This is a genomic window from Fischerella thermalis PCC 7521 (genome assembly GCF_000317225.1).
GTDB lineage: Bacteria > Cyanobacteriota > Cyanobacteriia > Cyanobacteriales > Nostocaceae > Fischerella > Fischerella thermalis.
Genome location: NZ_AJLL01000010.1, coordinates 57672 through 115342 on the forward strand (window position 1 = coordinate 57672; position 57671 = coordinate 115342).

Annotated in this window: 51 protein-coding genes and 3 pseudogenes (2 of these 54 cut by a window edge); 24 read left to right on the top strand and 30 right to left on the bottom strand. The window is 40.5% G+C overall.

Annotation, left to right across the window (positions count from 1 at the left end; all coding sequences use genetic code 11):
* On the top strand, positions 1 to 197 hold the end of the coding sequence (locus UYK_RS0102825; RefSeq protein WP_009457802.1) for a CIA30 family protein. 1306 nt of this gene lie to the left of the window's left edge; 197 of the gene's 1503 nt are visible here — the last part of the coding sequence; its start codon lies off the left edge, out of view; its stop codon occupies positions 195 to 197.
* Positions 198 to 339: 142 nt separating this feature from the next.
* On the opposite strand, the gene pyrR is transcribed toward UYK_RS0102825, so the two are convergent.
* The 3 genes from pyrR to UYK_RS0102840 form a co-directional block, all read right to left on the bottom strand.
* Positions 340 to 897 carry a bifunctional pyr operon transcriptional regulator/uracil phosphoribosyltransferase PyrR gene (pyrR, locus tag UYK_RS0102830; protein ID WP_009457800.1) on the bottom strand — a complete coding sequence of 186 codons (558 nt, stop codon included), beginning with the start codon at positions 895 to 897 and terminating at the stop codon, positions 340 to 342.
* Positions 898 to 1005: 108 nt separating this feature from the next.
* Entirely contained in the window at positions 1006 to 1971 is a 966-nt protein-coding gene (gene cbiB / locus UYK_RS0102835) for an adenosylcobinamide-phosphate synthase CbiB (RefSeq protein WP_009457798.1), read from the bottom strand.
* A gap of 70 nt (positions 1972 to 2041) precedes the next feature.
* On the bottom strand, positions 2042 to 2485 hold the full coding sequence (locus tag UYK_RS0102840; RefSeq protein WP_009457797.1) for an Rrf2 family transcriptional regulator: 444 nt from the start codon (positions 2483 to 2485) through the stop codon (positions 2042 to 2044).
* 393 nt (positions 2486 to 2878) lie between these two features.
* On the opposite strand from UYK_RS0102840, the gene UYK_RS0102850 reads away from it, so the two are divergent.
* Positions 2879 to 3292, top strand: a complete 414-nt coding sequence (locus UYK_RS0102850; protein ID WP_009457795.1) for an AbrB family transcriptional regulator — start codon at positions 2879 to 2881, stop codon at positions 3290 to 3292.
* Positions 3293 to 3372: 80 nt separating this feature from the next.
* On the opposite strand, the gene UYK_RS0102855 is transcribed toward UYK_RS0102850, so the two are convergent.
* On the bottom strand, positions 3373 to 5277 hold the full coding sequence (locus UYK_RS0102855) for a chloride channel protein (RefSeq protein WP_009457794.1): 1905 nt from the start codon (positions 5275 to 5277) through the stop codon (positions 3373 to 3375).
* Positions 5278 to 5655: 378 nt separating this feature from the next.
* Here UYK_RS0102855 and UYK_RS24775 point away from each other — a divergent pair, with 378 nt between their 5' ends.
* Positions 5656 to 6030 carry a hypothetical protein gene (locus UYK_RS24775; protein ID WP_009457792.1) on the top strand — a complete coding sequence of 125 codons (375 nt, stop codon included), beginning with the start codon at positions 5656 to 5658 and terminating at the stop codon, positions 6028 to 6030.
* Positions 6031 to 6240: 210 nt separating this feature from the next.
* Here the strand turns inward: UYK_RS24775 and UYK_RS0102860 are convergent, their stop codons facing one another.
* Positions 6241 to 7860: an ArnT family glycosyltransferase gene (locus UYK_RS0102860; protein WP_009457788.1), complete on the bottom strand. Its 1620-nt coding sequence runs from the start codon at positions 7858 to 7860 to the stop codon at positions 6241 to 6243.
* Between the two features lie 260 nt (positions 7861 to 8120).
* Between UYK_RS0102860 and UYK_RS0102865 the strand changes: the two genes are divergently transcribed.
* Positions 8121 to 9686 carry a hypothetical protein gene (locus tag UYK_RS0102865; protein WP_009457787.1) on the top strand — a complete coding sequence of 522 codons (1566 nt, stop codon included), beginning with the start codon at positions 8121 to 8123 and terminating at the stop codon, positions 9684 to 9686.
* 206 nt (positions 9687 to 9892) lie between these two features.
* A complete protein-coding gene (locus tag UYK_RS0102870; RefSeq protein WP_026086341.1) occupies positions 9893 to 11386 on the top strand; it encodes an ArnT family glycosyltransferase in 1494 nt (497 codons plus the stop codon).
* Positions 11387 to 11485: 99 nt separating this feature from the next.
* On the opposite strand, the gene UYK_RS0102875 is transcribed toward UYK_RS0102870, so the two are convergent.
* The 3 genes from UYK_RS0102875 to UYK_RS0102885 form a co-directional block, all read right to left on the bottom strand.
* On the bottom strand, positions 11486 to 13492 hold the full coding sequence (locus tag UYK_RS0102875; protein ID WP_009457785.1) for a glycosyltransferase family 39 protein: 2007 nt from the start codon (positions 13490 to 13492) through the stop codon (positions 11486 to 11488).
* A 485-nt stretch (positions 13493 to 13977) separates the two neighbouring features.
* Positions 13978 to 14364: an SMU1112c/YaeR family gloxylase I-like metalloprotein gene (gloA2, locus tag UYK_RS0102880; RefSeq protein ID WP_009457784.1), complete on the bottom strand. Its 387-nt coding sequence runs from the start codon at positions 14362 to 14364 to the stop codon at positions 13978 to 13980.
* Positions 14365 to 14449: 85 nt separating this feature from the next.
* The gene (locus tag UYK_RS0102885) at positions 14450 to 15694 is read right to left on the bottom strand and encodes a vWA domain-containing protein (protein WP_016870874.1); all 1245 of its coding nucleotides are present in this window, start codon (positions 15692 to 15694) and stop codon (positions 14450 to 14452) included.
* Between the two features lie 237 nt (positions 15695 to 15931).
* Here UYK_RS0102885 and UYK_RS0102890 point away from each other — a divergent pair, with 237 nt between their 5' ends.
* From UYK_RS0102890 to UYK_RS0102900, 3 genes are all read left to right on the top strand, one after another.
* Positions 15932 to 16609, top strand: coding sequence for an ATP-dependent Clp protease proteolytic subunit (locus tag UYK_RS0102890; RefSeq protein WP_009457780.1), 678 nt, complete (start codon positions 15932 to 15934; stop codon positions 16607 to 16609).
* A gap of 128 nt (positions 16610 to 16737) precedes the next feature.
* Positions 16738 to 17340, top strand: coding sequence for an ATP-dependent Clp protease proteolytic subunit (locus tag UYK_RS0102895; RefSeq protein WP_009457778.1), 603 nt, complete (start codon positions 16738 to 16740; stop codon positions 17338 to 17340).
* A 174-nt stretch (positions 17341 to 17514) separates the two neighbouring features.
* Entirely contained in the window at positions 17515 to 18114 is a 600-nt protein-coding gene (locus UYK_RS0102900; RefSeq protein WP_009457775.1) for a J domain-containing protein, read from the top strand.
* Here UYK_RS0102900 and rnc read toward each other — a convergent pair.
* Together rnc and UYK_RS0102910 are read right to left on the bottom strand one after the other, a co-directional pair.
* Positions 18106 to 18795 carry a ribonuclease III gene (gene rnc / locus UYK_RS0102905; protein WP_009457773.1) on the bottom strand — a complete coding sequence of 230 codons (690 nt, stop codon included), beginning with the start codon at positions 18793 to 18795 and terminating at the stop codon, positions 18106 to 18108. The genes UYK_RS0102900 and rnc overlap by 9 nt on opposite strands.
* A 145-nt stretch (positions 18796 to 18940) precedes the next feature.
* Complete coding sequence (locus tag UYK_RS0102910; RefSeq protein WP_016870875.1) at positions 18941 to 19711, bottom strand: NYN domain-containing protein; 771 nt, start codon at positions 19709 to 19711, stop codon at positions 18941 to 18943.
* 827 nt (positions 19712 to 20538) lie between these two features.
* On the opposite strand from UYK_RS0102910, the gene bchD reads away from it, so the two are divergent.
* Positions 20539 to 22575 (top strand): magnesium chelatase ATPase subunit D, encoded by a 2037-nt coding sequence (bchD, locus tag UYK_RS0102915; protein ID WP_009457764.1) that lies wholly within the window; start codon positions 20539 to 20541, stop codon positions 22573 to 22575.
* Between the two features lie 223 nt (positions 22576 to 22798).
* On the opposite strand, the gene UYK_RS0102920 is transcribed toward bchD, so the two are convergent.
* The 7 genes and pseudogenes from UYK_RS0102920 to UYK_RS0102945 all read right to left on the bottom strand — a co-directional run bounded on the left by UYK_RS0102920 (position 22799) and on the right by UYK_RS0102945 (position 28650).
* Positions 22799 to 24334, bottom strand: coding sequence for a SagB/ThcOx family dehydrogenase (locus tag UYK_RS0102920; RefSeq protein WP_009457763.1), 1536 nt, complete (start codon positions 24332 to 24334; stop codon positions 22799 to 22801).
* A gap of 287 nt (positions 24335 to 24621) precedes the next feature.
* Positions 24622 to 25662, bottom strand: coding sequence for a 1-acyl-sn-glycerol-3-phosphate acyltransferase (locus UYK_RS0102925; RefSeq protein ID WP_009457762.1), 1041 nt, complete (start codon positions 25660 to 25662; stop codon positions 24622 to 24624).
* A 149-nt stretch (positions 25663 to 25811) separates the two neighbouring features.
* On the bottom strand, positions 25812 to 26207 hold the full coding sequence (gene arsC / locus UYK_RS0102930) for an arsenate reductase, glutathione/glutaredoxin type (RefSeq protein WP_026086342.1): 396 nt from the start codon (positions 26205 to 26207) through the stop codon (positions 25812 to 25814).
* A gap of 117 nt (positions 26208 to 26324) precedes the next feature.
* Positions 26325 to 26585: pseudogene (locus UYK_RS0102935) on the bottom strand (arsenical resistance protein ArsH); the annotation flags it as partial.
* A 79-nt stretch (positions 26586 to 26664) separates the two neighbouring features.
* Complete coding sequence (arsB, locus tag UYK_RS0102940; RefSeq protein ID WP_009457759.1) at positions 26665 to 27819, bottom strand: ACR3 family arsenite efflux transporter; 1155 nt, start codon at positions 27817 to 27819, stop codon at positions 26665 to 26667.
* A gap of 30 nt (positions 27820 to 27849) precedes the next feature.
* Positions 27850 to 27954, bottom strand: a pseudogene (locus UYK_RS27105) (ABC transporter substrate-binding protein); the annotation flags it as partial.
* Between the two features lie 312 nt (positions 27955 to 28266).
* Complete coding sequence (locus UYK_RS0102945; protein ID WP_009457758.1) at positions 28267 to 28650, bottom strand: ArsI/CadI family heavy metal resistance metalloenzyme; 384 nt, start codon at positions 28648 to 28650, stop codon at positions 28267 to 28269.
* Between the two features lie 90 nt (positions 28651 to 28740).
* On the opposite strand from UYK_RS0102945, the gene UYK_RS0102950 reads away from it, so the two are divergent.
* On the top strand, positions 28741 to 29070 hold the full coding sequence (locus UYK_RS0102950) for an ArsR/SmtB family transcription factor (RefSeq protein ID WP_009457757.1): 330 nt from the start codon (positions 28741 to 28743) through the stop codon (positions 29068 to 29070).
* Positions 29071 to 29426: 356 nt separating this feature from the next.
* Here UYK_RS0102950 and UYK_RS0102955 read toward each other — a convergent pair whose 3' ends face one another.
* The 3 genes from UYK_RS0102955 to UYK_RS0102965 all read right to left on the bottom strand — a co-directional run bounded on the left by UYK_RS0102955 (position 29427) and on the right by UYK_RS0102965 (position 32345).
* Positions 29427 to 29741, bottom strand: a complete 315-nt coding sequence (locus UYK_RS0102955) for an ArsR/SmtB family transcription factor (RefSeq protein ID WP_009457755.1) — start codon at positions 29739 to 29741, stop codon at positions 29427 to 29429.
* Positions 29742 to 29772: 31 nt separating this feature from the next.
* Positions 29773 to 30984: an aspartate aminotransferase gene (locus UYK_RS0102960; protein ID WP_009457753.1), complete on the bottom strand. Its 1212-nt coding sequence runs from the start codon at positions 30982 to 30984 to the stop codon at positions 29773 to 29775.
* Between the two features lie 173 nt (positions 30985 to 31157).
* Complete coding sequence (locus UYK_RS0102965; RefSeq protein ID WP_009457751.1) at positions 31158 to 32345, bottom strand: iron-containing alcohol dehydrogenase family protein; 1188 nt, start codon at positions 32343 to 32345, stop codon at positions 31158 to 31160.
* A gap of 340 nt (positions 32346 to 32685) precedes the next feature.
* Here UYK_RS0102965 and UYK_RS0102970 point away from each other — a divergent pair, with 340 nt between their 5' ends.
* Entirely contained in the window at positions 32686 to 33174 is a 489-nt protein-coding gene (locus UYK_RS0102970) for a peptidoglycan-binding domain-containing protein (protein ID WP_009457749.1), read from the top strand.
* Between the two features lie 79 nt (positions 33175 to 33253).
* Here UYK_RS0102970 and UYK_RS0102975 read toward each other — a convergent pair whose 3' ends face one another.
* Positions 33254 to 33775: a Ycf51 family protein gene (locus UYK_RS0102975; RefSeq protein WP_009457747.1), complete on the bottom strand. Its 522-nt coding sequence runs from the start codon at positions 33773 to 33775 to the stop codon at positions 33254 to 33256.
* Between the two features lie 170 nt (positions 33776 to 33945).
* Here UYK_RS0102975 and UYK_RS0102980 point away from each other — a divergent pair, with 170 nt between their 5' ends.
* The 6 genes from UYK_RS0102980 to UYK_RS0103015 all read left to right on the top strand — a co-directional run bounded on the left by UYK_RS0102980 (position 33946) and on the right by UYK_RS0103015 (position 39745).
* Positions 33946 to 35121 (top strand): aminotransferase class V-fold PLP-dependent enzyme, encoded by a 1176-nt coding sequence (locus UYK_RS0102980; RefSeq protein WP_016870876.1) that lies wholly within the window; start codon positions 33946 to 33948, stop codon positions 35119 to 35121.
* 215 nt (positions 35122 to 35336) lie between these two features.
* On the top strand, positions 35337 to 36422 hold the full coding sequence (locus UYK_RS0102985) for a hypothetical protein (protein WP_009457743.1): 1086 nt from the start codon (positions 35337 to 35339) through the stop codon (positions 36420 to 36422).
* A 477-nt stretch (positions 36423 to 36899) separates the two neighbouring features.
* Positions 36900 to 37313, top strand: a complete 414-nt coding sequence (locus UYK_RS0102995) for a secondary thiamine-phosphate synthase enzyme YjbQ (protein ID WP_009457741.1) — start codon at positions 36900 to 36902, stop codon at positions 37311 to 37313.
* Between the two features lie 93 nt (positions 37314 to 37406).
* Positions 37407 to 38210: a Nif3-like dinuclear metal center hexameric protein gene (locus UYK_RS0103000; protein WP_009457739.1), complete on the top strand. Its 804-nt coding sequence runs from the start codon at positions 37407 to 37409 to the stop codon at positions 38208 to 38210.
* A gap of 351 nt (positions 38211 to 38561) precedes the next feature.
* The gene (locus UYK_RS0103005) at positions 38562 to 38777 is read left to right on the top strand and encodes a hypothetical protein (protein WP_009457737.1); all 216 of its coding nucleotides are present in this window, start codon (positions 38562 to 38564) and stop codon (positions 38775 to 38777) included.
* Positions 38778 to 39433: 656 nt separating this feature from the next.
* On the top strand, positions 39434 to 39745 hold the full coding sequence (locus UYK_RS0103015) for a DUF6679 family protein (RefSeq protein ID WP_016868657.1): 312 nt from the start codon (positions 39434 to 39436) through the stop codon (positions 39743 to 39745).
* A gap of 61 nt (positions 39746 to 39806) precedes the next feature.
* Here UYK_RS0103015 and UYK_RS0103020 read toward each other — a convergent pair whose 3' ends face one another.
* Positions 39807 to 41477 carry an MBL fold metallo-hydrolase gene (locus UYK_RS0103020; RefSeq protein WP_009457731.1) on the bottom strand — a complete coding sequence of 557 codons (1671 nt, stop codon included), beginning with the start codon at positions 41475 to 41477 and terminating at the stop codon, positions 39807 to 39809.
* An 849-nt stretch (positions 41478 to 42326) separates the two neighbouring features.
* A complete protein-coding gene (gene aroA / locus UYK_RS0103025) occupies positions 42327 to 43679 on the bottom strand; it encodes a 3-phosphoshikimate 1-carboxyvinyltransferase (RefSeq protein ID WP_009457729.1) in 1353 nt (450 codons plus the stop codon).
* Positions 43680 to 44291: 612 nt separating this feature from the next.
* Here aroA and UYK_RS0103030 point away from each other — a divergent pair.
* A complete protein-coding gene (locus UYK_RS0103030; RefSeq protein WP_009457727.1) occupies positions 44292 to 44756 on the top strand; it encodes a hypothetical protein in 465 nt (154 codons plus the stop codon).
* 388 nt (positions 44757 to 45144) lie between these two features.
* Here UYK_RS0103030 and UYK_RS0103035 read toward each other — a convergent pair whose 3' ends face one another.
* The 3 genes from UYK_RS0103035 to UYK_RS0103045 all read right to left on the bottom strand — a co-directional run bounded on the left by UYK_RS0103035 (position 45145) and on the right by UYK_RS0103045 (position 48232).
* Positions 45145 to 45810 (bottom strand): response regulator, encoded by a 666-nt coding sequence (locus UYK_RS0103035; protein ID WP_009457719.1) that lies wholly within the window; start codon positions 45808 to 45810, stop codon positions 45145 to 45147.
* 21 nt (positions 45811 to 45831) lie between these two features.
* Positions 45832 to 46743, bottom strand: coding sequence for a GTPase Era (era, locus tag UYK_RS0103040; protein ID WP_016870884.1), 912 nt, complete (start codon positions 46741 to 46743; stop codon positions 45832 to 45834).
* Between the two features lie 358 nt (positions 46744 to 47101).
* Entirely contained in the window at positions 47102 to 48232 is a 1131-nt protein-coding gene (locus tag UYK_RS0103045) for a succinylglutamate desuccinylase/aspartoacylase family protein (RefSeq protein ID WP_009457715.1), read from the bottom strand.
* A 280-nt stretch (positions 48233 to 48512) separates the two neighbouring features.
* Between UYK_RS0103045 and UYK_RS0103055 the strand changes: the two genes are divergently transcribed.
* The 4 genes from UYK_RS0103055 (at position 48513) to UYK_RS0103070 (ending at position 52710) form a co-directional block, all read left to right on the top strand.
* Positions 48513 to 49529 (top strand): S66 peptidase family protein, encoded by a 1017-nt coding sequence (locus tag UYK_RS0103055; protein ID WP_009457713.1) that lies wholly within the window; start codon positions 48513 to 48515, stop codon positions 49527 to 49529.
* 82 nt (positions 49530 to 49611) lie between these two features.
* The gene (locus UYK_RS0103060; protein WP_009457711.1) at positions 49612 to 50718 is read left to right on the top strand and encodes a class I SAM-dependent methyltransferase; all 1107 of its coding nucleotides are present in this window, start codon (positions 49612 to 49614) and stop codon (positions 50716 to 50718) included.
* Entirely contained in the window at positions 50718 to 51371 is a 654-nt protein-coding gene (locus UYK_RS0103065; RefSeq protein WP_009457706.1) for a glycosyltransferase family 2 protein, read from the top strand. Before UYK_RS0103060 ends, UYK_RS0103065 begins: the two co-directional genes overlap by 1 nt.
* A 19-nt stretch (positions 51372 to 51390) precedes the next feature.
* The gene (locus UYK_RS0103070; protein WP_016870886.1) at positions 51391 to 52710 is read left to right on the top strand and encodes an ABC transporter substrate-binding protein; all 1320 of its coding nucleotides are present in this window, start codon (positions 51391 to 51393) and stop codon (positions 52708 to 52710) included.
* Positions 52711 to 52840: 130 nt separating this feature from the next.
* Here UYK_RS0103070 and UYK_RS0103075 read toward each other — a convergent pair whose 3' ends face one another.
* The 4 genes and pseudogenes from UYK_RS0103075 to UYK_RS0103090 all read right to left on the bottom strand — a co-directional run bounded on the left by UYK_RS0103075 (position 52841) and on the right by UYK_RS0103090 (position 56102).
* Positions 52841 to 54934 carry a S9 family peptidase gene (locus UYK_RS0103075; protein ID WP_016870887.1) on the bottom strand — a complete coding sequence of 698 codons (2094 nt, stop codon included), beginning with the start codon at positions 54932 to 54934 and terminating at the stop codon, positions 52841 to 52843.
* 25 nt (positions 54935 to 54959) lie between these two features.
* The gene (locus UYK_RS0103080) at positions 54960 to 55595 is read right to left on the bottom strand and encodes a hypothetical protein (protein WP_016870888.1); all 636 of its coding nucleotides are present in this window, start codon (positions 55593 to 55595) and stop codon (positions 54960 to 54962) included.
* A gap of 52 nt (positions 55596 to 55647) precedes the next feature.
* Positions 55648 to 55884 (bottom strand): annotated as a pseudogene (locus UYK_RS0103085) (hypothetical protein); the annotation flags it as partial.
* The gene (locus UYK_RS0103090; protein WP_009457701.1) at positions 55881 to 56102 is read right to left on the bottom strand and encodes a hypothetical protein; all 222 of its coding nucleotides are present in this window, start codon (positions 56100 to 56102) and stop codon (positions 55881 to 55883) included. The gene UYK_RS0103090 and the pseudogene UYK_RS0103085, both read right to left, overlap by 4 nt.
* Before the next feature lie 306 nt (positions 56103 to 56408).
* On the opposite strand from UYK_RS0103090, the gene hemE reads away from it, so the two are divergent.
* Both hemE and UYK_RS0103100 read left to right on the top strand, forming a co-directional pair.
* Positions 56409 to 57464: a uroporphyrinogen decarboxylase gene (hemE, locus tag UYK_RS0103095; protein WP_009457700.1), complete on the top strand. Its 1056-nt coding sequence runs from the start codon at positions 56409 to 56411 to the stop codon at positions 57462 to 57464.
* Positions 57465 to 57589: 125 nt separating this feature from the next.
* Positions 57590 to 57671, top strand: partial view of an NAD-dependent epimerase/dehydratase family protein gene (locus UYK_RS0103100; protein ID WP_016870889.1) — the 5' end (the start) only. Its footprint extends 875 nt past the window's final position; 82 of the gene's 957 nt are visible here — the first part of the coding sequence; it begins with the start codon at positions 57590 to 57592; the stop codon falls past the right edge of the window.

Genomic DNA, 57671 nt, shown 5'->3' on the forward strand with positions numbered 1-57671 from the left:
TTGAGCAAGGCGACAATATTAGGGGAAAAATTAGTCGCGAAGATGTGGCAGAAATTTGTTTGCAAGCGCTACAACAACCGCAGGCGTGTAACATTACTTTTGAAGTCAAAGAGGGAGAAGATCGCGCTAATTCTATAGAGTGGCAAAAATTATTTGCACAACTACAACCTGATTCAGCAAGTCAAAGGCAGCTATAGCAATTCTATTTGATTTGTGACAATGAAAAGACTTAACTCTTGGCGTTCTTGGCGTCTTGGCGGTTTATTCTCCATCTTTAATCTTATACAACGCCAGCTCCCGGACTTTTTTAAAAAAGTCGGAGAGCTTATTTGTTATCAATTAATCTGCAATCAGTTCAACAGCATCTCTTCCATCTATATCTTGTAAATAAACCTTGACAATTTCTTCTTTGGCAGTAGGTAGCTGCTTACCAACAAAATCTGGATGTATTGGAACCTCACGATGACCTCTATCTACGAGTACAGCTAGACGAATTACCTCTGGTCTGCCATACTCATTGACAGCATTTAAAGCAGCACGAACTGTTCTTCCCTTAAAGATCACATCATCCACAAGTACAACAATCTTATCTGTCAAATCAAAAGATATCTCGGTCTTTGCTGGAGTTCGTAGCCCTATTTGGTCGAGGTCGTCGCGATAAAATGTAATATCCAAGGCCCCTACTGGTACAGATAGACCTTCTAGTGCTTCAATTTGACGTGCCAGTAGTTGTGCTAAGGGTACTCCTCTGGTATATATACCAATTAGTACTAACTGAGATAAATCGCGCGTCTTTTCCACAATTTGAGAAGCAAGACGATTTACAGTTCGACGAAGTTCCTCAGATGAGAGAATCTCAACTACTTTAGCTTTGGTAGAAACGGTAGAAATAGTCATATACCAGTATCCCCTGAGCGATTTTTATCCTAAACAACCGAGTCATAGGGAATCAGGAATTAATCAGAAGTAATCAAGCTATCAATTTCCAACTCCCTACTTTCATGATTACCTGTTTATGGCAAATAACAACAGAGTCATTACCCCTAACCATAACAAAAAGCAACATCGAGTTATTTGCAATGCTTGCTCAATACTAGCCGGGGTGATTGGATAAGTAGCATCTCCCAACAAAGGTTTATGTTTAGCCACGCCACGATACCAATTAGTTCCTCCGAGCTGTACACCCAAGGTAGCAGCATAAGCACACTCACTCCAACCAGAATTGGGACTAGGATCATTAGGTGCATCGCGCTGACAAATGTGGATTACATGCAAAGGTTTACCCGACAGCAGTGCTATGGTTATTACTGTTAATCGACAAGGAATCAAAGTTAAACCATCTTCTAAGCGTGCACTAAACCAGCCTAAATAGGTATAGGGTGCATGTCGATAACCCACCATTGAATCTAGGGTACTGCTGGCTTTATATGCCAAAGCCAAGGGAACTGGGCCAATAAATGGTAAAAATGTACCAACTATTGCATAAAAAAGAGGAGCCGTGACTGCATCAGTTGCATTTTCTGTAACTGTTTCCAGAACTGCTCGTAAAATTTCTGATTCTGTGAGATGTTCTGTATCTCGACCAACATAGTTACTCAGGGTACAACGAGCATCCTGGATTTTTCCTAATGTTAAAAGTTGTAAAACTGTTTGGGCTGCGGCTCGCAAACTTTTAGCAGCAAAACAACTAGCTAGGAGAATAATTTCTATGGCAATTCCCAACAACGGGTGTAGGGATTTAGTAGTTTGTATTATTAAATAGCCAACAATCCCACTACCAATGACCAAGAAAATACCTAATAATATTCCTGCTAAACGTTGTGTGAGAGGATTGTGACAATATTTTAAAGCAAATTTGCTGAAGCGAGAAATTATCCACCCCATTACTCGTACAGGATGAGGCCATCCCCAAGGATCGCCAATGATATAGTCTAAATAAGCTGCAAGGATTAAAACAATCACAGAATTCATTTGTCATTTGTTATGTTGTATGTTGTTTTGTGTTCCAACCAACAACCAACAACCAACGAATAACTAATGACTAAATAATAAAACTGGCTTCTTCACCAAGGGAGGCTTGCCAACTGCGAGCATCGTAATAAAGGTCTGCCAAAGTAATACTGTACAATGCTTCTTTCAATTTTTGGTGCAGCCTTTGCCAAAGAGTAAATGTTACCCAATCTTCTGCTTGTCCTGGGGAAGCTTGATGATGAGGTAAAGGTTCTATTGTTTCACCAACTGCTTCTAATATTTCGCCTAAAGATATTTGTGCTGGTTTCCTTGCTAGTTGGTATCCGCCGATGCTACCGCGAATAGATTTTACTAACCCAGCACGACGCATTTCTATTAGCAGTTTTTCTAGGTAAGGAGCTGGGATATCTTGACGAGAGGCGATCGCTTTCGTGGAAACAGGCCCATAATTCGGTTGTAAACTCAAATCTAGCAAAGCTTTGACACTGTAATGTCCTTTGGTAGTTAGTTTCATTTTCGTAAAGTTTTTATTTGTTGTTTGTTGTTTGGTGTTTCAACCAACCACCAACCAATAACTAAGGATCAGTTTTACTTATCGTTCTGTGTGCCAATAATCAAACAAGTGTAAGTAGACTAATTTTAGCTATGCTTTAGGAAACTTAAACAAACATAGATTACAGTGTAGCAGTCTTTCATAAACTAGAGATATTTATCAGCTTCAGCCATATTATTTAAATTAGATTGCATAGTAAATATTAATAGACCTGCAAAAATTTGCTGAATTGTGTAATATACTTTGCGGTAGCTGATATAAAAATAAAAGGATTGTGTTATCACTTCCTCAAGGTCAGCTAAAATAAAATCGATTCAACTCACTCAATCGTTCGTTCATTTTCGCTCTAAGTTGATGGCTAAACAGAAAAAAATTGAACCCCTAACCGGCGAAGAGTTGCTCAAGAAAGTCAAAGAACTAGAAAATCTGAGCAAAGAAGAAAAAGCTAAACAGTGTGGCTACTATACTGTGACTAAAAATGGTATAGAGCGCGTCAACATGATGAAATTCTTGAATGCTCTCATTGATGCTGAAGGCATTCAGTTAGATAGCGCACCTAGCGCAAATGGTCGTGGTGGACGCAGTGCTAGCTACAGAATTAGTGTGCAGTCTAACGGTAACTTACTAATAGGTTCTGCTTACACAAAACAGATGAATCTCAAACCCGGAGATGAGTTTATCATTACTTTGGGTAAAAAACACATTCGTCTGAGACAGATAGACTCAGATGAAAGAGAAGAGGTCGAAGTTCTAGAAGCAACAGCATAATATAGTTAATGGTCAAAAGTCCAAATTCAATAGTCATAGTCAATCATATTGACCATTGACTATTGATCATTGACTAATAACTAATGACTAGTGACTACATCTGTTATTGTTACCGATGGTAGATAGTGACAGAGAGCTTTACGGGTGACTGCCACATTACAGGTTAAAGCAATTTGTTCCCGTTCTAGTAATCCTAAAATTTGTTCGGGGTTATCTGACGCTACTACTGGTAACTGATGCAAGCCGCGAAGAGACATGCGATCTAAGGCTTCAGATAAGGGTTCATCTTGATGAGCATAGAGAATATCAGTGGTACAAATATCAATTAGGGTTTGATTGGATAGATTACCTTGATTTGCAGTAGATGAATCTGGGTAATTTTGCCAAGCAGAAAGGGTACGGTTGATATCTTCTAAAGAGAGGATACCAACTAATTGCCCTAGTTCATTTACTACTAAAGCACTGCGGGTGCGATCGCGTGTCATTTCTAAAGCTGCTTCGATCACTGTCATGGTTGCTGGCAGTTTTTTCGGACAAGGATGCATAGCTTCTTGAACAAGAATTTGCTGTAAAATTTCTGCTTGCTCGTCTTTTAATTCCGAAAGACCTATTTGTTGAAGATTGGAGTTGGAGTTTGAATTGGGCTTTATCCGCTCCACTAGCCAAACACTTAAACCGACAGCCGCCATTAACGGTAACACAATGCGGTAGTCCCGCGTTAATTCAAATAACAATAAAATTGCTGTTAATGGCGCTCTGACACTAGCAGCAAGTACGGCAGCCATTCCTACCGTTGCATAAGCAGGGGGGGCTGCCATAAAACCACTGATTGCAGGTGCTACATTTGCCAAAATTTTTGCATAGGCAGAACCTAAAGAAGCACCCAAAAACATTGCTGGTGCAAATACACCACCAACAAAACCACTGCCAACACTAATTGCTGTGATAACCAGCTTTACTAGCAACAACAAAATTAACAGCTGCAATGAAAACTCCACATCTTGCAGCATCGCTTCTACTGTTTCATAACCAATACCTAAAATTTGCGGTAAATATAAAGCGGTAACACCAACAATCAGTCCACCGATAATAGGATGAATAGGTAATGGTATTTTTCCCAATATAGAAAAACCAGGAGCTTTACCTGCAAAGCAAGCTTTTGCCAGGCGAATTAATTGCGTATAAGTCAAAGACACCAAACTCGCCCATAAACCCAAACCAAGATAGAGTGGTAATTCTAATGGACTACGGACTTGGTAAACAGGTAAGGCAAAAGCCGGTTGTCCTCCCAAACCAATATGAGAAATTAACGCTGCGACTACTGCTGCTAGTAGCACTACACTTACCGCAGAAGTAGCGAATGATGTTGCTCCCAATACAACTTCTAATGCAAAAAAAACACCTGCGATCGGGGCATTAAATCCAGCTGCTAAACCAGCAGCTGCACCAGCACCTAATAATAGACGCTGACGTTCTTGTGATACTTGTAACACCACAGACAGCAGCATCCCAAAATTGGCACCAATTTCTACACTAGGGCCTTCTGGCCCCAAAGAAGCACCACTTCCCAAGGAGACAGCTGCTGCTAACATTTTGGTGACTGGACGCAACTGTCGTTTGATTTCTCCCTTTTGAGAAGCAGCAATCAATGATGAAAGTCCAGGGCCAAAGTCTTGGGTTCGCCAGCGCATTAAACCAACAATTAGTCCACCTAAAATAGGAACGCAAGCTAAAGTCCAAGCACCCCAAACACCGATCACACTCATTAGATTTTCCAGCATCAAATGATGGATCAGCCCGATTAAATAATGAAAAGTTACCACACCCATACCACTACCACTGCCAATAAGCAAGGCCAGAAGTAACACAACTGTTTCTGGGGATGGTTGAAAACGATTAACTAAATAGGTTAAACGGAAGGAAGGGAAACCAAAGGTGGGTTTTTCAGTCACCTTCCTGAGTTCTGTCGGAGGCAGGAGAGTCATTGAGTGAGGAGTAAATCTAATAAAAAATTTAAATTTTTATGTCTTACTTTTCATTGTGAGTGATCATTTAGCAACCAGACAAGTCACGAAATGGGGTCAAGCAAAAAGGAAAAAGATTAAAAGTACAAATAATGACTTTTACCATTCCCCCTTCACCTTTACCCTACTACTGGAAAAAGTCAATTTGGGCAGAGTATCTACATATGTTTGAGAAATTTACAAAGCTTTGGTTAAAAATTTTTTAGTGTGCAACATTAATGTGGCGATAATGCTTAAATGAGAGAGAATTATGGTCGGGGAAATCTACACACTTTTTCAGCAGGAATTCAATATAGCTATTGTTATGAAGACAGTAAGTGGACTAAGCGGACGAGGTAGATGAATACACACACTTTTGATAATCATTATTTAACTTGCCCCATTTGCCAGAATTCTACGCCTACCCCAGTTAAAAGTTATGTTGGATTGTTTAGCTGCCCGTATTGTCACCAAAGGCTAGTTGTTTGTAAAAGTGGTCACTATGTCCGTGATCCGTTCATCTTAAGACAGATAATGGTTTCCTCGACATTACGCCGCCAAAGCCGACCTATAGCCAGGATCATTCGGGATTTTTTTGTCTTCAAAAGTCCTTTGCTTGCTGTGGTTGTAGGAAGCGCTATTGTTTTTGGTATGATTTCTATGTATCAGCAAAATCGTAACAGTGACACCTCGTCACCAAAAATAGAAATAGAGGAGGGAAGAAAACCCCAGTGAATGATGTCCCTGGGATGGATATCCTCTTCCACAGTTTTCAGTATTAATATATCAAAAAATATACTTGATGATTGTTGGTAGTTGGTTGTTGATTGTTGTTTGGAAAAACCCTACTCTACAACAAGCTTATGAGTGCGTCTACGTAACGGGAACTGCCTTTGGTAGTGGGCTGGACTCACCAACACCAAACAACAACCAACCAACAAACAACTATTTAATATCTTTTGTCACTAGTTTCCACCCTTCTGCTTGGTCAATAACCTTGAGTGAATCAAGTTGAAGAGCATAAACGGCGGACTTGTCAAGCAATAAATAAGGTTGTTTTTGATTGTGCCAATAATCTTGCAGTTCTTTAAAAGAAGCAGGAACAATATTGCGATCGCTATAAAAATTCAATGAGGGACGGTGTTCAGGGTTAGATGTATAAATTTTTGCGCCGGATGGTGTTCCTTCGCGGATCATGTTGGCCACTGGTTGAACTGGATAACGTTCTGCCAATTCCCAAACCCAGTAATTAGATTTCATAAATAAGAATAGCGAAACATAAGACCCCCAAAACAAAACTTTGAGAAATTGGCGATCACCTCGTTCTGCCAAAATCGCTGCGAGAGCCATTGTCATCGCTGCTGCTGCAAAAATCAGCTGTAACTGTAATTCAGATTTTGCTGTTGGTACGAAACTGAAATAAATACTACCAGCAGTCGCGACCAAAGCTAGCAAAGTTAAACTTACTACCCAAAATCGTGGGTAAGACGATAGCACAGGTAAATCTTCAATTTCCCCTAGTTTCGCTCCGATTACCAAGGCGAGACTAGGATAAATAGGAAATACATACCAAGGAAGTTTTGTTTCCATCAGAGAAATAGTAACTAAATAAACTCCCATCCATACCAACACAAGTTTTGCCCAACTGAGGTTACGGTTTTCTCTGGCTAAATGCAAGCTGGACGGTAAAAAAATTAACCACGGCCAAGTATATTTAAGAATTTCCAATAGATAATACCAGGGTGGGCCGGAATGGCCTTCAACCGATGACCAAATGCGATTGAGAGATTGGCTGAACATACCAACATTGGTAAAGGTGCGACCATACTCCCACCATTGAGCTAGATACCAAAAAGCCACGGGTAAACTACCTATGAGCATTCCTACCCACATATAACCACTAGTCAGCAGTCGTGGTGTATCCCAAAACAGAAATGCGACTACGACAGCAGCTAACAGTAGACCTAACATACCTTTAGTGAGGCAGATTAAGCCGAAAGCGATACCCACACCAAGGCAATAACGTAAATCGCGGCGCGATCGCAACACACACAACATCATTAATATAAAAAAACATACCACTGCCCCATCCAACATGGCTAAGCGCCCATGACGCACCACTGGCAGCATTGTTAAGTAAACTAGAGCGCTATAAACAGCACAAGAACGTTGACGAAATATTTCTCTACCCACACAATACAGCAATGGTACTGATAGTGCTGTTAAAATTGATCCTGGTAAGCGCGCTGTCCACTCGTTTACGCCACCCAAGGAGTAAGCCCCAGCAATCAGCAAATGCATTAACGGTGGTTTGTTGTGGTACGGTTCACCTCCCAGGGTTGGGTAAAGCCAACTCATTGAGCCAGCAGGGGCGTGCAAAATCTCTTTGGCAACCTGTGCCACGGTTCCTTCATCCCAATCTCGTAGCGGTAATCCGCCTAGATTTATGGTAAAAAGTAATACAGCTGCTACCAGCAGCACTATTATCCATGTCCAATCAATCCATTTGTTTAGCGATCGATATTGCTTTTCTAGACGACCCCAAGTAAAGCTTCCTTCTTGCATATTCTAGGATAATAATTTGACTTGCTGGTTCGATGAAAAAAAGACGTTCGTGCATCTTGATGTGTTGCCATTTCGCAACAAATAGAGTCTGAAGTTCCTCCTTGTTTTTAAATTAACTCAATTTTTGCTAATTAATCATAATATTTTTTGACAACTTTTCTGACGTTACTCTTAAATTGATTTCAAGAGCATTGATTGAAAAAAATTGACACGAAAAACACTAACTATAAATCTTGATTTGGTGAGCGTGGAGAAAATAAATGAATCTACCTTTTATTTTAGATGTAGCAATTGGTTTAATCTTTATTTACTTAATTTTGAGTTTATTAGCCTCAGAAATACAAGAACTAATTGCTACTGTGTTTCAATGGCGTGCTGAACACTTAAAAAAATCAATTGAAATTTTATTAGCGGGCGATGTTGAAAGTGCAGAAGAAGCTCATGTCATCCAACTTGCAAATAGAATATATGATAATCCCTTGGTTAAAAATATTAATCAAGAAGCAAAAGGATTATTTGTCACCATACCTCGTAAGATTACTTGGGCAATTGGTTCACTGTATCGGATGGTGAAAAAACCTAGACCCGGGACAGATAAAAGCACAAGTATTTTTGGAGAAAAGAAACATAGTGGTCCTTCTTATATTCCTGCTGATATTTTTGCAACAACTCTTGTGGAAACACTACAAATACCAGCATTGGTGCAAAAATTAACAGAATCCAGGTTGAAAAAATTTAAAGAAGAAAGACTAGCTGAAATCGAAGAAATTATTATTAAATTACAAGAACAAACAAGTGGTGATGAAAACCTTGCCAATTTTTTCAGTAATATTTATAAGGAATTTGCGGAACTCCGTTCAGAATTTGAAAAAACTTGTTGGAACTTTCAGCAAGAAAAAGCTAGCCTGCAAACAAGCCTCAATCGGATGGCAGAAAGTTTTGATAGATATATAGAATCTTTTCAAGCAGAGATGCCTGAGGATGAATTATGTGGCAAGGCGTTACGAAGACTAAAGTTTTTAAAAAAAGATATTTTTGATGATATTGAGCAAGCAATATTACTAGGAGGATTACAACCAAATATTAACGAAGTCGTACAAACAATAGATCAAACTAGTGATATATATAAAGAAATCAAAGCAGCAATCCAGGATCAAAACAGCGAAACTCACCAGGGAATTAAGAATGCATTCCAGACAATTGAAACTGCGGCCATTGAAAATTTACCACCATCTGTTGTTCAAAATCTTGCCGTTTTAGCAAAGCGCGCTCAAGCAAGAGCTAAAAACACAGAAGAAGGAATGAAAGCATTGCGTTTAGAAATTGAAAATACATTTGATAGTTCAATGGAAAGAGCATCTGGAGTATATAAACGTAATGCTAAAGGAGCAGCGATTTTAATAGGTTTAGCGATCGCTATCACTGCAAATGCAGATGCAATTCATATGATAAGCAGGTTATCGAAAGATTCTGCCCTACGGGATACTATTACCAATAGTGCTGGAGAAATAGTACTAAGGAATAGTACAGTTGATTTAGATCAACTTAGGCAAGAAGCAGACGAAGTTTTAACAAATATTTCTTTACCACTTGGTTGGGGTGATGCTAACTTAGAGCAACAAATTAGATGGACACGCCAATCAAAAACTACTTTCCCCTATCTCAAAATTTTAGCTTTGATTCCTGGCTGGTTACTTAGTGGTATTGCTATTGCAATGGGTGCGCCATTTTGGTTTGATTTACTGAATAAAATTGTGAATGTGCGTAATTCAGGAAAACGTCCTAATCATTATGTAAGAAATGTGGACGAGAAGGAAGAAGAGTAGGGAAGTTAAGTTTTTTAATTGTTTTTTTAAACGCAGAGTTGCTTTGTGGAGAGTTTGACAGGATTTTAGTTGGATTATTTATAATACCCCGGTTTGAAAGCTGGGGTTTTTTTTGTAATCCCAAAAGTATATCAACGGCTTGTAAAAGGGTTATCTTGTCCGCCATAATAATGCAGGTTAAATTTTTAAATTTTGGACTTACCAAAATGAAAAAAAGAAGCAACATTCTTCCTGTGGTGTGTTTAATCTTTGTGAGTTTATGGTTGAGGTTAATTAATTTAGGTTACTCGAATTATCAAGGTGATGAAATTAAAGCACTTTATAGACCACAAGTAGGGCAAAATATGATTGATTTTTTACTCAATCAAAGAAAAGGACCAATTCAATTTTTGATTACATATATTATGAGTATTTTTAATCCTGAGTATGATAATGAATTTCTACTTAGGCTACCTTTTGCCATAGCGGGTATATTGGCCATTTATTTTTTTTACAAGTTTATCAAACTAGAATTTAATAAGAGAATAGCTCTTTATTCATCTTTATTTATTGCAATTAATGGATTATTTGTAGCTTTGACAAGAATTGTTCAGTATCAATCATTTGTAATCTTATTTTCTGTGTTGACTTTATATCTAATCAGTTTGTCCACAAAGTTTACAAAATGGAGAATTTATGGTTTGTATTTAGGTATGTTCTGCTGGGGAATTTCTATTCTTGCACACTACGATGGTATATTTATTACACCATTTGTAATTTACTTTATTTATAGATGGTATCTTGATTGTAAGCCTTCCCATAAAAATAAGCAACTGCTGTATTTACTTTTAGCAGGGACTATTTTTTTAATATCAATATCTATATTTTATCTACCCTTCTTTTTCTCCGTCTCAGAATCTACTAAGGCTTACTGGTTGGAAAGAATAAGTAAGCAATCGGTTAGTTCTACCCGAACATTTATGACTTATAATCCCTTATATCTTATATATTTATATGCTGTTTTGGGTTTATTAGGTCTATTGAAAATTAAACAAAATCTTCCAGTAGTCTTGTGGTTATTGTTTCCTCTCTTAGTTTTGGAAACTCTAGTTAGTAATCCTGGTACGCATATCTATACCTATATTTTGCCTTTCTCTGTTTTAATGGCTTTTGGGCTGGAAGTTTTTCAAAGTTTTATCTACAATAAATTTCCTGTAAAATCTCAATATATTAAGAATTTTTGCATAACGTTGGTATATGTGCCCTCCTTTTTACTATCTCATGTATTATTTATAGATAACAATAAAGAATATCCTTGGGAAAATAAAAGGATCTTATTTTTAGAAATAAAAAGACAAAGTAGACAAAGTTTATTTGGATTTCCCTATTATAGGCATTGGGAAAAAGTAGGCTCATTTTTAGAAAATACGGGCAGAAATGGTTACTTTATTACTAATGAAAAGCCAAGTATCACACGATATTATATTCCGACAAATTATAAAAATATAGAATTACATCCATATAATGACAAAGTTCCTGGTGATATCTACATAATATTTATACAAAATCCTCAAAATGGTAACAAAAAAATATTAGATAAAGACCAAAGTTATTGGCAAGAACGATATCAGCCTGTACAAACTTTTTCTAATTATGGAAGAGTTGTTACAACAATTTATCGCTTATCATCTGCCGATTGGCAAAAAATAGTCAATCAGTAGTAGTGGTTAGTAGTTAGTGGTTTCCTCATACTCCACCCTACGGGAAACCGCGTAAAGCGGGTCTACACACCTCTCCATCACCCCATCACCCCATCTGCATCACTTCACCACTTCAACTTCACCAATCACTTGTCCCTTGTTGAAGGAGAACCCCTCCACCTGTAGCTGATAGTGTTGCGGTGATGTACTGGGAGAAAATTTCAGCTTGTGGACATCTCGTATTGTTGTACCTGCGGTGATGTTTTCTGGAAACACGTACCCATCTATTAGGGGTGTGCTGGAAAAATAAGAAATATGATTTTGGCGATCGCGCAAACTTATTTTAATGGAAACATCTGCTGGCGGTGGTGCAAAAAATTGCCAGTAGAATGTGACTATCAATTCATCATCGGCAGATATTTTAGTTTTATTTAAGTCGTAACCTAACAAGCGTACTTGTTCGCCAAAAGACAAAGATAGGGGAAATTGGATGCGCTTTACATCTTCAGCTAAAGCTAATGGTCCAGGATAAACCCATGCGTAGTCAATATTTTGCAGCCGTACGGTATACAAAGGTTGCTGCTTAGCAAAGTAAGCCAACATCTTGGGTTCTGGCAATTGACGTTGCAATTGATTCTTGTAGAATACTACTCGATTAGCCCGTGTCCAAGGTTGAATTCCAGAGGGAATACGCTTGTCTATTGGTAAAACTGGACCGTGGAAATAACTAGAAAAATAGCGACTATACCAACTCGCTACTTTAATTTCCTTCACATTGGGAGACTGGTTCAACCATTGGGCGGCTTGTTCCAAACCCTCCCCTTGACCAATCATAAATATATTTTGGGCTGCCACAGCACCGCCAAACAAAGGATTGTAATAAGTCAAGTAGTGGGGATGGTAGGGGAAAACTAAAACTAGTTGCAACGCAAAGATCATTAGACAACCCCACTTCCTACTCTTTTCCATTGAAACAGAGAGTTTATTTAGCCAAACTGTCACCCCAGCAATGATTTCCAACCAACCAACCGCCGCAAGTATCGCCAACATTGGTAAACAAAGATTGATGTAACGGTCGATTTTGTTGTCACTGGCTGACAATATCAGTATCACCCAGACAGCAATTAAAGCGATCGCAGCGATCGCAGGTATATTTTTTTGCCGACGCCGTAGCTTAGGTATCAGCAATACTAGACTTGTAGCCACCAAACCGACTTGTAATATTGGTGAGAGACGATATACCAACACTAGGGGATAAAATAAAATTCCTGGGGAGTGGGTAAGTTGTCCTAAGAAAAACAGAAATCCCCGATCTGACTCTTGCAAAACACCATCACGTATCCTGTCAAGAACATATCCAGGTGAAACCCACATGGCAGGAAAAATCAGGATAAATGTAACTAAAATTGTCGCCAGCCAAAGTTGAAAACCTCGCAACTGCTGTTTCCAACCTCTTGAAAGAAAAGCTTCTTGCCAAATTCCTAACTCAATCAATCCGATAATAATTGCAATTGCAGGTAATAAAAACAACGCTGTGATTTTCGCCGCTGTCGCTAGTCCTAGAAATACCCCCGAAGCTAAAACAAATTTCCGTTTCCCATCTTTTTGCAAATAAAGTAGAAATAACAGCACAGCCAAAATAGCAAAATCAGCCTGTAGCGCATCAGTAGTAATAAAACGCTGATATGCCAAAAAGAACGGTTCTAATAATAAAATAATAATCGTGTACAAAGCGATCGCTTGCCCTAACAACCGCCTTATAAGTAAATATATACACACCATACAAGCAGAAGTCACCACTGCTTGTACTAAACGAGGAATAATATACAAATTAATCGGAAATTGTTCTAAATTCAGACAACCCCCAACATCCAGAGGTAAATCCACGCCCAGAAAACCAGGAAAAAAATTGTTTAGCCAACAATTCACCAACATCCCACTACCAGTTAGCCACATATTGGGAACCCCTGGATGATGCTTGAGAATTGTATGAGTTAAATCTCCCTCAAACAAACGTCTAATAAACTGACTACCACGATAAATCCATAATCCCTCATCAGTATTAAGAGAAGCAGTAATTGCTAAAGTACGTGACACCAGTGAAATTAGGAAGATGACAAGCGACATTGTTATTTGTTGGTGGTTGGTAGTTGTTGGTTAGTGGTTATTTAACACTAATCGCCATCTACGTTAGATTAACTGCTTTGATAGTTTAAAGCTATAGTAGAAATCATAAAAGATATCCATTGGAGGGGGTGAGTGGAACGGGGATGAGGGAATAGTGCAGATATTTCTTAATGGTCTCAAAGCCGACTTATTATATAGAGAATAAAATGGTGCGATCGCATCGAATCAAACTATGTTGCCAATGCAAGCAACCTGCATCAGTTCTTTATCGTATCAAACACAAAGAAGGCGGTGAATGGGTGTTTGTTTGTCCTGAATGTTGGTTTTCTGTGAGTGCAAATAACCCATTTTATGTTTATGGTGGGACATGGAAGGCTAATAAAAAGCGGTAGTAGAGGTTTGTAATTTAGTCCAAGAGAGGAGAAAAAACGAACACAGATGGACACAGATTAACACAGATGAATATTGATAAAATTACTATATTTCTAACGTTCATATATCTCTAAAGGTAAAGCATCGGGGTCTTGAAAAAAAGTAAATTTCTTCCCTGTAATCTCATCAGTTCTAATCTCTTCAACTTCAACACCCTTAGCTTTTAACTCACTGACAACTTCATCAATATTCTCCACTTGAAAAGCTAAATGTCTTAAACCACAAGCCTCCGGCTGACTAACTCTTTGCGGAGGATTCGGAAAAGAAAATAACTCAATTTGATCATTCTCCCCCACCCGTAAATCTAACTTATAAGAATTCCTCTCCCTCCGAAAACTCTCATTAATAATAGAAAAACCTAAAACTTCCGTATAAAACCTCTTAGAACATTCATAATCAGAACAAATAATCGCCACATGATCAAACCCTGTACTCTTCATCCTCTTCTCTTTGCGTCCTTGGCGTCTTGGCGGTTAAATACTCTTCAAAAAATTGGGTAGGCAAAAAGCCCACCCCCATAAACAACTAATCCTGCAAAACCGTCTTCGAGACAATCCTGGTTTTCTTGCGATCGCTTTCCGATAACTCTTCCCCAGATTGTAACCTGGTCGCAGAAGTTTGTAACACCGTCGCTGCACCCACATCTCCCATTTGCAAAGCCGTTTTAGCGGCAGTTTGCAACATTGTTGCAGCCCCAGCGCGATCGCCTTGTTGTAATTTTGCCTCAGCCAACTGTGTTTGCCGATACTTAGCTAATGCCAAAATATGCTGTTGTACCTCTGGATTCGCTTCACCTTGATAAGCTGGAACCACACTCACCTCTACAGGTATATTTTCTGAAAGTAACCCAGTCTGATTTTGTGCGGGATCATCATAGCGTACCTGCACACGAGCAATTATATGTTTACCAGCAGGGAACTGTCCCAAATACATGTTGGCTAAAACCACTCTTTCTGTGTCCTTCATCAAGTCTCCCAAACGCACAGCAAAACGCCCATCAGCTTCTTGTTGTACTGGTAATTCAATCGTATCTGGAGACACTTGAGCTACAGGTTTGAGTTCTGCTAGCCGCACTTTTGGCATGAAAGAAAACAGCAAATAAGCATTAGTTAATGCCACAGCTTGAACCCGATTAAAAAGGCGGGCAAACTCATCTACAGCCTGTTCTGGACGTTGAATATAAGATAAAGTTCCACCACCAGCATCGGCAATTTTTTCCAGAATATCTTGGTTCCAATTGTCACCAAATCCCAAAGTATTCAAAGTTAAATTGTAGCCTGCGGCTAACTGAGCAAATTTCAAACAACGTTTGTTGTCTCCATGTTCATTTTCGCCATCTGTTAATAAAAAGGCTTGAGAAACAGTTTCTTTTTTGCCCTTTGCTAGTTCCTCAATACCCAAACGTAATCCTTCATCAATTGCAGTACCACCATCCGCAGCCAGGCGATTTATTTTCTGTTTAATAGCCTCCCGATCACTAACAATTTGATTAGGTACTAATACTTTAGCGCGGTGATCAAAAACAACCACACTCAGGCGATCGCCCTCCTTAAGGCGATCAACAATTTGGTTAGCCGCTTTCTTGACAGTTTCTAGCGGTCGCCCACTCATCGAACCACTATGATCAAGGATTAGGCATAAATTCAGTGGTACATTACGATCACTAGCTTCTGCGATCGCAGATAGCGAAATTGCCAACTGACGTTGGCTGTTCATTTGATTGGCATCCAAATTGCCATCATTTAGTGTCGGCAGCAAACTAACCTTCATAACCTCAGGTTTCCATCCAGGATATACATATTTATAAATAACTTCAGGGGACAATATCCCCTCTACGGAAAAGATATTTAGCAAAATAGTTATTTGTTAGTGTTTGGTAGTTGGTGGTCATTCCAAACAACAATAAGGACTAATAACTAACTTAGTGAGAAATCCACACCTCCAACAAGGCTAGCATCGCGTTAGGATGTATTACAGTTAACGGCATTATTTCAAGCAACAGTTCCTATGGACGTTTCTCCCATCAAGGCTGTGCAAGCCCCCTACTACGGCGATAACTTCTACCGCACGCCGCCACCAGATTTGCCCTCTCTACTATTAAAGGAGCGAATTGTCTACCTGGGAACTCCCCTATTTGCAGAGGTGACAAAACTCATCATTGCCGAACTGCTGTATTTGCAGTCTGAAGACCCAGATAAGCCTATTAAAATTTACATTAATTCTACGGGTACTTCCGATGGTAGTTCCGGTCAAATGGCACGGCTATTTGGTTTTGAAACCGAAGCTTTCGCCATCTATGACACGATGAAGTACATTAAGCCCCCTATCCATACTATCTGTATCGGTAAAGCAGTCGGTATGGCAGCGGTACTTCTGAGTGCTGGTACTAAAGGTTGTCGTGCTAGTTTGGCCCATTCCAGCATTGTCTTACACCAGCCCAGAAGCTATGCCCAAGGACAAGCAACGGATATTCAGATCCAGGCTAAAGAGGTCATCACAAATAAAGAGGCAATGGTAGACATTCTTTCACGTAACACGGGACAACCCAAAGAAAAAATCGTGAAGGATATGGATCGCCACTTTTATATGACTCCCCAGCAAGCTGTGGAATATGGGTTGATAGACCGAGTTTTTGAAAAATCCGAAATCACTACCACCCCAGCAACAACTGCTGGAATTCTCTAAATAGTCTAAATAGTTGTTTGTTCTTCCCAATCAACCACCAACAACTAACCAATTTTGCGGTTTGTTCTTCCCAATCAACCACCAACCACCAACAACTAACCAATTAATATTGACAAACGGAGTAAAATATGCCGATTGGCTATCCAAGTGTCCCCTACAGATTGCCGGGTGAACAATTCACGCAGTGGATTCACATTTACAGTCGTCTTGCCCGCGATCGCATCATCTTTTTAGGGGAAGAAATTGATGATAAACTCGCCAATGAGATTATCGCCATCATGTTATATCTGGATTCCGAAGATCCAGGCAAAGATATTTATTTATATATAAATTCTCCTGGTGGTGCGATCGACTCTGGCTTGGCAGTTTACGACACTATGCAACACATTAAATCTGATGTGGTGACAATTTGCGTAGGTTTAGCTGCTTCCATGGGTTCTTTTCTCCTGGCAGGTGGTACAAAAGGCAAACGCCTAGCTTTACCCCACTCCCGGATCATGATTCACCAACCCTTGCTTCCTGGTGGTATGCGCGGACAAGCAAGTGATATTGAAATTGAAGCTAGAGAAATTCTGCGTATCCGTCGGCAGATGAACGAAATTTACGCTCAAAATACTGGTCAACCGATAGAGAAAATCGAAAAAGACTCCGAAAGAGACTTTTTCATGTCCGCTGCGGAAGCAAAAGAATATGGCTTAATCGACAAAGTGATTGAGGAACGCCCGAATTAGGGACTAGGGACACGGGAAGGAGGACAAGGAGAATTAGTTACTATACTATTCTCCCCATCTCCCCACCTCCCCATCTCCCCTTCCCTAAAAATGGCAATTTGGTCTTTATGATTGGGTACTTCCAGGATTAAGCTATATGCTGATAGCTGATACTAATGCTTCTTGTAGATCACGATGGATCTTGGAGATTGCTACCGTTTATTGGGTTTAAGGTCGGGTGCTTCTTTTGCTGACATTAAAGCGTCTTATCGACGATTGGCGCAGCAGTATCATCCCGATATCAATCCAGATGACAACAAAGCCAAAGATAAGTTTATTGCCTTGACTGAGGCATACAGGTTACTATTGCAGGTGGTAAATCCACAGGAAATAGCGCCCCAGCCCACTCAGACAGCAACTGTAACTCGCCCAGAACCTACTGTTACAGAAAAGCCGAAAACCACACCAAAAACTAAACCGACGCCACAACCGCCTCAAGTGTCGGAAAAAGAACAACAATTGAAGTGGCAAACTTACGAACAATTGCAAATATTTTTGAAACAAAGAAGGTTTCCGCAAGCGATCGCCTTAGCAGAAGCTTTAGCTGCACGTTTACCAGAAGATGCAGAAGTACGTCAATGGCAAGCGATCGCTTATCAAATTTGGGGAAGGGTGTTAATCAAAGAAAATCAGCCACTCAAAGCCAAAATATATTTGAAAAAAGCCCTCAAAACAGACCCCCACAATAAAGCTTTGTGGAATGAGGTGCAGCGTGATTTCCAAAAATTAGAGTAGATTTTTTGAGGTTTCCTTCACCTTCGCCAAAGCATCTTCAGCAGCAGCCTTCTCTGCATCTTTTTTGCTGCGTCCCCTACCTACTCCATAAACTTTTTCACCCACAAATACCTTAGCAACGAACTCAGGCGCGTGTGAATAACCCCCTACCTGTTCTGTCACATACTTAGGTGGAGTAGGGGTAATGTTCTTTTGCACCCATTCTTGAAAGCGATTTTTCGAGTCAACACTAGCACGAATTTCAACAATATTTTCTGGTACAGCATCAAACAGTGGTTCTACAACTTTCCGAATCGCCTCGATGTCAGAATTATTATCTAAATAGTAAGCACCAACTACCGCTTCAAAGGTACTACTGAGTAAATTCGGATTTTGAAAACCGCCATCGAGAATTGCACCTTTACCTAACCGCATTCGTAAATCTAAACCTACCTCGATCGCAAACTTGGCTAGTTGCTTCTCATCTACTAACGCTGATCGCCGCCTAGTTAATTCATCTTCTCCCTTTTCAGGATAACGGCGATAAAGATACTCACCACTGAGGAAATTGAGTAAAGCGTCACCAAGAAATTCCAAGCGTTCGTTGTGTTCGCCCTGTGTTGGGTTTTCATGGACGTAGGAACGATGGGTTAAGGCGCAGCGTAGAAGTTTATCATTGTTAAATATGAGTAGTTTGTGCATTTTTATGGTTTATCTTGTTGCGAAAATTGATTGTTGGGAAAAAATTATCAAAAGTCCCTTTTTTGAAGGACATTTAGGGGGAGGGAAAATAGCTTGGATGTTACAAAGAAGCTTTTTCAGATAAACTATTAACTCAAAAACTATTTCAGGCAGCCAATTCATCTAATTCTATTAAAAACAACTCCTGATTTTGCCTTCGGACTTTACCATCTTTCACCGCAGCATCAATAAAACAACTAAAGCTTTTAAATTTTTTGCCATCTGGTGTACGGATAGAAGAAATTCCGTGATAGTTCTTGCAAAACTGGCGCATTAAATTGTCAATATAGCTAAATCTTGCACATTTTCCTTGACTTGAAGCTCTTTTTATAGCTTCTATCAACAAATCTAAAGCTTCGTTGTAATTAACACAAACATCAACAGAATTTATCTCAGTCTGATTTGTATTGACAGGTAATTCACATAAATCATCTACAAAAAAAGTTTCGTCAGCAAGTTCTTTCAATTGCTTTTTTAAATTACCTTTTCTAGCTATAACGATAACTTTTTTGCCCAATTGTCTTAAAACAGAAACAGAATTAGCAAAATCCCCATCTCCTGAAACAAGGATGACTATATTTGGTGATTGATGTTTATGAACATCATCAATTAGATCAGATTTGATCTGATTGTCTGCACTGTTCTTTAAAACGCAAGGTACATCAATACAACTAAAGCCTAAATTTTGTAAGTTTTTCTTCTCGGCAGCCTGGTGTAAAACAAGTGAATTATAGTAGACTTTTTTATCAACAATCTGTCCTTGAGATTTGACAAAAGCCAGCAATAAATTCACTAGCTCTTGATTTAAAAAAACATTCTGCAAATCCCAGTAAATAGATACTAAAATTTCTTGCTGTTTTTGTTGTGTTTTCAACATGAAACTGTCTCCAGTTTTATATTTTTAATAGACAGTATTCATAAATCACACCCTAGCAGCATGTAGACTTACACCAGGAATTCATACCTAATAAGTACTTTCCTTTTGTAAAGCTCTTTATTCCAAAGATTATTGGTTTCAGTCTCAGAAATAAAATTATTAGTTTCCTGTAAAACATCAAGTCAACCAACTCGATAAACATTCATGGATATCAGTCGTAATGCTGACAATCAATTTGATGATTTGACCTCACATCAAGCCGAATGCTCAGCGAACGGGTTGACCGGAAATTTTGCAGGAAACAAACAATGTTACTACTGAGACAGCAACCAAAACTTGCTTTTTGGAGTTTATGATTATTTTTCTGTCTCTATTTAAAAATAAAACACAGCCAATGCTGGATGTCAAGAGATTTACCCATAAATCATAGCAAATTTATCAGTTAGCTTTAAGATATAACTCTATCGAAAAGGAGATCCAATATGAACCAGACAGCAAGCGATGCTCCGAAGGAGCCGCTACGCGAACGCGTGCACTGGACTACCACAGACATAGACCTCCTACCAGCTTGATGAGTCTTTGCATGTCGTGATTGAGTCTTTAAGTCTCCTGCGCGAGTATTTATAACTTCGTGAATGAGTATTTTTCGCCCGTGCGTGAGTATTAAAACGCAGAGGGACGCAAAGGTAGGCGTAGAGGAAGGCGGAGCTTTTGGCCCTCATCGCCCCAATTACTTCCACAATTATTCTAATCTCCCCACCTCCCCACCTCCCCCACATGTCTCAGATTTGGTAAGCTAAAAACCTAGATAAACTATTATAAAAACTATGCCTGCGCCTACTATCACTCCTACAACTACCACCTTTCCCTTGGCCGCTGTTGTCGGTCAAGAAGCTATCAAACTAGCTTTACTCTTAGCAGCAGTCGATCCGGGGTTGGGGGGAGTAGCGATCGCAGGTCGTCGCGGTACGGCAAAATCTGTTATGGCGCGTGCGATCCACGCCCTACTACCACCCATTGAAGTTGTCAAAGGTTCAATTAGCAATTGCGACCCCAATCACCCAGAAGAATGGGATGATAAATTACTGGCAGAGTACCCCTCCCTCACCCTCCCAGTTGACGGGATAGAAACCGAAGTTATTCCTGCACCCTTCGTCCAAATTCCTCTGGGAGTTACAGAAGACAGACTCATCGGTTCTGTGGATGTGGAACAATCTGTGAAAAAAGGGGAAACGGTTTTTCAACCAGGACTACTCGCCGCCGCTCACCGAGGCGTCTTGTATGTCGATGAAATCAATTTATTAGATGACCAAATTAGCAACCAACTTTTAACAGTATTATCCGAGGGACGCAACCAAATTGAGCGGGAAGGTATAAGTTTTCAACATCCCTGTAAACCATTATTTATTGCCACTTACAACCCAGAAGAAGGGGCGTTACGAGAACATTTACTCGATAGAATTGCCATTGTTCTTTCTGCTGATGGTGTCTTAGGTTTAGATCAAAGAGTGCAAGCAGTCGAAGTTGCGATCGCCTACTCCAAATCTCCCCAAGAATTTCTCCAGCAATACAGCGAAGATATCGACGCCCTTAAAACCCAAATTATCTTTGCGCGGGAATGGCTAAAAGATGTCTGCATTACCCACGACCAAATCACCTACTTGGTAGAAGAAGCGATTCGCGGCGGTGTCCAGGGACATCGGGCGGAATTATTCGCTGTCCGTGTCGCCAAAGCCTCAGCAGCGTTGGATGGACGCACTCAAGTTAATGCTGATGATTTGCGTCGCGCAGTGGAATTAGTCATAGTCCCACGCGCAACTCAGATCCAGACGCCCCCACCCGACCAACAGCAGCCCCCACCACCGCCACCGCCACCCCAAGACGAACAAGAACCCGACGACGAAAATCAAGAACAAGAAGAAGAGGAAGATAACGAAGAACAACAAGAACCCCCCAGCATTCCCGAAGAATTTATCTTTGACCCGGAAGGAGTTGTTCTTGATCAAAGTGTGCTTTATTTTGCTCAGATGGCACAGCGACACGGTAAATCTGGTAGTCGTAGCTTAATCTTCTCGGAAGACCGGGGACGTTACATTAAACCAATGCTACCCAAAGGCAAAGTCCGTCGCATTGCTGTAGATGCCACAATGAGAGCCGCAGCACCGTATCAAAAAGCACGACGCGCTCATCATCAAGGAGATACACAAAAGCGGGTATATATTGAACAAGGTGATATTCGTTCCAAGCGCTTGGCTCGCAAAGCCGGAGCATTGGTAATATTCATCGTCGATGCTTCTGGTTCGATGGCATTAAATCGAATGCAATCTGCCAAAGGTGCGGTGATGCAACTATTGACAGAAGCATACCAAAATCGTGATCAAGTAGCCTTAATTCCTTTCCGGGGAGAGCAAGCAGAAGTATTATTACCACCGACACGTTCGATCGCCTTAGCCCGAAACCGCCTGGAAAGATTACCCTGTGGTGGCGGTTCCCCGCTAGCACATGGTTTGACGCAAGCCGTCCGCGTCGGCTTGAATGCCCAAATGAGTGGAGATATTGGGCAAGTCGTACTCGTGGCAATTACTGATGGGCGAGGTAACATTCCTTTATCGCGTTCTTTGGGCGAACCGCAAGAACCGGGAGAAAAGCCAGATATCAAAGCCGAATTGTTGGATATTGCTGCGAGAATCCGCGCTTTAGGAATGCAATTGTTGGTGATTGATACCGAAAGTAAATTTGTTTCCACTGGCTTTGCTAAAGAAATAGCCAAAACAGCGGGAGGTAAATATTATCACTTGCCCAAAGCTACAGATAAAGCGATCGCAGCCATGACTAAAGGAGCGATCGCCGATATTAGAAAGTAGTAAACTGCTTTTCTTTGTGTCTTGGTGTCTTAGTGGTTCAATTTTTTACACCACCAAGGCACAAAGTCACCAAGTAGGAAATCTAAAAACTAAAGTTCACAGCAATAAGCCCAAACTCCTATCCAAGTTAGCTTTCAGCTAACTTAGGGTTTTTGCCCTAAATTTATTTGAGGGTGAGATTATGGGCTACTTTTTTATCCATCAATTTAAAGTTGATAAACAGCTACCTTGGTCTTCCTAAAGTAGTTACATACAAAACTGCTTCTTCCGCAGGAATACCTAAAACATCATTTACTAAGTCATCAAAGAAACCACCAATACCGCTAACGCCTAAGCCGAGGCGAATGGCTGCTAAATTGAGTCTTTGTCCTAAATGACCAGCATCCATATGTAAGTAACGATAAACGCGATCGCCATACTGGGCAATGGCTGCTTTGAGATCGGCTGTATGAAATAATACCACTGCTGCATCTCGTCCTAAATCTTGTCCTAAACAGAGGAAGTGTAACTCACGCCGGAAATTTTTGAAGCGAATTTGACGTAATTCTTGTGCTTTGGGTGCGTAATAATAACAACCAGACTCTAGTCCATTAACTCCAGAAACAGCAATAAATGTTTCAATTAAATTGAGATCAAAGTAGTCTGGAGAAATATCAAAGCCTTGGTCGATATAATTTTGAGGTTGGTAAGTAAAATCGAGTAAGGCTTTTAATTCGTCAAATGTTAAATCTTCACCCGTATAAGCACGAGTAGAACGACGCTTGAGAATCGTACTTTCTAAATCTATTAGCTTTTCACCCCAGTTCACTGGTGCTGTTACAGTAGAAATTTTTTGACAAAAAGGAAAATTGTATTTATCCTCTAATGATTTTTCTTGCTTAACCTCAGGTAAATTGAGCTTACCAGCAGTTCCTGGTTGGATTTGGGTTGCTTGATGGAAATATTTTAGTAACTCGCCATCGGGAATTTTAGGATAATTAGTTTCTGTAGCAGAAGGTAAAGCAGTTCGCCATGTTGGTAAGTTCTGCTGAATATCTAGCATATCTGCTAAAGGCAGAACTGCGATCGCTCCTTCTTGTAGAGAATCAATATAAAGCAACTCGTTTACCGCCTCATCCACAAAGCCACCAATTAAGTGAGGACGATAGTCAGTAATATTACCAGCTAACTCGATATTACCTAATAAATGTCCTGTGTCTAAAAAAATACGACGGTATGCCCTATCCTCATAGCGCCATGCAGAACGATAAAAAACCGCAGTAATAATAATTGCCAGTTGAGTACTCTCTAAAGCAGGATGCCACAAACAAGCTTCTTGCAAAGCTTGCCAAACGTCACTGTCCCAAAAATGCATCAAGGAATGGCTCCGACACTGATAGTTATACAGTCCTGGAGGTAACAACGATGTACCACGAGAAACTACATACACTTCCGCCGGATATAACCCACCAGCACTAGGCGCAGCACGGAGATATACTGCGCTTCCCATTGAAGGTATTCTCGCAGTTAATCCATAACTGCAAAACAAAAGCTGTGATAATCTTTGCCACCATTGTGCTTGTGGATTATTGGTAAAAGCTTCTGGCTGATTTTGAATATAGGGCTTAAGGTCAAAGGTAGAACCTATTTTATACTCTTTAAACGGCACTGGTTGCTTTGCCCAATCTAAACCCCTACTTTTAAAAGCAATAGTTTGAGGCTCATACTTAGTACGTTCGTGGTAGTGCTGAGCAATAGAAGATTGGCGTAGTTCTGGCATAAGAATTGAAATATGTTTCTGCTACAATCTTGGCATTTCTGAGTACTCACATTTCGTTATAAATTGTACAAACCTATTACTAGTCTTTGAAGTTTTTGTATGATTGGCATGAATAACACATGATCTTTACAAACATAAAATTTTTAATGTCAAAATTGAAACAAGCTTTTCTTCCAAGAATTTAACATGAATGTATGTATCACTTAAATTAAGTATCAAGCTAATTGATTGTGTAGAATAGGAAATTATATACCTTATTTTTGGTATACGCAGTTCATGACGGCTACTTATTTTTTAATCAATTTATTAATTTTATTTTGCATTTTGTCTCGTAATGCTTGTGCTTGTTGATAACTTGCTGCACGTTTATTAACTGAACTATTTTTATCATTTTGTTGTAGATGAGTTGTTTCTAAAGGTTGAATAAAGTAACGTAAATGACTTTTAGCTGCCCAAACACCCATAGATGGAAACAGAATGAATGCCAACATCAAAGGCGATAAAGGTAAAAATGGTAATTTGAATAATCTCTGTAGTTTTTGCAGGTTAGTAGACCAAGGATGCAGATTTTCATTGCCAATACAAATAACAGGTAAAATCGGAATTTGCAAATGTTGGCTCAATTGTATAAAACTCACATCAAATTTTTCTAATTTATAACGTTTTTGCCAGCCTTTTCTTGGCCCGCGTAAGCCTTCTGGTGCATATAAAAGAATTGTTTGATCTTGCAAAGCTGTGGTAAATTCATTTAGCTCCGCTCTCACACCACCCAAAACTGTTGACCATCCAGGCGGCAACCACCAAATCATCCAATCATGATCAAATAGAGATATACCAGCTAAAGTTTTTAAGATCCATCCTCGCTCTTTACCTAATAAATAACACAAGGATAAAAAATCCCAAGGAAAACACATTCCTGCATGATTCATGGCTACCAGAATTGGTTTTGTATTTGGTAAGTTTTCTAATTGATATAATTCACCACGAAAATAATGTTCAACGATAGGAGCCAAGATTTCCTGGCTAAAAAGCTGTTGATAATTAGGATCAAATTCACTAACTTCTTGTCGTGGTGTTCGACATCCAAGACGCAACCAACGAATAAATATTGCTAAATAGAAACCACCAGGAATTAAAAATAAGATGTATTCTAGCCAATTCCAACCATCAGGATCGCAATGGTAATGCTGCCAATGGCGATTAAATAAAATTAGCCAACCGGGAGGATACCATAAGCAAAACCAGTCAAACCAACTAAATGTATATCTATTACTAGAAGGAGTTTCAATTGATGAGTTAATTATATTTTCTTGATTTTGATTAATCACAGTTAACAATAAACTGAAAATTGTACTGATTTAGTATATTAAGTTTTAAACTTTGTTAATTACATCTTTCTTGAGACATAAAACAAAAAGTTTGTAGTGGGTATTTAAGCATTGACTACAAACTTTAAATAATTATTATTTTTTTGTTTTTAGCTGATTTCTGCGAGCAATTTTACTACTCGTTCTTTGACTTGATCGCGGACACGGCGAAAGGTTTCGATTGTTCCTCCTTCTGGGTCTTCTAATTGCCAGTCTTCAAATACTTCTCTAATCACCCACTCCTCCGGCAAATTCACTCCACAGCCACACAAAGAAATCACAACATCGTAATCTTCTGGATTAAAATCACTGAGAGGTTTAGAAGTTTGATTACTAATATCAATGCCAATTTCTGACATGACTTGCACTGTCATTGGATCGACATGAGAACCTTCTAAACCTGAGCTTGTGACTGAAACTTTTTCTTGCCCTAATGTACGAGTAAATCCTTCTGCCATTTGGGAGCGACGAGAATTTTTTTTGCAAACAAACATTATTTTTTTCATGGTTTTATTGATTGTTAATTGTTGATCATTGGTATATTTGAAACTCTTAACAATGACAAATGACGACCCCCTACTAATTAGCTTTATTTGTGCGGACTTACTTACTGGTGAAAACTTTTATGAACTGCAATGAGAGTTCATCTCCAAAGTATTATTTGCTAAGCTGATAACTTCTTTGGCGGCTTTTTCCTTGCGTTCGCTGTAGCGGTCTGTGAGGTAATCTACTTTGTCACGTAATAGCAGGGTGAATTTATAGAGTTCTTCCATCACATCTACTACGCGATCGCGATAAGATGAATCTTTCATCGTGCCATCTTCGTTAAACTCTTGGTAAGCTTTAGCAACAGAAGACTGGTTCGGAATTGTAAACATCCGCAGCGCCTCGTGGTTTAAAGCTTTTAGCAATCCAAAATCCTAAATCTAAAATCCAAAATGGTATAGCTTCCCCAGTAAATTCTCAATTAAAAGGATTAATACAACGTGGATCTGGCAATGTTGCTTTTTCTGGTTCTCGTGGAAACCAACCTGCGGTGCGCTTACAAAACTCAACCAGCATCAACATCACCGGTACTTCGATTAAAACTCCTACCACTGTGGCAAGTGCAGCACCTGAGTTTAAACCAAATAGCATAACAGCAGTAGCAATGGCTACTTCAAAATGATTACTAGCCCCAATTAATGCAGCAGGTGCAGCATCTTCATAAGATAAATTCATTTTCAAAGCCGCTACATAACCAATTAGGAAAATGAAATTTGTTTGGATAAATAAAGGTACGGCTATTAACAAGATGTGCAAGGGATTGTTAACTATTAATTCTCCCTTGAAGGCAAACAGCAATACTAAAGTCAGTAGTAGGGCGGTAATGGCAACTGGAGTGAGATACTTTAAAAATTTTCGTTCAAACCACTCTCTACCTTTATATTTTAAAATCCAGTAACGGCTGTACATTCCCGCTACTAACGGTAAGCCTACATAAATCACCACTGACAATACAATTGTTTGCCAAGGTACTGTTAAATCATTTGCTGCTAGTAACCATCTACCCAACGGTGCATACAAAAACAACATTGCGAGGGAATTCACCGCCACCATCACTAGCGTATGTCCCTGATTACCGTAGGAAAGATATCCCCACATCAGCACCATCGCAGTACAAGGGGCAATTCCTAATAAAATTGTGCCAGCAATGTAGGAATTCGCTAATGTTACTTCACTACCACGAATGATCTCAGTCCCTGCTATCAAAGGACGAAATAACCATCCTAAGAAAAACTGGGCAAATGCCACCATTGTAAATGGCTTAATTAACCAGTTCACTACTAAGGTGAGAATAACAGGTTTGGGCGCACGGATGGCATTAGCAGCTTGGGTGAAGTCTATCTTCACCATGATGGGGTACATCATGAAAAATAAACAAACTGCAATGGGAATGGATACTTGATACACACTCATTGCATCTAGTGCGATCGCAATCCCCGGAAATAATCTACCCAGAGCAATTCCTGCCAAAATACACAAAACTACCCAAACTGTGAGGTATTTTTCAAAAAAACTGAGATTACTCCCTGCTTGCACACGCACTGTACTAGCTTGCGAACGATTTGTTCCCATCAGTATCACTCTCCAATAAAGTGCTAATTCTTAAAACTTGGCTTGTTTTCTTAACAACTCCCCAATGCTGAGGTTCATCTCTGCTTCCCCTTCAGAAACTGTTCCTACCTTGCCTCTGGTAAAGTGAACTTTATCGGAGAAGTTGGCGCAGATGTATTGAATTTTGTCGTGCAACTAGTAGCCAATACCAACATCCCAAGCGCGATCGCTAATTTCTCTCCTGTCGCGCTCATGTTTCACCTCGTAGCTTCTTGTGATAGTTATACTTCCTATCATTTCAAAAAAAGTTGATTTATCAATGATAACTAGACTACATTTTACAAAATATATCAATTTTTATTGATATGTTTTGCAGAAAAATTATCAAACACAGGCAGTCCCAATGAAAAAACTTCACGAGAACTGCCTCGAACTCGGACACAGGGATGTCCGATTTTCCCCTGTTCCCTACTTACAAGCAAACGTTGCAGAATCTTTCAGAACAGTATAGACTTCCCACTCATCACCATCTGGATCTGTAACCCAAATTTTATCTTGCAAGGCATAGCAGCAAGTTGTGTTGTTTTCAGACCTGACCGTCAGATTGGCTTGCTGCAAGCGATCGCTTGCTTGTTCAACCTGTGCTGATGACTCCACTTCAATTCCCAAATGGTTCAATTTGCCAGTAGCTGAAGGATTTTCAAACAACACTAATTTTAAAGGTGGTTCAGCAATTGCAAAGTTAGCGTACCCTGGACGGCGCTTTGCTGGTTCCGTTCCAAATAGTTTGCTGTAGAAATCCACAGCTGTATCAATGTTACTCACATTTAGCGCTAGTTGCAGACGAGGCATAATTCAGTAACTCCTTATATTGATTTGCGTCAATATTTATCTATATCAATATACTATTCATGTATATTGATATATGTCAATATAAAAAGTATGAAGTTATCTAAACCTGTCATATCCTGTTGCTCTCCCTTGCTTACTGGTCGTCTCACTCCTGATGAGGCGATGCATCTAGCCTCAATTTTCCGTATCTTGGGCGAACCTGTCCGGTTACAAATGCTGAATTTGATAGCAGCACAGCCAAATCGAGAGGTTTGTGCTTGTGAGTTAGCTTCCCCGTTAGGAATTTCGCAACCGACAGTGAGTCATCACCTCAAAGTCATGTATGAGGCGGGTTTACTGGCAAAAGAGCGACGCCGGAATTTGATCTACTACCGGATTTTGCCAGAGAAGCTAACAGTGTTGCGGGAGGCACTATCTTAACAGAAAAAACAAGGCAGTCCCGATGAAAAAATTTCACCGCCAGGCATGAAAAAACCTCACCCCCTTCCCCTCTCCGCGAGCTCGGAGAGGGGTGTCCTCTCTTGACGGGGTGAGGTTACTTTCAAGGAGGCAGAAGGCAAGAGAGTTTGACTTGTTTTTTCATTTGTAACGGGTGGTACGCTCTGCCTGTGGGGTTCTAATCTGGGTTCCCTACGAGAATAAAACTTGACAGAATACTATTTGGCAAGTCAAATTGGCTGGATAAACCAATTTCTAGTTTTATCCTCTCCTTCTCTTCCTCTGCGGTTTTTTATTTAACTCCTCAAAGTTAGGTCAACAGACCCCTAAGATTGGTCTTAACAACGACGTGCTGGCAATATCTGCTGCAAACGACTGTAATTTGCTAAATACTCTTCTAACACAGCGAACTGAGGCAAATTGAGACTGTAATAAATCCAACGTCCTTCCTGACGAGAGAGGACTAAATCTGCTTCCTTGAGAGTCTTGAGGTGAAAGGATAGCTTGGATTGACTTACCCCCAAAGCATCGCACAAATCACATACACACAGTTCACGATTTCGTAGCAATTCCAACACCTTTATCCGCAATGGTTCGGATAAAGCATGAAAGCCAGAAATAATCGTATTAGGGATAGCAGAGGGGGTTTGCATTAATCACAAGCAGGTTATAGGTATGCCTTTTCTATTTTGAACTAGAAACGACAGCCTCGGCTTGATAACGGATATTAGCTTGTTGGAATCTGCGTAAGACTTCACCTAAGCGATCGCAATCTGCAATTAAACTAATTCGCACGTACCCTTCACCACCACTACCAAAAGCATTACCAGGAGTGACAACTACACCAGTTTGTTGTAAAATCCACAAGGCAAAGTCTGTGGAACTCATTCCCTCAGAACAAGGAACCCACAAATACATCGTTGCTTTGGTTTTAGGGATATTCCAACCTAATTCTGTCAAACCTTGAATGAGAAAATCACGGCGGGTACGGTAGCGAGTTTGAACTTCTTGTAAATAAGAATCTGGTAGTTGTAAAGCAGTTTCGGCAGCTGCTTGCAAGGCTGCGAAAATACCGTAATCCAGGTTAGTTTTCAGTGTCCGCAAACCTTGAATGACATGGCGATTGCCCACCACAAACCCCACACGCCAACCCGCCATATTGTAGGTTTTAGACATAGTGTGGAACTCCACGCCAATATCTTTCGCACCAGAAATTTCTAACAAGCTGGTTGGTTGGTAACCATCAAAAGCTAACTCGGCATAACACAAATCATGTACCAAAAGAATTTCGTATTTTCTGGCAAAGGCAACGATTTCTTCAAAAAATTCGCGAGGTGCAGTTGCGGCGGTGGGGTTGCTGGGGTAATTAAAATAAAGTATTTTTGCCTGTTGAGCAACAGTGTCAGGAATTGCTGTCAAATCTATTAACCAATCATTTTCTGGTTTGAGAACCAAACTGTGGACATTTCCCCCAGCAATCACCGGGCCCCGAAAATGAACCGGATAGGAGGGTGAAGGTACTAATACCACATCACCGGGATTGATGTATGCCAATGCCAAATGCGCTAATCCTTCCTTGGAACCCAGTAGTGGTAAAGCTTCGCTGTCTGAATCTAAAACAACTCCATAACGACGTTGATACCAACTAGTGATCGCACGGCGGAAACTTGCAGTCCCTTCAAAAGGAGGATAGCCGTGATTACTGGGATTATGCAAAGCAGTGACAGCAGCTTCTATAACTGGCTGCGGTGTTGCGCCATCTGGGTTGCCCATGCCCAAATCAATTAAATCCAGCCCTTGTTCCCGCGCTTTATTTTTGAGTTCATCCAAACGGGCAAATGGATAGGCTGGTAATTTTTGTATGCGTTCGGCTGGGGCGATCCAATGCAAGTTCATTGATGTAGTTCCGATGCAGTTAATTGATTAGTTAGTGGTTGTTGGTTGTTGGTGGTTAGTGGTTAGTGGTTAGTGGTTAATGGTTAGTGGTTAAGGGTTATTTACTACTCCTCATACTCCTAATACTTCCCCATCTGCCAATCTCCCCATCCCCCATCTCCCCGATCCCCAATTCAGTGTTCAACTTGTTCATTCATTTCTCTCGTTGAGACACGATGAATAGAGTCTTTGTTATCTACTGGTGCAGTGGTAGAAACCATTGCCGCCATCAATTGCTCCAATGTGACTTTGAACGGCAGCCTATGAATGTCAGAATTGGGAGCGAGGGCAATTTCTGCGGCTTTTTGCAACTCGCCCAAAGTGACACAATCCAAGCCTAGATCACTGAATGTCTGCGGCAGTCCAATTTCGCCATAAAATTTTAATAATTGTTGCCGTGCTGCTGCTGCTAGTTGATTGCCTTGGATCATTTCTTCTAAACGCAGTTGCACTAAAATACCATAAGCAACTTTTTCACCGTGAATACTGCCACTTTTGCAAATATGCGTTAAACCATTGTGTACAGCATGAGCGGCGACAGTGCGACATTGAGCGCCACCGACACCACCAATCACCCCAGCTAATAAAACAGTGGCGTCTACGACTTGCTGCCAAACTTCGCTTCCGGGTTGTTGGAGAGCAGCAGCAGACTTTTGCAAGAGGATATCTCGCAATACCCGTGCTTGTTGCACAGCGGCAATAATTAAAGTTTGGTCTGAGTTTCCACTACTAACTGAAGCTTCATACCACTTTGCGATCGCATCTCCAATACCCGCTACTAGAGTGCGTTGTGGTGCAGTCAGAATCAAATCATAATCAAGAATCAATAAATCAGGACAGCGATCCAACGCCACATCATATAAAAAAGCCCCCTGTTCAGAATATACGTTGGACAGGGCAGTCCAAGCGGCACAGGTAGCTGCTGAAGTTGGAATTGTTACCACTGGTAAATGTAACTGATGCGCGAGCAATTTTGCTGTATCCAGCGCTTTTCCGCCACCTATGCCGATAATTACATCAGCTTGATGTTCCTTTGCAGCTTTTCTTAAAGATTTTAAGCTCGCTTCGCTACAGTCTGGAGTATACTCAGCAAGGGCAAATTGTAACTGCTGATGTTCTAACAGTGGTTGCAGATGGGACTGGATGGCTTTTTGGGTGTGATTCCCAGTTACAATCAATGGACGATGACCTAGGCGGGTAATTTCGTTGGATACCTGTGTCAAGATTTGAGAGCCACGAATCACTTTTGCTGGCGCTACCGTTAGCAGCATTAACAAAGCAGGAGTTTGAGTAGACAACTTTTCTGAAAAATGAATAGGCATATAACTAATGAATTAACAGTAACATTTCTAGATATTTTGGAAAACTTTTAAATATAAAACACTGCTCATAATCTTTCAAACTGCCTACTACCGTAAAGGCAGGTTTTACAACCTGCCCTAATTAAAAGTTTTGTAGCAGTTTTGGTGGGTAGATTAATATCTTAACCAAATAATAATCAATTATGTATTATAAGACACAAAAAAATACCATTTTTAAAGAAGATTCAGCACCGCCTTGGGTAGACAGTTTGATAGAGGGTATTAGTACCCCACTTGAGTGATGCAAGTTGATGCTTAAAAAATTACACTGTAATAAACACCGCTCCCAAGGAGTAGGAACATGCAATTGACAAGTGATAGCGGCAACAGCATACCAAACATATTACAGCCCAAGCTAAATAAACCAGAGTTACAATTAGGTTCCAATGGTGCAGCGGTGGAGGAGCTACAAAAACTTTTAACTAATTTAAATATTTACACTGGTAAAATTGACGGCATTTTTGAAGAAAATACACAAGAAAGCGTCAAACAATTTCAGCGCCGAGTTTTTTTGCCAGAAAATGGCATTGTTGACGATAATACTTGGCAAGCATTATACACAGGTAGACCAGTGAATTTACCGGAATTGAAAAAAGGCAGCCGGGGAGAATTAGTGAAGAAGGTGCAACGTATTCTGAAATCTACTCAAGACTATATAGGCTACGTTGACGGTGAGTTTGGAGAAATTACAGAGTCAGCCGTGCAAAGCTGGCAAGTACGTAATAATCTCCCTGACACCGGCATTATTGATGAAGCTACTTGGCGAACTTTAAGCCAAATTCCACAATAGATAGTGGTTGGTTGTTGGTTGTTGGTTGTTAGTGGTTATTGGTTTATTAACCCATCTCCCTTATCTGCCCATCTTATGATCAGGTATTAGATTTTGGCAGTTGGGCAAATTTATCCTGGTAAATGTCGATTGCCATTTGGGGATCTTCACGACTAGCAAGCGATCGCTTGATTTGACCTAAATAAAGTGGTATTGACACTCCTGGTTCCGGATGTATGATTGTACGGGCGCGAATAGTCAACTGATTATCACCAGGTCTCCCTAAGCGACCATAAGAGTATAAATCACTGGCTGCTTGACGTAAAGTAGCTTCTAATTGCGTGGGACTAATCTGAGGGGGGATAGCAATTACAGTTTGTGTTGAACCATTATCGTACACCAAATTGTACCGTACTGCTCCCGGAATGACTGTGCGTGTTAAAGGTGCTAGGGAAAGAGAAAATAAACCAACTGTCAGCACCAGCATAAAGCCTGTTGTACCCACTAGCCGAAAGCGCAGGCCCCATTTAAAAATAAAACCCAAAACTGTCAAAGCAGCAAAGACCAAGGTGGCAATACCTGACCATTGGGCGTATTGGATAAAATCAGCTTGTGAGAACATAGATATAACTTCAAAAACTAAGGTAGGAAATCTAAAAGCCTACTAGTTACACCCAGAAATTCTACACAATTTCTGGGTGTTACGTTTGCAGTGAAGTGGAATCGGGAGTGTGGAAGTGTGGGAGTGTGGGGAGAAAATGACTATTGACCATTGACTATTAACTATTGACTATGAACAGGTTGCATCTTTATCGACAGCAGTTTCCAGCTTTAGAGAATAAAACTTATTTTAACTACGGTGGTCAAGGCCCGATGCCCCAAGTGGCAATGGATGCGATTACTCAAGCTCAAGTTCATATACAGGAAATCGGGCCTTTTGGTACTGAGGTAGGTAGTTGGATTGATGAGGAAACAAAAGCTATTAAAGTGGCGATCGCTGCTGAGTTACATGTGCCTCCCGCAACCATTACAATTACTGAGAATGTCACCGTTGGTTGCAATATTGCTATGTGGGGTATCGACTGGAACCCAGGAGATCACTTGTTATTAACAGATTGTGAACATCCAGGTATTGTGGCTATAGCGCAAGAAATCGGACGCAGATTCGCAGTTGAAGTTACCATTTGTCCTTTGATGGCAACGTTAAATCAGGGTGATCCAGTAGCAGTTATTGACCAACACTTACGCTCAAATACCCGTTTGCTAGTTTTAAGTCATATCCTCTGGAATACTGGTCAAGTTTTACCACTTGACAAAATATCCAAATTATGCATAGATAATCAAACTAGACTTTTAGTAGACGCTGCCCAGTCTGTTGGTTCATTGCCATTAAATTTAACTGAATTAGAGGTAGATTTTTATGCATTCACTGGTCACAAGTGGTTATGCGGGCCTGGCGGTGTGGGCGGTTTATACGTGCGACCAGAAGTGAGAGATAGTTTAAAACCCACATTTATCGGTTGGCGTAGCATTATCACAGACAGTCAAGGTCAGCCTGTAGATTGGCATTCAGACGGAAAACGTTATGAAGTTGCTACTTCTAACTATCCGCTTTACGCAGGGTTGAAGCAAGCGATCGCTATTCATCAGCAATGGGGAACAGCAGAGGAACGCTATCAGCAAATTTGTAATCACAGCGAATATCTATGGCGACGCTTAGGAGCGCTACCCAATATTATTCCTTTGCGCACTTCACCTCCTGAGAGTGGTTTAGTCTCGTTTCAACTAACGCAAAAGACTCCCCAAGCCCATCGACAATTAGTAGAGTTCTTACAATCAAGAAAAATATTCACTCGCACAATTGCTGACCCCAGTTGTGTACGTGCTTGCGTCCACTACTTTACACTTGAGTTGGAAATCGACCAACTAATTGAAGGAATTGAGGAATGGTTAGTGGTTAGTGGTTAGTGGTTAGTGGTTGTTGGTTAGTGCGTAGAGACGCGATTAATCGCGTCTGTACAATAGTGGTTATTTACTACTCCACCCTTACGGGAAGCCGCTACCGCGTCTACACACCCCTCACACTCCTCACACCCCTCACACCCCTCACACCCCTCACACTCCTCACACCCCTCATACTCCCCCTACCTCCCTTGTCCCAGATCCCCAATCCCCAATCTTCGATGAAACGTCCAATTTTATACATAGCAATTACCAATCACGGTTTTGGTCATGCGACTCGCTGCGCAGCGGTTGCAGCCACTATCCAAAAGTTATGTCCAGACATCTTACTAATTATTGTGTCAACTGCTCCACGGTGGTTACTAGAGTCTTACATTGAAGGTGATTTTATTCATCGTCCCCGTGGATTTGATGTAGGTGTGGTGCAAAAAGATAGCTTGGCTATGGATAAAGCAACGACATTAGAAAAGTTGCTAGAGATTAAAAAGAATCAAAACTCTATTATTGCTTCGGAAGTCAACTTTATTCGCCAAAATCGTGTGCAGTTAATTCTGGCAGATATTCCCTTTTTAGCGACAAAATTTGCCAAAGCTGCTGGTGTTCCCTGCTGGATGATGAGTAATTTCGGCTTTGATTTTATTTATCGGAGTTGGGGTGAGATCTTTAGTGAGGTTGCTGATTGGATTAGTGATTGCTATGGTCAGTGCGATCGCTTATTTCGTCTTCCTTTTTATGAACCAATGGAAGCATTCAGCAATATTACTGATGTTGGTTTAACAGGTGGCTCTCCCCATTACTCTGACGAGCAAATTCGAGCTATTTGGGGGATTACTGCACCTAAAGAAAAAACTATCTTACTTACTTTTGGTGGTTTGGGTTTACAACAAATTCCTTATAAGCATCTGCAAAAATTTCCAGACTGGCAATTTATTACCTTTGACCAATCTGCTCCAGACTTGCCCAATATCATAAAAATTAACGATCATAAATACCGCCCTGTGGATTTTATGCCTATTTGTGGGCGAGTTGTTTCTAAGCCTGGTTTCAGTACTTTTGCAGAAGCCACTCGCTTAGGTGTACCGATTGTATCTATTACCCGTGATGATTTTGCAGAAGCAGCTTTTCTGTTAGCAGGAATTTCTCAGTACAATCAGCATCAAATCCTGACGCCATCAGAATTTTTTGATGGTAATTGGGATTTCTTACTGCAACCACTGCAACAACCACTTTCTTCAGAACCCATTGCAAAGGATGGTAATGAAGCAATTGCCCATGAGGTTTTAAGTTTTTTGGTGGTTGATGGTTAATTGTTGATGGTTAGTAACCAATTACCCATTACCCATTACCAATTACCCATTACCAATTACCCATTACCCATTACCCATTACCAATTACCCATTACCAATTACCAATTACCCATTACCAATTACCCATTACCCATTACCAATTACCCATTACCCATTACCCATTACCAATTAATATTAAAAATCCTCCGCTCTTACAGGGCAGAGGAGTTTTATTCGTAGATGTCCCTGATGAATCTGTTGATGCCAAAAGTGAGCATAATCACTCACTAATTACCCCCAGTTTAACTAGCGGGCAACAACAGAACAACCGTAATTTCCACTATTATGTAACAATGCGCAGATACTCAATAAGTAATTACCGTATTCATGTCTAGTTTCTAAAAGTCTTTAATCAGAACTTGAGGAAAATTATGAATGATAAATTAGAGTTAGCAGATTATTGTTCCTCTAGTACAAGCCGAGAATTCATAATTTCAAATGGCTCACTACCAAAAGTTGCTGAGAATTTCCACCACCGGCAAATCTTTGCACAACATCACCGCGAAAATTGAAGCTATAGTCGCAGAGTCAGGAGTTGAAACAGGACTTTGCACTTTGTTTTTGCGCCATACTTCTGCCAGTTTGCTGATTCAAGAAAACGCTGATCCAGATGTACTTAGAGATTTAGCAAATTTTATGGCAAAACTTGTGCCAGAATCAGCTCAGTATATTCACGATACTGAAGGTCCAGACGATATGCCAGCACATATACGTACCGCCCTTACTCACACATCAGAAACCATCCCCATTAACCGAGGACACTTAGTTTTAGGAACTTGGCAAGGGATTTACATTTGGGAACATCGCCAACATAGTCACAATAGGGAATTAGTAGTTCATATTTCTGGGTAGCTAAGTGATTGGGGAGGTGGGGGAGTATGAGGAGTGTGAGGAGAATAAATAGTAACTTTTGACCAATGATTAATGACCATTGACCATTGACAAATGAAAATCGCTGATTTAATAGCTTGGTTTGAAGAATGGGCAAATCCAGCTTGGCAAGAAAGCTGGGATAATTGTGGTTGGCAGATTGAACCGGGTGTGTTACAGGAACAAGCAAGGGTTCTAGTTTGTCTGACGCCGACTTTGGCGGTAATGGAGGAAGCGATCGCCTATCAAAAAGCTGGTATCTCTGTAAATCTAATTTTTGCCCACCATCCCCTCATCTTTAATCCGCCAAAGTCTTTGTGCAGTGGGAACCCCATTGCGGAAATGGCGCGGTTAGCTTTTACCCACAATATTGGTATTTACACTGCCCACACTAATTTTGATCAAGTTCAAGATGGTACTGCTGATGTTTTGGCGCAAATCTTGGAACTGGAACAAGTTTCTCCAATAGTACCTACACAAGCAGGTTTGGGTTATGGGCGTGTTGGTGTTTTGCAACCTGCTTTAGTATTGCAGGATTTACTCACAAAAATTCAATCTCGACTAAATCCTCCCTCTCTAATTGTTTCTCCCACAGCAGATTTGCAGCAAAAAATTGACAAAGTAGCGGTCTTAGGGGGTTCGGGAGCAAGTTTTATCTCGGCTGTCGTTAAAACTGGTGCTCAAGTCTATCTCACTTCTGATTGTAAGTTTCATCAGTTTCAAGAAAGCCGCGATCGCGGTCTAATTTTAGTTGATGCTGGTCATTATGCTACCGAACGTCCTGCTTGCGATCGTCTGGTGCATAAGTTCCGTAACTTAAATCTTGATTGGGTACAATTAAGTCAACAAGATGAGGATTTCCGCTTGTTTATTCGATGAACTACGTGTAACCTTATCCGTTCATCACACCCTCAGGATGTATACAATTAAGAGTTTTGAATATTTTAGTAGTTTAATAAAGTCTTTACCATAGCATTAATACTTATTTCTTAGTATTATAAATTACCAAGATAGAAGGAATATATGTCAAATATGGGAAAATTTTAATCAGACTAACATATATAAAACGCCTGTCTTAGAAGCGGCAAGCAATGGGTAGAGAATAGCTGTGATTAAAATCACATCAAAGCTCAACTGCAATCACTTATATTTGCTGATCTGTATCAACTCAATAAAAATGAATTTATTCCACAGTAGAAGAAATAATCGCCAAATTATGCTCTAATCACAATGATCCGCGCACTTATTGAATCTGCCTTTGAAACAGGATATCTTAGTGTTGAATCCGAGGGTCTTCTTCATCAAATGCTGGCGACAAAAAGCTATCAGCCAGAGGATTTAGCCGCCCTTTCAACATTATTAGATGCTGTTCGCGCAGGTCGTATTAAGCGAGAAGCTTCTTCAAATTTGGTCATGGAATGCCCCAAATACTACAAAAGAAACTAATAAACAAAACTCAGGGAAACTCTTAACCTGTAAGCATGAACGACTGTCGCTACAACTGTAAGCCAAGTGCTACAATGCTCTTAAAACGCAAATTAGCACTGTCAACCCGTACTGTAGGATGCTGCCTCATCACCGTAAAGGCTCACTTTATAGCTTTTGACTTTTTATTAATCATTAGTTGTTTAAAAGCATGAAGGTTACTAGAGAATAAGCTAAGATCAATTACGTAGGGATAAAAGTAAAGCCGAGTCCCCAGACTTCCCAGCAATGCCAATGAATACAATTAGGCAACTTCGACAACAGCAACCTAAGCTTGTTTTTGAGTATCTTTTATTACATGATGATACTAAGGACTCACCAGCGAATACTATCGACCTGGTCAGGCCAAATCCTGAATTATGTGACTTCTATGAGGTGAACATTCCCTGGATGCCCTCAACAGGTGGGGTTAAGTTGGTGAAATAAATACAAGCCAACTTTAAATTGATGATCTAAAATTTCCATTGGTTGATAACCACAAGCAAGTCTTGGGTTCGGGTCAAACAGAGCATCTTTAAAAGGGTTAATTTTATCAACTCAAAAAGAATGCTATAAATTGGGGAATAAAACCCAGATGTTAACAGATTTACCTAGATTTAAAAAGGCAGAAGCAGTAGATGCTACACCGCAAGATTTATCAACTGTGTTGCGATGGGCGGGAGGTATGTGTGTTCTTGCGGGACCAGCAACGCTGGATTGAACGCGCCCGCATCATCGATATAGAGGGAGATTTAGTGACCCTACGCTATGAAACAGAAGAAGATGAGGAAATCTGCTCTTGGGAGGAGATGGTTCGCCTTGAAAGTATTGGTGCCATAACCCAGAAATTAGCTTCCGTGCCACGTGGCAATGTTGAACCTCTCTTGACCGAAGACTGTCCAGAAGTAGAACGTATCCGCAATCGTTACACAGACTCTAATCCAGACTAAGGGTCTAGTGGTTAGTGGTTAGTAGACCTACTAACACTAACTACTAACTAATAACTAAGTACTATTGACTATCACTTAGACGCTCAAAAGCCGGACAGTAACCATCAAGGGTTACTTTGAAGTTATATAAAGGGGACGCGGGATTCCAGCACCGTTGTCCCCTTTGATGTCGGCAGGTTCCACAGCAGTCTACATCAGACCACACATAGCGATCGCTACTTTGATTAAGAAGTTCTCGTTGTGACAACCCCCGCAATACGAGTTCTTCTCCCTGCCAACGGGCTTCTATTAAACCTGTATCAGCAAATTGTTGCCAACGGGGGTCGGCTGTAATCGCATCGGGAAGGGCAATCGTTACAACCGTTTCTAGCTCCGTGAGTTCACCTTCATAATTTGTCTCTGGTGCAGCTGGTTGTAAAAATGTTTCACCAATCAGTAATTCTACCAATGTCCCTACTGCTGGAGAATGTACGTGGTAACGATTTTGTAATTCCTCCAAGCTAGTCAAGTCTGCTAAATAGGTAGGAGAAGCATGAACAAAAATGACATGCTGGGGTCGCAAATTATGAATTAGTTGGGTAGTACCAGGGCCATCACTATGTTGGGCAAGTAGATAGCTTTCAACAGTGACAATTCCGGGAAACTGCTCATGATTAATTTTTATGTCAGTTTTTTCTGGTAAGAGAATCAGCCAGGGACCTGTATCGGGTTGCATGTACTGACTCAGGTCAGTTGTAGAGTCGGTGACGATAATACAGGGATACTTACCGACGGTTGCACACTGTTGTGGTTGCAAACGCCGGACACGAGGACGTATCCGTTCATCCCAAAATAAAGGTTGATGACGGGCAAAATTCTGTACTGAGGGCGGAAAATGGGGTAATAACTCTAAGTAGGCATCACAGCCAGTAGCAACAGCACCGTTAACCCAAATATCAAGATCACGACCTGTAAAGTGATGATGGCTGCGTAAAAGCATTAATAGTTCTTGACCCAAGCCTAATGCAGGTGTGGGCATAAGTACAGAATAACGGTCAGCGATCGCTCGATTAATTCTTTCTGCTAGTTGATTTTCTTGGTTGCGACGGTGGGGATGACGAGAAGTACCATAAGTCCCTTCAATAATTAGCACATCTAACTGTAATCCCCGTAATTCTTCTAAACGCAAACCCTCCACTAACCGCGAGTTAGATAAGAAAAAGTCCCCAGTATACAGTAACTTGTAGGTACGCTGTGGCGTAGTGTAGGTAAACAGAATTGCCACAGCACCTGGTAAATGTCCAGCCGGGAATAATTCCACCACCAGACCATCTTTGACTTCTAGTGGTGATCGCAAAGGCAAAGCCTGACAAAATTGTGATAATTCTTGACTATCTTGATCCAGCCAATTTAACGGCAGTAACTTACTAGTTACCTCACTAGCGTAGATGGGTAACAGAGGAAAAGCCTGATGTAGTTTCAGCAAACCCCTAGCATGATCTGGGTGAGCATGACTGACAAAAACAAAGTCAGCAGGCAGAGGCGAACTACCCCGCCGTGCTGACTTCGTAACATCTTTCAGTATAGGTGAAATATCTGCCAAACCACAGTCTAGTAAAAAGCGGTGTGGTCCCATCCGCACTAGCAGACACACACCTTCATCTGTGTGGTTGACACCATAGGGAACACATTCCAATTCACTTGCTACTTCCCCTGAATCCATACGAGAGGATGCTGACAGACGATCGCTCATGCTTTCCTCCCCGTCGAACTCATTTTTATCAATATTTCCAACAAACCAAGAGCTTTTACGAGAATATTTATCACTTTATCTAGGGGCTAATTTCCGAACTTACGCCCCTACTACGTCCTTGGAAAGCGGATTTGCTGTTGGGGAGGAAGTCTTCACAGAACTAAAAGTTATCAGTTATCAGTTGTATCACCTGATTTGAGTCTTCCACTATGGGGAAGGTCAGCACCAAAGCTCGATTACTGTTTACTGATTTAGGAAAACTTAGGTAATCAAGAGTCCTGATCAGACAGATGAGGGGCGATTGCCTTTAATTGTGTTTTTATCAATGTGCAGAGCCATTGCCGTGGTAGTTGTCAGAATCGTAGAACCCGTTTTGAGTGCCAAAGAACAAGCATGATACAGTGAAAATTACTGTAAGTGCGATTAATATTAGCTTTACATCCATTTTGCTTGTTGTCCTCTACTAAAATACTTTCTTCTATTATTGAGTGATTCCACAAGCGAGGGTAATCACAGGACAATCTCTACACCATTTTTATGTTAATTGTACAATGAGTCAATTTACTGCTATCAGTCCGATTGTAGAATTTTTCTTTGAGACTGTCTATCTGTTCGGGGATGGGGTGATGGGGAACTCGGGGGCCCCACGACCGACAGGGAGTGGGGATTAGGGGCAGTGGGGTGATGGGGAGTGTGTAGACGCGGTAGCGGTGAGGGGGTCGCAGCCTTGGCGGTTTCCGTCACGATTGCGAACCCTCGAACCCGGAGGGCTTCCCTCCGGGTGGGGTGTGAGGAGAATAAAAGTGATCAATGACAAACGACCAATGACAATTGACGATTGACAATTGACTATTGACTAATGACTGTTTCCAGGGTGGGGACAAAATTTGGATAGGAGATACTTGCTGCTTCTGCACGCTGGATGGTAGTTTTACCAGTAGCAACTAAAGCAGCGATCGCTAAACTCATGGCGATACGATGATCTGTATAACTATCTACATCTGTTCCTACTAGGGGAGTTCCGCCTGTGATTTCCATTCCATCAGGTAGTTCAGTAACTTTTGCTCCCATCTTATTTAGTTGCTGAGCCATAACAGCAATGCGATCGCTTTCTTTGACGCGTAATTCCGCCGCATCTTTAATGACAGTTGTCCCCGTAGCAAATACTGAGGCTACCGATAAAATTGGGATTTCATCAATTAGCCTGGGTATGATTTCCCCAGCAATTGTGCAACTTTGTAAGCGACTGGAACGCACCCGCAAATCGGCAACTGGTTCACCAGCAACTTCCCGTTCATTCAACCTTTGAATATCTGCCCCCATCATTGCTAAAGCTTCTAAAATGCCTGTACGGGTGGGATTAACGCCGACATTCTCAATGACTAACTCGGAATTGGGTACAATCGCCCCAGCCACTAACCAAAAGGCTGCGGAACTGATATCGCCAGGAACAACTACTGTTTGTCCGACCAGTTGAGTAGGGCCTGTAATTGTGACACTGTGAGTTTGGGGATCAATATCTAATTTTGCCCCAAATGCCTTGAGCATTCTTTCACTATGATCACGGGAAAGGGCTGGTTCAGTCACGGTAGTTTGTCCTTCTGTCAGCAAACCTGCCAGCAAAATACAGGATTTGACTTGAGCAGAAGCAATAGGAGAGTGATAATGAATTGGTTTGAGAGCCTGTCCAGAGATTGCCAAAGGTGCTAAAGAACCATCTTTACGTCCCCAAATTTGCGCCCCCATTTGTTGCAATGGCTTAACCACACGGGACATCGGACGCGTTCGCAAAGAACTATCACCTGTAACAGTAAAAAAGCGTCCTGGATGGGATGCTAATAATCCCAACATCAATCGCATCGTTGTACCTGAATTCCCAGCATTCAACACATCTGTTGGTTCTTGCAAATTGCCCAAACCAATACCTGTAACTGTTACAAGTTCACTATTCAATTCAGAAATTTCTGCCCCCATCGCTTGGAAACAGCTAGCGGTGCTGCAAGGATCTTCACCTAAAAGTAACCCTTTGATTTGGGTTTGACCTTGAGCGATCGCACCCAACATCAAAGCACGATGAGAAATAGATTTATCTCCCGGAATCCGAATTCGACCTTGTAAAGATAATCCAGAAGTGGGCGGCTGAATAAATAATTTTTGTGAAACGTTTTCTTGAGTTTCTACAGTGATCACAGAATGCGACATTGGGATAAACTGACTTGTGACTGCATTGGAAGTTGATCGATAACAAAAGCTTTAACAGTTATCAGTGATCAGTTATCAAGTGATCACTCAATAACTGTTCACTGTTAGCTGATTTAAGCTACTGCTAGTTACTTCCTCGCTAGTATCCTATCGCTTTCCTTAGTATGAAAATTAATCAAATAAGCTCAGAATCTATCTAAGTATAAACAAAATTAATTACACATTCTCTATTCTCTTCCCCGTTCCCTGTTAAGAATTCCCTTTTAGTCAGTAGCGTTTGAATACTTCAGGAAGTCAGGCTTTGCGCTTCTACAACGGGTCTGACTTACTTATAATGTTACCAGCAAGTTTCCCTGAACTGAAAGCGGTTTAAGTACAAGTGTACTGACTTTAATTACAAGACATTGCAACCACGTCAACTGTCAGTTGCGAAAGCTAAATTTAGAAAAAGCCTGATTAAGGCTGCATAGATTGGTATCTTACTTGTTTTAGACCTAATTTGTCCAGTTGATCCAAGTCTAGCTAAACAAGGTTCCATTGCTTACGATTAATTGTCGATCACCTGAATATTGATTTCGTTTTACTCCTTAGCTTTTAGCCTCCATCGCTCCCATGCTTACACATCACCGCAAGCCCGTGTGCTTATCACTTATTTCTACAGATCTGCCACTCTGGTCTGTTGTTGAAACTGCTGCAACGCTGTACCAAAAAGATCGCGATCGCTTTCATCTACTGCTGACAGCACCACCTGTAACCAACAGTAAAGAGGTACTAAATCCCAGTAGTCCCAGGGTCTTATGGCTAGAGATTTCCCCCTATCGAGTCACCATGACCATGCAAGGAAATGCTCAGTTGAGTTATCGGCATTTTTGGGAACGGGGTGTATACGGCATTACCCGATATTGGTTGCCAAATGAGTCCCTACAACCCAATCAACCAATTCGCTTACGTAATTTTACTGCTAACCTAACCCTAAACGGACACCCACTGCCAGAAAATTTACGGGTGGAATATGAGTTATGGGCGGGAAAAGTCCAACTGGGATGCTACATCCTCAATTTGGAAATACATCATTAGATTTCTTGTTTGTTGGTTGTTGGTTGGAACCATCAACCACCAATCAACAATTAACCACCAACATTCACCCAATTAGATGATATCTACTGGGTGAGGTGCGATCGCTGCTGTCAGTTCTACACTGAAAATCTTGCGGAATTTAGGTCAAACTCATGTTCTTGTTGATTTTCAACACTGACAGCAACAACCGGATTCCACATAATTCTCGTCCTGAATCCGAGTTTTGGATTTTACCAAAATATCACCCGCAAGTAAACTGCGGGCTAATAGCACAAACCCACTTAAAGTAGTTTCAAAGATTACTTGTTAAATTCTTAGTGTCTTAGTGTCTTGGTGTTTCAAAAATGATCTTTTTCACCACAAAGACACCAGGACACTAAGAAAAATTTTAAACCAATCCAGAACGCAAGGCTACAACAGCTGCTTGCACGCGATCGTCAACAGATAATTTATTCATGATCCCCCGGACATGAGTTTTTACAGTGTTGGGACTGAGGTAGAGTTTTTCAGCAATCTCTGGGTTGCTATAGCCTTCTACCATCAGTTTCAACACTTCTAATTCGCGTTCAGAAAGATGGGCTACATTGCTTTTGGGGGAAGGTGGTTTAAGATTTTCGATTACTTGTCTAGCAATTTGGGGATCAAGGTAAGTAGCACCTTCCACAGCAGCGGCGATCGCACTTAAGAGTCGCTCTACACTAGCTCCTTTAATACAATATGCATCAGCACCACTAGATAAAGCAGCAATAATTTCCGTTTCTGTTTTATGAGAGGTCAGCATCACCACATGAGTTTTTGGTAATGCAGCTTTGATTTGTTGTGTTGCTGCAATCCCATCTAAACGGGGTAAGCCAATATCCATTACCACTACATCTGGTTTGAGTTTCAATGCTGCTTGTACACCAAAATAGCCATCTTCAGCTTGTCCGACAATTTCCAATTGGGGATGGGCCATCAGCGATTGTTCTAAACCCAATTGCATCATTGGATCATCTTCAACAATCAATACTCGTAATGGTGCAGCATCCGGAGGCAAATTGAATTCATAATTCATAATTCATAATTCATAATTTTTCTACTCTTCTACCCGATATCCGAACTCTGCTAAACGAATGCGCGACTGACGCCATTTTGGTTGCACTTTCACAAATAATTCTAGGTAAACTTTGCCTGCAATTAACTTTTGAATTTGTTCTCTAGCAGCGCTACCAACAGCTTTCAGCATCGAACCACCTTTACCAATAAGAATTCCTTTTTGGGAATCACGTTCGACGTGGATCGTGGCTAGTACGCGGGTAATGGTTGTTGTTTCTTCTAGTTTATCGATGGATATTGCTACAGAATGGGGAATTTCTTCGCGTGTCAACAGCAAAATCTGTTCTCGAATCAATTCACCCATGATAAAGCGTTCTGGTTGGTCAGTAACTAAGTCGGGAGGATAGTAGTAAGGGCCAGGTTCTATATTTTGAATGAGTAATTGTTGTAATTCGCTCAATCCTGTACCTGTTTTGGCAGAAAATTTTACTGTCTGCCATTGATGAGCATTTGCTAACTGCGTGTAACTTTCATCTATGGCCAGAGAATTTGCTGTCTGTTGGTCGATTTTGTTTAAACCCAAAATTATAGGTGTGCTGCTGTGACTCAGTAAATCAGCAATGTAGCGATCGCCTGCACCACAAAAAGTTGTAGCATCAACCACAAACAGCACTACATCCACAGATTCAATTGCTATTTTGGCGTTTTGCACCAGCACTTCGCCCAATTGATGATGAGGTTTATGAATTCCTGGTGTATCTACAAAAATTAATTGTGCCTCTTTTGTGGTTAAGATACCCCGCAATCGATTGCGTGTAGTTTGGGCTACTGGCGATGTAATGGCTATTTTTTGTCCAACTAATTGATTCATTAACGTAGATTTACCGACATTGGGACGGCCGACAATACCGATAAAGCCTGATTTAAAATCAGGAGGAGCCTGTGGGATCATTACTTCCCCTGCCAAAGAGAAGATGTCATTATTACTACTATTCACCTGTGACTCCGATTTACTCTACGTTTGCAAGAAGTAATTTAGTGTGTAGAGACAAAAGAAACATAGAATCACCCTGACGTTTTTAGCTATTGCCTTTGCTTAAGTTGAATCTACTACTAAATATTACTAAATATATTTAACTACCTAAATGCATTTCACACACTAAGTATCAAAACGTTTGCCTAAGACAATGTTAAGAATTACTAACAAAGCTAAACTAAATAGTATCCTATTTCCAACTACCTAAAACTACCTATAGGATAGATATTTATTGATGAATATATATATATTTGTGTATTTTTATCCCGTTTTCTTAATTAATCACTCCCAATACAAACTCTCCTTCATTTACGGCTTGATTTGTTGCAACATCATAAACTAATCCATCTTGTTCAGCATAAATGTTAGTTAATTGAGGTAACTTCCCGGCTTTATTAAAACTCAGAATTTGATAAAGCTTTTCTCCAGCTTTAATTTCACTTCCTAATTCAACTCTCGCTTGAATCATTCCACCTACAGGAGCATAATATTTCTTAATTTGACTTCTGGCTCTAAATGTCATTTTGTGAGATTCACTACTTGCTAGAGGAAAGCCAGCAATTTTAAGTAGTCCTTTGGATGCTAAATAGTTTTTGATTCCTAAAATTCCTTTGGCTACTGAATCAGGATTCATTTGCATACCCATACCTAACTCAAGTGTCCAGGCTTCTACATCAAACTTGATATTTCTTCCTAGTTGTTTTAAATATTTTTCTAATGCTAGCCAAGGCTTAATAAAGGCTTCGTCAAAAGCATCTCCGTCATATTCATCAAGTAAAATGCCAAAATTGAGTAAAAAATATTTAGCGCTTTCCTCTCGATTTGGGAAGTAATAAAGGTAATTTAAACCTTGGTTGGTAGAACTATGTAAATCAATTAAGTAATCAGCATCTAAACTCAGAGATTGTAGTTTGTAGCGAAACTTCTCAGTATAAGGTACGCTACTAGGAGAATTAATTTTTTCTAAAAGTTTATTAAATTTTTGCTGAACTAAGGCAAGATAATTTTGTTTGACGACCTCCGAATTTAAATGAAGTTGAGATTTAGCAAATACAGCTAAATCATCAGCTTCTTTTTCGTAATCCCAAAAGATACGGTTCCAATCTTTGGCTTCATAAAGACAGTATCTCCCGGGAGAAAAGTGATGTATACGTGTATTCGTTCCCATCGGATTACAAACAGGAACTAACCAAATTTCCCCAATTAAATCGGTATCATTTAGTGTCAATAAAAATTCAATTAATTGGTGAATTACTGCATTACCTGCTATTTCTGCACCATGCAGATTAGATTGAATGTAAACTTTTTTGCCTGGATAAGCACCAGTAAATTTATATAATTGCAGTGACAAAAAATCACCAGAAGCCATCTGACGTAGAGGAATTGTAGAAATAGTAGGCTGCATTTTAAGTAAGAGGAAAGAAAGATGGGGTGGTGGGGAGTGTGGGGAAGTATGAGGAGTATGAGGAGTATGAGGAGTATGAGGAGTATGAGGAGTGTGGGGAGTATGAGGAGTAGTAAATAACCATCAACCATCAACCATCAACCAACAACGATCAACCATCAACCACTAACGAACAACTAAATTCTCATTATTCTTTGTGAAGTTGAGATTTTCTTTGTGATAACTTTATGGTTCACTGTCTTGGTGATTTCATCTACTCCTTAACATTTCAATTTCATCAATGCAATCTCAAGTTATCATTCCACCACCCCTCCAACCCGGTGACTTACTACGAGTTATTGCACCTAGTGGTGCTTTGCGAGAACTTAAAGCATTTGAACGGGGAGTAGAAATTTGGCGATCGCGCGGCTACCGAATAGAAATAATACCAGAGATCGATGACAGATGGGGCTATTTAGCAGGTAAAGATGAAACTCGTCGTCACCACCTAGCATTAGCATGGCAAGATCCCGAATGTCGTGGTATTCTCTGCGCTAGAGGCGGTTTCGGTAGTACCCGGATTTTAGAAAATTGGCATTGGGGAGTAGGGACAGTGGGGAGGTGGGGAGAACCGGAGGTGGGGAGAACCGGAGATGGGGAGAGTTTCACTCTAAGTTCTCCTCATCACCCTATCACCCCATCTCCCCAACACCCCATCTCCCCAACTTCTTCTCCCAAGTGGCTGATCGGCTTTTCCGACATAACTGCTTTACTGTGGAGTCTTTATCAGGTGGGAATTTCTGGTGTACACGCGCCTTTGTTAACCACGATCGCTGATGAACCAGAGTGGTCAATTGAACGTTTATTTGATTGGGTGGAAGGACATTCTCTTCCCCCCTTAAAAGGTTGTGGTTGGGGAGGTGGTGTAGCTACTGGTATTTTGCTACCAGCTAATCTGACTGTGGCTACCCATCTTTTGAGTACACCCATCCAACCGGATTTAGATGGTGTCATCCTGGCTTTTGAAGATGTGACAGAAGCACCCTACCGGATTGATAGAATGTTGACGCAGTGGCGCCTGTGTGGTGCTTTATCTAAAGTTTGTGGTATCGCTTTGGGTAGCTTTAGTAAATGTGAAGCGCCAGTGGGTATTCCTAGTTTTACAGTCGAAGAAGTTTTGCGCGATCGCTTGGGTGATTTAGGAATTCCCGTTGTCTCGGATTTACCCTTTGGTCACGAAGCACCAAATGCAGCATTACCAGTGGGTGTACAGGTGATATTAGATGCAGATCAAGGCATATTGGATATTGTCCAATGAACTGTTGTCAAGAGCGATCCAGAAATGGCTTATAATACGCAAGTTATCCTCAAGTCTGCAAATATTTTGAGGAATTCATTGCATGGCTAAACAATATGTATCTACCGCCTATTTACAGCAGCATGACAGCAAGCTGTATGCTATTTTTGCTTGGAGTCAAAGACAAGCAGCAATCATTCCGGCAAAATCATGGTTGACTGTAATGGAGATATTTGTTCACGAACATTCTCTAGAACAAGCCTATCAAATATTTCAAGAAATTAAATTAGCTCCAACTGTTAATCAAGTCATAGATGAAATCAATAAATACGCAGATTTGCTTTCCAATGCCATAGTATTTGTAGCAGATAAACAAATTACAATTTATGGCAAAGGTTTTCGGAGTTTTATCGAAAAAGATATGCAGTTTGAACTTGGTTCTTTAAGCCGAGAAACTTACCAAGTTCTCCCACAATTGTTTGCTTCTTTGCAATTAGAAAATGACCTGGAACAGATTCAAAATATAGAAGACTTTTCTAAATTAGTAGAGAAACTAGAAAATTTAGGTTTATTATCTCCTGCCACAGGCTCTCTTGATTGGGGAGATTTGAAAAAGACGGTTCCTATTTGTCAAGCATTTGGGTTGACAAGGGGAACTCCTGTGGATCGCTACTATCTCCGAAAATTTATTGACGATATTCATCCACAAGTAGTTGGCAATATTTTGGAAGTAGGTGGTACTCCTAAAGATAAAGATTTCTATCAAATGAATCCGGGTAGTTCTTATCGAATTCTCAATTTAGAATCAGGTCCAGGTGTAGATATAGTCGGAGATGTTCACGATGTATCTGTAATCAAACCAAATTCTTTAGATTCAGTGATTATCTTTAATGTTTTAGAACATTGTTATGCACCGTGGATTGCCATTGAAAATATCCATACCTGGCTAAAAGAGGGTGGCAAATGTTTTGCGATGGTTCCAAATGCAATTCGAGTTCATGCTACCCCGGTTGACTATTGGCGACCTTTACCAGATGCTTTTGCTTGGATGTTTAGAAATTTTTCTCAGCAGAAATTATATGTTTACGGCAATCCGATTACTGTCATAGCCAGTTATCATGGTATTGCCGTCGAAGAATTAACCCCCGAAGAACTAGACGCTTTTCATCCAGATTATCCGGTCGCAACTTGTATCGTCGCTGAAAAATAATGAGTAGTATAATTTTCGACTACACGCCCGAAATATCAGTAATTCTATGTACTTACAACCGAGCAAAATATTTAAATAACTGTATTGATAGTGTTATCAATCAAACTTTTACAAATTGGGAGCTGATTGTAGTTGACGACGGTAGTCAAGACAATACTTTTGAGATTGTCAATCTTTATCTTCAGAAGTTCCAAAATATTCGTTATCTGAAACATCAAAATCGCAAGTTAGCCTACTCTAAAAATGCTGGAATTCAAGCATCATTCGGTAAGTACATTACATTTATCGATAGTGATGATACTTATCAACCACATCATTTAGAATCGCGGCTGCAATTCCTGCAAGCTAACCCAGAAATTGATTTGATTCAAGGAGGATTCGCAAGTAATGAAGAAATTTGGGTAGCAGATTATTATCAACCAGGAAAAACAATTAATTTAAGGGAATGTGTCTTAGGGCCTACTTTTTTTGGAAAAAGACGGGTATTTTTTGATTTGCATGGATTTAATAATATCTCCTATGGAGAAGATACAGACTTGTGGGAACGAGCAGAAAAAATCTTTAAAACTTACAAGTTAGCTGAACCGCAAACTTATAACTATACAAGAGCAGAAACGAGTATTACTAAGAGTGTATTAGAAAATATATCCTGATTTATATTTAATGCTGAGCATGAACATAAAATTTGTAATCTCCCAAATTAGAAATTATTTACGCCAGTTTATGAGTTTGGCTTGGCAAATTTCAATTGTGGGAGTTTGCTTATGTTTGTTATTAATTCTATCTAGTTGTCAAGCTACACAAAGTCAAGACAATGGAGTTATTCATCTGACACTCTGGCAGGGGATTAATCCCCCTGTCAATCGAGATGTGTTTCAAAAATTGGTGGATAAATTTAATCAAACTCATCCAAATATTCAAGTAGAATCTATTTATGCTGGTCAGCTTGATCAACAATTGCCAAAAGTCTTAACAGCAGTGGTGGGCAATGTTCCACCTGATATTCTAACGTATTACCCGCAAATTACAGGTCAGTTGGTAGAACTAGGCGCAATTCGACCGTTAGAAGATTGGTTAGAGAAATTGCCCATAAAATCAGAAATTATTCCAAATTTATTTGAAGAATTACAGTTAAAAGGTCACATTTGGTCAGTACCACTATACACCAGCAATATGGGGATTTTTTATCGACCAGACTTATTTAAAGCAGCAGGAATAACTGAACTACCGAAGACTTGGGAAGAATTGCGACAAGTTGCGAAACAATTAACTATAGATCGTAATGGCGACAACCGTCCCGAACAATACGGAATCTTACTACCTTTGGGTAAGGGAGAATGGACTGTATTTAGTTGGTTCCCTTTCCTATTTGCTGCTGGGGGAGAGATTATCAAGAATGACAAACCAGATTTGCTGAACAAAGGAGCGATCACAGCCTTACAATTCTGGCAAGATTTAATTAAAGATGGTTCAGCTAAATTATCGCCCCCAGAACGAGGTTATGAGGAAGATAATTTTACCTCCGGTAAAGTTGCGATGCAGATTACTGGTCCTTGGACTTATATTATGAAGTCTAATGTCGATTTTGATGTATTTCCTATACCTGGGGAAGTTGAGCAAGCTACAGTCACAGGTACTGGAAATATGTTTGTCATGAAAACTACCCCAGAAAGAGAGCAAGCTGCGTTTAAGTTTTTAGAATACGTTTTGAGTGAAGAATTTCAAACTGAGTGGAGTATTGGTACGGGTTTTTTACCAGTGAACATTAAATCTGCTCAAAGTCAAGCTTTTCAAGAATTTATCAGTCAAAAACCAGTGTTAAAAGTGTTTTTAGAGCAAATGTCTGTAGCACGCGCTCGACCAATTATTGCTGGTTATAGCCGTCTTTCTGATAGTCTGGGAAGAGCGATCGAAGCTACTTTGTTGGGCGAATCTCCGCAAAAAGCTTTGAAAACTGCTCAAGAACGTTTGGATATGATTTGGGGGAAGTAGGAGATCGGCGAGTGTGGGGAGATGGGGTGATGGGGCGATGGGGTGATGGGGGAGTGTGAGGAGTGTGAGGAGTGTGAGGAGTGTGGGGAGAATAATATAGTAACTAATTCTCCTTGTCCCCCTTGTCTCCTTAATCTCGATCTCTGATCCCCGGTCTCTTTTCTACTCCCAATCTATCCAACACAAAAGCATACTCAAACGCCAATTCTTTGAGACTTTCGTAACGTCCAGATGCGCCACTGTGTCCTGCACCCATGTTAGTTTTCAGCAGGAGAATATTGTCATCTGTTTTGAGTTCTCGTAGTTTTGCTGTCCATTTTGCAGGTTCCCAATATTTCACACGCGCATCATTTAATCCAGCTGTAATTAACATATCTGGGTAATCTTTAGCCTCGACGTTATCGTAGGGGGAGTATGATTTCATGTAGTCATAATAGACTTTATCGTTGGGATTTCCCCATTCTTCCCATTCCATTGCTGACAAAGGTAGGGAAGTATCCAGGATAGTTGTGACTACATCTACAAAAGGTACATCCGCAACTACTACTTTAAACAAATCTGGGCGCATATTGACTACTGCTCCCATCAATAAACCACCAGCACTACCACCGGAAATAGCAAGCTTATTACTTGTTGTCCACCCTTCGGAGATCAAATATTCTGCACAGGCGATAAAATCTGTGAAGGTATTTTTTTTGTGCAAAAATTTGCCATCTTCATACCATTTGCGCCCCATTTCTCCACCGCCACGCACATGAGCGATCGCAAATACAATTCCCCGATCTAGCAATGACAATCTAGTTGAGGAAAATGATGCTGGGTAACTTGCTCCGTAAGCACCATATCCAGTTAGATACAGAGGATTTTTGCCATCTTTTTTAATTCCCTTTTTATAAACAATAGATATAGGAATTTGTGTACCATCAGGAGCCGGAGCCATCAATTTTTCACTGTTATACTGGGTTCTGTCGTAACCTCCCAAAACTTCTGTTTCTTTTTTCAATTCCCGCTCATTTGTTTCCATATCGTAATCAAATACAGATGGCGGTGTGATTAAAGAAGTGTAGTGTATCCGCAAAGTAGTAGTGTCAAATTCCGGATTACTACCTTCAAAAAAGGAGTAGGTCGGTTCGGGAAAAGTAATATTATGTTCTTCTCCAGTTTTGAGGTTTTGTACCCTACCAATTGGTAATCCATCCTTACGTTCGTAAATCACCAAGTGATTAGCAAACAAACTAATTCCTGATAACATCACATCTTCCCGATGGGGAATCACAGTTTGCCAATTTTCTTTACTTGGTGAATTTACCGGAGTTTTCATTAACTTAAAGTTAATTGCCTGCTCATTTGTGACTATATAAAAATAATCATTGTGATGATCAATTTCGTATTCTACCCCTGTAGTTCGGGGATGAAATAACTGAAAATTTCCGGTAGGATTATTAGCATCTAAATAGTGGACTTCTGAGGTGATTTTGCTCCCCAAGCTCAACAAGATATAAGCTTGGCTGCGAGTTTTGCCCACTGCTAAATAATAAATATCATCCGGTTCGTGATAGATAAGAATATCTTCCTTGACATCTGTTGCTAATGTATGTCGAAACAACTGAAATGGACGATTAGCATCATCTAATTTCGTGTAAAATACTGTTTGATTATCATTCGCCCACGCCAAGGAAAAATAAGTATCAGAGATACTTTCTGGATAGAGTTGACGAGTATTTAAATCTAAGAAAAACAGTGTATATCTTTCAGACCCAGTTGTATCTACCGAATAAGCTAATATTTGATGATTAGGGCTAACTTGTAGTACTCCGATACTAAAAAAATCATGCCCTTGGGCTAGTTCATTTTGGTCTAGCAGTACTTCTTCGGGAGCATCAAGACTACCTTTTTGGCGACAGTAAATTGGATAAGCTTTACCCTCTTCTGTGCGCGAATAATAATAATATTCATCTTTACGATAAGGCACGGAAAGGTCTGTTTCTTTAATCCGAGACAGCATTTCTTCATATAGCTGTTGTTGGAAAGCCTCCGTATGCTGCATCATGGCTTGGGTGTAAGCATTTTCTGCTTCCAGGTAGGCGATCGTTTTTGGATCTTGGTGATCGCGCATCCAAAAGTAATTATCAATCCGCTTGTCGCCGTGTAACTCTAATACCTGCGGTCGTTTTTCCGCAATGGGTGGAGTAACTGTTGTTTGTGAGGAGTCCATTTTGTTCATCTTGTTTCACCTGAGTTTGCTGCAACTACTGGCGTGCAGTGATGCGGCGGGAGTAAATTTTCAACCTGCAAAAGCCAATGGCTGGAATAACTCCTAGAATAATTGCCGTCAATGCTTGTCCACTTAAATACAATATCTGAGCGCGACTGACTTCTGGAATCAGATCTTGTAAAAAAGAAAGTAACCAGACAAAAATACTGATACACAAATACGAAAATGACGGTAGGAAATTCCACCACCAAGCACCTGCTGTCTTCCGTCGCAATACTAACCACTGGAGAAATCCTAGCCAAATTCCCGACAAAACATAGGAGATTGTTGATAAACCTCCAAAAAATATTACATCCTCAAAAGATAAAGTTTTATTCAAGGAGTTAGCTATAGATGAAATATACTCAATCCATGCTGTAGAGACATTATTGGAAGCGAGCCAACCAACACTGGTAGCTAGCATCCACAACCACCATGCAGATAGATAGCGGCGCAAGACAAGTGCTTGATCAGCAGCGAAAATCATCGCAAACACAACACTGCTAATAGATTTTACCCATCCATCCCATGAAGGTTGTTGTTGCAGCAGACCCGGCGAGAGTGTTTGCAGGAGATATTTTTCTATAGCGATACTGGCAATTCCACCTACAACCCATCCGGTGAAAGTCATCAGCGTAAATTGGATAAAAAATTTACGTCGTTGCGATCGCGGTATTAAAAACTTCTTCATCCCTACCAACTTGATAACAAATAAAATTTTTAATTACTTCTGGACTATCAGTTGTGTCAGCAACACGAAGCAAATTATTAAACTGCGATTCTTCTAGTTTTTTATCCCCAGTTTTAATATATTCACAATTATCTAAAGCTGTTTCAATTGCAATCACTAAATCATCTTCTGCTTGACGAATGGCTTTTTGCACCTTCAAAGCCACCTGCGGATTTAATATCTGAGTCATTTAGCCTCCTCTCGAAATACTTGATGAAATTCATTGCAAATTTCCACTTGTCCAAAACCTTCACAGGTGCGATCGCTCTCATTTTCCCTTTCATCAGCCAATGCCTGTCGCATTTGATGCAGCGTACTGAGTTCATCATGACTCAGATTGTGCTTTTTGCCCCAGGTAAAACACCAGACTAGTGCGGTGACAATTCGCGTGCGAGAGTCGTTGTTCATGAATGTTATTTAAGGCAATTAGCGATTAGCAACCACCAGTTAGCAAGTAACTAAGTAATATTTTTATCATTCCGGTATTTACACTATTTCATACTGAGTTTCCAGAAAAAAGGAAAATTTTCAGTATTTTTTTGTTTACGGCTTACTGGGGGTTGCTAGATGTTGCGACCCGTGAAAAGTCAGTTTGTTCTCTTTGTCTTCCTTCCTTTATCCCCAATCCCCAATCCCTAAGTTCCCTGAACAACGGCAAAGCTGGAATGATAAGCTAAACAATGACATAAATAAAGAGTTTAGGATGAGTTGTTAATGGGTATTTCCTCTAATGATCCTCTTCTCCTCAGGGCAGCTCGTGGTGAAGTTGTAGATCGTCCGCCAGTGTGGATGATGCGGCAAGCGGGACGATATATGAAAGCTTATCGGGATTTAAGGGAGAAATACCCTTCGTTTCGTGAACGTTCCGAAATACCAGAAGTGGCGATCGAAGTTTCCCTACAACCTTGGCGGGCTTTTCAACCAGATGGTGTAATTTTATTTTCCGATATCGTCACACCATTGCCTGGTTTGGGCATAGACATGGATATTGCCGAAGGGAAGGGGCCAATTATTCACTCTCCCATCCGCACCCAAGCACAAGTTGACAACTTGCTTCCCCTGGAACCAGAAAAATCTTTGCCGTTTATCAAAACTATATTGCAGGCACTGCGCCAAGAAGTGGGCAATAAATCAACGGTGTTGGGATTTGTAGGTGCGCCGTGGACTCTAGCAGCTTACGCTGTAGAAGGAAAAGGTTCTAAAACCTATTCCATTATTAAAAACATGGCATTTTCTGATCCCACGATTCTACATCAGTTTCTGGGAAAACTTGCAGATGCGATCGCTACCTACGTGCGCTATCAAATTGACTGTGGCGCTCAAGTTGTGCAAATGTTTGATTCTTGGGCAGGCCAATTAAGCCCCCAAGATTACGAAACTTTTGCTTTGCCTTATCAACAAAGAGTTTTCCAGCAAGTTAAGGAAACTCATCCAGATACACCCCTAATTCTATTAGTTAGTGGTAGTGCTGGTTTGCTGGAAAGAATGGCAAAATCCGGTGCCGATGTAATTACTGTAGACTGGACAGTAGACATGGCAGATGCCCGGGCAAGATTGGGCAAACACATGAAAGTGCAAGGAAATCTTGATCCTGGCGTGTTGTTTGGATCTAAGGAATTTATTCGCGATCGCATTCTCGACACCGTTCGCAAAGCTGGTAATTGGGGTCACATTCTTAACCTTGGTCACGGTGTTCTCCCTGAAACCCCAGAAGAAAACGTCGCCTTCTTCTTTGAAACAGCCAAGCAACTTAATGCTGTTAGTTGTTAGGTGTTGGTTGTTAGTTGTTAGTTGTTGGTTGTTGGGTGTTAGTTATGCGGAAACAAATAACCGTCAATAAACAACTATTCCAGTAAAATCCAAACAACAGACAACAAACAACTGACAACAAATTTATGACCAAAAAGCGAATTTTTGTGACCGGTGCAAGTGGCTGTATTGGTCACTATCTCAGTGAAGCATTAATTAAACAAACAG

Coding starts and splice junctions, on each gene's coding strand:
- pyrR (WP_009457800.1), bottom strand. CDS start 897: ATGACTATTTCTACCGTTTCTACCAAAGCTAAAGTAGTTGAGATTCTC.
- cbiB (WP_009457798.1), bottom strand. CDS start 1,971: ATGAATTCTGTGATTGTTTTAATCCTTGCAGCTTATTTAGACTATATC.
- UYK_RS0102840 (WP_009457797.1), bottom strand. CDS start 2,485: ATGAAACTAACTACCAAAGGACATTACAGTGTCAAAGCTTTGCTAGAT.
- UYK_RS0102850 (WP_009457795.1), top strand. CDS start 2,879: ATGGCTAAACAGAAAAAAATTGAACCCCTAACCGGCGAAGAGTTGCTC.
- UYK_RS0102855 (WP_009457794.1), bottom strand. CDS start 5,277: ATGACTCTCCTGCCTCCGACAGAACTCAGGAAGGTGACTGAAAAACCC.
- UYK_RS24775 (WP_009457792.1), top strand. CDS start 5,656: ATGAATACACACACTTTTGATAATCATTATTTAACTTGCCCCATTTGC.
- UYK_RS0102860 (WP_009457788.1), bottom strand. CDS start 7,860: ATGCAAGAAGGAAGCTTTACTTGGGGTCGTCTAGAAAAGCAATATCGA.
- UYK_RS0102865 (WP_009457787.1), top strand. CDS start 8,121: ATGAATCTACCTTTTATTTTAGATGTAGCAATTGGTTTAATCTTTATT.
- UYK_RS0102870 (WP_026086341.1), top strand. CDS start 9,893: ATGAAAAAAAGAAGCAACATTCTTCCTGTGGTGTGTTTAATCTTTGTG.
- UYK_RS0102875 (WP_009457785.1), bottom strand. CDS start 13,492: ATGTCGCTTGTCATCTTCCTAATTTCACTGGTGTCACGTACTTTAGCA.
- gloA2 (WP_009457784.1), bottom strand. CDS start 14,364: ATGAAGAGTACAGGGTTTGATCATGTGGCGATTATTTGTTCTGATTAT.
- UYK_RS0102885 (WP_016870874.1), bottom strand. CDS start 15,694: ATGAAGGTTAGTTTGCTGCCGACACTAAATGATGGCAATTTGGATGCC.
- UYK_RS0102890 (WP_009457780.1), top strand. CDS start 15,932: ATGGACGTTTCTCCCATCAAGGCTGTGCAAGCCCCCTACTACGGCGAT.
- UYK_RS0102895 (WP_009457778.1), top strand. CDS start 16,738: ATGCCGATTGGCTATCCAAGTGTCCCCTACAGATTGCCGGGTGAACAA.
- UYK_RS0102900 (WP_009457775.1), top strand. CDS start 17,515: ATGGATCTTGGAGATTGCTACCGTTTATTGGGTTTAAGGTCGGGTGCT.
- rnc (WP_009457773.1), bottom strand. CDS start 18,795: ATGCACAAACTACTCATATTTAACAATGATAAACTTCTACGCTGCGCC.
- UYK_RS0102910 (WP_016870875.1), bottom strand. CDS start 19,711: ATGTTGAAAACACAACAAAAACAGCAAGAAATTTTAGTATCTATTTAC.
- bchD (WP_009457764.1), top strand. CDS start 20,539: ATGCCTGCGCCTACTATCACTCCTACAACTACCACCTTTCCCTTGGCC.
- UYK_RS0102920 (WP_009457763.1), bottom strand. CDS start 24,334: ATGCCAGAACTACGCCAATCTTCTATTGCTCAGCACTACCACGAACGT.
- arsC (WP_026086342.1), bottom strand. CDS start 26,207: ATGAAAAAAATAATGTTTGTTTGCAAAAAAAATTCTCGTCGCTCCCAA.
- arsB (WP_009457759.1), bottom strand. CDS start 27,819: ATGGGAACAAATCGTTCGCAAGCTAGTACAGTGCGTGTGCAAGCAGGG.
- UYK_RS0102945 (WP_009457758.1), bottom strand. CDS start 28,650: ATGCCTCGTCTGCAACTAGCGCTAAATGTGAGTAACATTGATACAGCT.
- UYK_RS0102950 (WP_009457757.1), top strand. CDS start 28,741: ATGAAGTTATCTAAACCTGTCATATCCTGTTGCTCTCCCTTGCTTACT.
- UYK_RS0102955 (WP_009457755.1), bottom strand. CDS start 29,741: ATGCAAACCCCCTCTGCTATCCCTAATACGATTATTTCTGGCTTTCAT.
- UYK_RS0102960 (WP_009457753.1), bottom strand. CDS start 30,984: ATGAACTTGCATTGGATCGCCCCAGCCGAACGCATACAAAAATTACCA.
- UYK_RS0102965 (WP_009457751.1), bottom strand. CDS start 32,345: ATGCCTATTCATTTTTCAGAAAAGTTGTCTACTCAAACTCCTGCTTTG.
- UYK_RS0102970 (WP_009457749.1), top strand. CDS start 32,686: ATGCAATTGACAAGTGATAGCGGCAACAGCATACCAAACATATTACAG.
- UYK_RS0102975 (WP_009457747.1), bottom strand. CDS start 33,775: ATGTTCTCACAAGCTGATTTTATCCAATACGCCCAATGGTCAGGTATT.
- UYK_RS0102980 (WP_016870876.1), top strand. CDS start 33,946: ATGAACAGGTTGCATCTTTATCGACAGCAGTTTCCAGCTTTAGAGAAT.
- UYK_RS0102985 (WP_009457743.1), top strand. CDS start 35,337: ATGAAACGTCCAATTTTATACATAGCAATTACCAATCACGGTTTTGGT.
- UYK_RS0102995 (WP_009457741.1), top strand. CDS start 36,900: ATGGCTCACTACCAAAAGTTGCTGAGAATTTCCACCACCGGCAAATCT.
- UYK_RS0103000 (WP_009457739.1), top strand. CDS start 37,407: ATGAAAATCGCTGATTTAATAGCTTGGTTTGAAGAATGGGCAAATCCA.
- UYK_RS0103005 (WP_009457737.1), top strand. CDS start 38,562: ATGATCCGCGCACTTATTGAATCTGCCTTTGAAACAGGATATCTTAGT.
- UYK_RS0103015 (WP_016868657.1), top strand. CDS start 39,434: ATGCTACACCGCAAGATTTATCAACTGTGTTGCGATGGGCGGGAGGTA.
- UYK_RS0103020 (WP_009457731.1), bottom strand. CDS start 41,477: ATGAGCGATCGTCTGTCAGCATCCTCTCGTATGGATTCAGGGGAAGTA.
- aroA (WP_009457729.1), bottom strand. CDS start 43,679: ATGTCGCATTCTGTGATCACTGTAGAAACTCAAGAAAACGTTTCACAA.
- UYK_RS0103030 (WP_009457727.1), top strand. CDS start 44,292: ATGCTTACACATCACCGCAAGCCCGTGTGCTTATCACTTATTTCTACA.
- UYK_RS0103035 (WP_009457719.1), bottom strand. CDS start 45,810: ATGAATTATGAATTCAATTTGCCTCCGGATGCTGCACCATTACGAGTA.
- era (WP_016870884.1), bottom strand. CDS start 46,743: ATGATCCCACAGGCTCCTCCTGATTTTAAATCAGGCTTTATCGGTATT.
- UYK_RS0103045 (WP_009457715.1), bottom strand. CDS start 48,232: ATGCAGCCTACTATTTCTACAATTCCTCTACGTCAGATGGCTTCTGGT.
- UYK_RS0103055 (WP_009457713.1), top strand. CDS start 48,513: ATGCAATCTCAAGTTATCATTCCACCACCCCTCCAACCCGGTGACTTA.
- UYK_RS0103060 (WP_009457711.1), top strand. CDS start 49,612: ATGGCTAAACAATATGTATCTACCGCCTATTTACAGCAGCATGACAGC.
- UYK_RS0103065 (WP_009457706.1), top strand. CDS start 50,718: ATGAGTAGTATAATTTTCGACTACACGCCCGAAATATCAGTAATTCTA.
- UYK_RS0103070 (WP_016870886.1), top strand. CDS start 51,391: ATGAACATAAAATTTGTAATCTCCCAAATTAGAAATTATTTACGCCAG.
- UYK_RS0103075 (WP_016870887.1), bottom strand. CDS start 54,934: ATGAACAAAATGGACTCCTCACAAACAACAGTTACTCCACCCATTGCG.
- UYK_RS0103080 (WP_016870888.1), bottom strand. CDS start 55,595: ATGACTTTCACCGGATGGGTTGTAGGTGGAATTGCCAGTATCGCTATA.
- UYK_RS0103090 (WP_009457701.1), bottom strand. CDS start 56,102: ATGAACAACGACTCTCGCACGCGAATTGTCACCGCACTAGTCTGGTGT.
- hemE (WP_009457700.1), top strand. CDS start 56,409: ATGGGTATTTCCTCTAATGATCCTCTTCTCCTCAGGGCAGCTCGTGGT.